Source organism: Providencia sp. PROV223, from assembly GCF_028479245.1.
Taxonomy (GTDB): domain Bacteria; phylum Pseudomonadota; class Gammaproteobacteria; order Enterobacterales; family Enterobacteriaceae; genus Providencia; species Providencia rettgeri.
In genome coordinates, this window is record NZ_JAMPNG010000008.1 from 115343 (window position 1) to 173013 (window position 57671).

Below are 57671 nucleotides of genomic sequence, written 5' to 3' on the forward strand. Positions count from 1 at the left end.
CCACACAGCAAACTTTAACGTCGCTGTTTTTTAAAAGCTCGCTGGCTAAAGGAACATAACCTGTGTTTACGCACACCGATGCAAAATGGTGTTCTGCCGCTTCGGCACATAATGTTTTAATATCACTAACAGTGGCATTAGCAGCAAGTAAAGTGTGATCAATATATTTTGCTAAGTCTTGCATTTTCAACTTTCCTATATAAATGTGGGATAGACAACAAAGAATGAGGAAATGTGGTAGATATAACACTTGATCATTCGTTATTCGAGATCCTAATCACAAATGATATTTTTGCAACATGATAATGTTAATATCATATCATTATGTGATTTATTTAACACGAGGGACATTATGGATATAGCAGTTATTGGTTCAAACATGGTTGATTTGATCACTTACATCGATCAAATGCCAAAAGAAGGCGAAACGTTAGAAGCGCCAGCTTTCAAAATTGGTTGCGGTGGTAAAGGTGCGAACCAAGCGGTTGCTGCTGCTAAGTTAAATTCAAAAGTGATCATGTTAACCAAAGTGGGGGATGATATTTTTGCAGATAATACGATCCGTAATCTTGAGTCTTACGGTATTAACACTCGCTATGTGGAAAAAGTACCTTGTACCTCAAGTGGCGTCGCACCTATTTTTGTTAATCAAAATTCATCAAATAGTATTTTGATCGTCAAAGGGGCGAATAAATTTTTATCACCTGAAGATATCGATCGTGCAGCGGAAGATCTGAAAAAATGTAAATTGATCGTTCTGCAATTAGAAGTCCAGCTTGAAACGGTTTATCACGCGATTTCATTTGGTAATAAGCATGGGATCCCAGTGTTACTGAATCCAGCCCCTGCACAACGTACGCTAGATCTCGATTTTGCCTGCCGATGTGATTTCTTTGTCCCTAATGAAACGGAACTTGAAATTTTAACCAATATGCCAGTCGACACGATGAATAACATTCGTCGTGCTGCACAGTCTTTATTGGATAAAGGGTTAAAAAACGTCATCGTAACATTAGGGGAAAAAGGGGCGTTATGGATGACTCGCGACAGCGAGTTATATATACCCGCAATTAAAGTAAATGCGATTGACACCAGTGGTGCAGGGGATGCCTTTATCGGCTGCTTCTCGCATTACTATGTCCATACGGGGAATATTGAAGAAGCACTGAAGAAAGCCGTTCTATTTTCGGCTTTCAGTGTGACAGGGAAAGGAACTCAATCTTCTTATCCAAGTGTTGAACAATTTAATGAATTTGTGCAAATCAACACCGCTAATGAATAGCTAAATAATAATAGTCCAACGTAGCTATATACCCTTTGAATAATTAAGTGGTCATCAGAGCCACATAGCCACTCATCGGGTATAAATTATAAAAATATAAGGGTTACTATGAACATTAAGAACATCACTCAGTTACCGGATGGCTACCTGAGTAAGACACCTCTATTCCAATTTATCCTACTATCGTGCCTGTTCCCATTATGGGGATGTGCCGCAGCATTAAATGATATTTTAATCACACAGTTTAAAAGTGTCTTTGAACTCAGTAACTTCGCCTCGGCTTTAGTACAAAGCGCATTCTATGGTGGTTATTTCTTAATCGCCATTCCGGCGTCGTTAGTGATCAAAAAAACCAGTTATAAATATGCCATTATGGTGGGGCTGATCCTGTATATCGCGGGTTGCAGTATGTTCTTCCCTGCATCTCATATGGCGACCTATACCATGTTCTTGGCGGCTATTTTCGCCATTGCGATAGGTTTAAGCTTTCTCGAAACCGCCGCGAATACCTATAGTTCAATGATAGGTCCTAAACAATACGCCACATTGCGTTTAAATATTAGCCAAACCTTCTACCCAATTGGTGCCGCAGGCGGGATCTTACTGGGCAAGTATCTGGTATTTTCCGAAGGGGATAGCTTACAAAACCAAATGGCGGGAATGAATGCGGAGCAAATCCATGAATTCCGTTTAGCCATGTTGGAAAATACCCTAGAACCTTATCGTTATATGATTATGGTATTGGTTGTGGTAATGATCTTATTCCTTATTACTAAGTTTCCTAAATGTAAAGTGGCAGAAACGCAAGATCATAAGCGTCCTACTGCATTAGAAACCTTAAAATATTTAGCGAAAAATAGTCGCTTTAGAAAAGGAATTATTGCCCAGTTTTTATATGTCGGAATGCAAGTGGCAGTATGGTCATTTACTATTCGTCTCGCATTAGAAATGGGGGATATTAACGAACGTGATGCCTCGAATTTCATGGTGTATAGCTTCGCTTGTTTCTTTATTGGTAAGTTTGTTGCCAATATTTTAATGACCCGCTTTAATGCAGAAAAAGTCTTAATTATCTACTCGGTGATTGGTGCGCTGTTCCTAATTTATGTTGCATTTATTCCGAGTTTTACAGCGGTCTATGCAGCGGTGATGGTCAGTATTCTGTTTGGACCTTGCTGGGCAACTATTTATGCAGGCACTTTGGATACTGTTGATAATGAACATACTGAAATGGCCGGGGCGGTTATTGTGATGGCGATTGTCGGTGCTGCAGTTGTCCCTGCGGTTCAAGGCTATGTCGCAGACATGTTGCACTCATTACAACTTTCATTCCTTGTTTCCATGCTGTGCTTCGTGTATGTCGGTATTTACTTTGTGGGTGAACGTCGCTTTAAAGCGAAACAAGCCACGAAATAGTTCCTCAAATTGGGTAGTGTAAGCTGCCCAATTCCATTTATCTCATTAAACCGTGAGTATGAAAATGAATACATTGATACCTCTTCACAAAAGCTTATTTACGGAAAACCCGACGCTTATTTTAAAAAATGACCAATTTACTGCCACGGCATTTCGTTACCAAACAGGCGTGGAAGGGTTACGAATTGAAAATCAGCAAGGGTATTTAACGATTTTACCTTTTTTAGGGCAAATGATTTGGGATGCGGAATTTTGTGGCCAAAATCTGAAAATGGAAAATATGTTTTCAGCGCCAAAATCAGTTCCAACAGTAGTTGAAACCTACGGTTGCTTTGCATTCCATTCAGGTTTAATCAGCAATGGTTGCCCTTCTCCAGAAGATTCTCACCCATTACATGGGGAAATGCCTTGTGCATCAATGGATAGCGCTTGGCTGGAACTGACAGGCGAAAGTTTGAAAGTTGTCGGCGAATATGAGTATGTGATGGGTTTTGGTCACCATTATCGTGCGACACCGTCAGTGCAATTAAATGCGGGCAGTGCATTATTTGATATTCATATGTCAGTCACCAATTTAGCATCGGTTCCTATGCCTCTCCAATATATGTGCCATATGAATTATGCTTACGTGGAGAATGCAACGCTAACACAAAATATTCCTGACAAAGCGATTAAATTGCGTGAATCAATACCAGGGCATGTACAGCCAACTGAAAAATGGCTGGCATTTAATGAAGCGTTGAAATCTGGCAAAGTCTCATTAAATCAGCTTAATCAGCCACAAATGTGTGACCCTGAAATTGTGTTTTTTATGGATGATCTTAGCCAATATACCGCAACGCCTGAGTTTAGGATGATTTCACCCGCAGGAGATACGTTTGTAACGCGTTTTAAATCTAACCAGCTAAATTATGCAACTCGTTGGATTTTGTACAATGGTGACCAAAAAGTTGGCGCATTTGTACTCCCTGCAACTTGTCGTCCAGAAGGCTTTTTAGCCGCGAAAAATAACCAAACACTGATTTGGTTAGAGGCGGGGCAAACTCGTGAATTTACTGTGACTACTGGTGTTGAAAAGTAGTTTTTTGCCTCAGAAAGGCAGCACATTGCTGCCTTTTACTCGTATTGTTGGCATTCTTCTGCTAAATCGGCGAGAAGCACCACCGCATCATAAACTAATGTTTTTTTTCCATCAGGTTGCATCATCAAAGCAACCTTAATATTTGCTTCATGCATATCAGGCAAAATTTCTGTCATCAGGTGTTCAAGGGTAAATAGCATTGGCGTAAAATTCGCCCATTCACCCGTTAAACACAATTCAACATACGCTTTGGCAGGCCATAGGGGCAGAAAAAGACATTTTTCATCATTCCATGCGGTAACGAGGTTTTCCCCATCACCGAGGCTCCACACTTGCTCCCAGTCAGCAATTTTACCGACAAAGTAGTTATACTGTTGGTATGGCCTAAGCGCATGGACATTATTTATTTCTTTCTCATTTGGGGAAAATAGGTTGTTATTCATTATTGGATAATCTAAAAAGTAACTGATAATTATTGGGAAAATTATCTTTATAATTGTTATCTTAATAACAAGATAATGAGAAATAGTACACAGTAAAACAAATAAAAATAAGATCTATCAGGTAAATTTTAGGGCGGTTAGAAATGATAGAAGCATTACTTGAAAAATATGCGATTGGCATGACTTTAATTGCGGTTTTTCTCGCAATCTATTTAGCTTTTGAGATTGTACATAAACGACGTAAACATAAACATAAGCGCAAAAGTATTTTGATCCATGTGGTTCAAACTCTTGTGCTGTGTGGCGTGGTGATTGTTATTGCCCAATATGTAGACATGGCAGCAACGGATTTTGATTTAACCTTTATTTCAACTTCTCTGGTTAATTTTATTACCATCTCATTGATTGCATTGATTTTAATGCGAAAACTGTTCCAGCTAGCGAACCGACTAGAAAAAACACAGATTAAAAAAGGCAGTGATCCCACTTCGGCACGTATTGTCGCCCGCGTATTTAAAACCGCGATATTTGTCATTATGGTGCTACTGTTTGGTGAACATTTTGGGATGAGCCTTTCTGGTTTGATGGCATTTGGTGGGATTGGCGGTATTGCTATTGGTATGGCCGGTAAAGATATCTTGAGTAACTTTTTCTCTGGGTTAATGCTCTATTTTGATCGGCCCTTCAACATTGGTGATTGGGTCAGTTCACCGGATCGAAATATCGAAGGGACGGTAGTTGAAATCGGCTGGCGGATCACCAAAATTATTACGTTTGACCACCGTCCACTCTATATTCCCAACTCGGTTTTTTCTTCTATTAGTGTGGAAAACCCAGGGCGCATGACTAACCGGCGCATCAAAACTGAAATTGGTTTACGTTACGAAGATTCAGACAAAATTGGGGCGATTGTCGACGATATCCGCACAATGTTGCAACAAGATGCGAATATCGATACCAGTCAAACCTTATTAGTTTATTTCGATGCTTTTGCCGACTCTTCGTTAAACATTATGGTGTATTGTTTTACCAAAACAACAGTTTGGGCTGAATGGTTAGCGGCGCAGCAAGCGGTGTATTTGAAGATCATTGAGATAGTTAAACGCCACGATGCGGACTTTGCATTCCCATCACAGACTTTGTATGTGGAAAAAAACAACTAACGTCCCATTACGGATAAATTGACCGATTAATTGGTGGTGATCATCGGGTTAATTGGTTAATTTATCTTTTTATTATCTTTATGATGGCCTGAAGTATGGGGGCGTGGGTTGTGATGAGATAGAATTTTTATGCTATTAACCAGTGGCTTATAAAATATATTCGACTTTCTAAATCTGGTTATTTTTTCCGACCATGCTAATCATTTCAATTCCCTGATCTATCAAGTATATTGTCCGCCTCTTTTCCTCAGCTAACTAAGAGCCAGACTGCTATGAACAAAATCAATGTGGCATGTAGCCAGGGGGTCGCAATCTATTTCACTAATCAATTTCAGTGGATAGATATTCGCGATGCACAGTTAAACAATATTGCCGCTGTCGTGTTATCTGAACAAGATGCCAACCAAGGGCTGTGGGAAAGAGTCGTTGAGAGCCAGTTGAGTATTCCGCTGTTTATCATCAGTGATAAACAGCTGCCAACCGATGAAAATTTACCGCCTTATTTGACGGCGCTATTAGCACCCGCCCCCGCTGCTCGTGAAGAAAATAGTCGTCAATTACTCGATGCTGCGAATCAATATCTTGAGCAGTTATTACCGCCATTTTTTGCTCGAATGATGGATTATGCTGCGGGTCATAATGTCACTTTTGCCTGCCCAGGGCACCAAGGCGGCCAATTTTTCCGTCGTCACCCGACAGGGGAGCAATTTTATCAATTTTATGGTGAAAACCTGTTCCGTACCGATTTATGTAATGCTGATGTCGCAATGGGCGACTTATTGATTCACGAAGGCGCAGCGAAAGAGGCGCAAAAATTCGCCGCGAAAGTGTTTAATGCGGACAAAACTTATTTTGTATTAAATGGCACTTCATCATCCAATAAAGTAGTGTTAAACGCGTTGTTAACACCGGGTGATTTAGTTTTGTTCGATCGTAATAATCATAAATCAAACCACCATGGGGCGCTGATACAGGCGGGGGCAACACCGGTCTACCTCGAAACCGCGCGTAATCCTTTTGGTTTTATTGGTGGTATTGATGCGCACTGCTTTGGCGAAAGTTATTTACGTGGACTTATCCAAGAAGTGATGCCAGAAAAAGCGCAAGCCAAACGGCCATTTCGCTTAGCGGTGATCCAACTTGGAACTTATGACGGTACGGTGTATAACGCAAGGCAAGTCGTTGATAAAATAGGTCATTTATGTGATTACATTTTATTTGATTCCGCATGGGTGGGGTATGAACAATTTATTCCCATGATGCGCCAGTGCTCGCCATTGCTACTTGAATTAAATGAGAACGACCCCGGGATCATGGTCACTCAGTCAGTTCATAAACAACTGGCTGGTTTTTCTCAAGCGTCACAAATCCATAAAAAAGATAATCATATCAAGGGGCAAGAGCGTTTTGTTTCACACAAAAAACTCAATAATGCTTTTATGATGCACGCCTCTACCAGCCCATTTTATCCTCTATTTGCTTCTTTGGATGTCAATGCACGTATTCACCAAGGTGATGCAGGCAAAATGATGTGGATGGACTGTGTGAAAGTGGGGATTGAGGTAAGAAAATCGATATTTCAGCACTGCCGCTATTTTAAGCCTTTTGTCCCTGAAATTGTCGATGGCAAGTTATGGCACGAATACCCAACAGAGCAGATCGCCGCTGAGCAACGTTTCTTTAACTTCATACCGCAAGAAAGCTGGCATGCATTTGAGGGTTATGAGCAGGATCAGTACTTTGTTGACCCTTGTAAACTGATGTTAACGACACCGGGGATTGATGTTGAAAGTGGAGAATATGAATCTTTCGGTGTTCCTGCAACGATTCTGGCTCACTTTTTACGTGAACATGGTGTGATCCCTGAAAAATGTGACTTAAATTCAATTCTGTTTTTATTAACCCCAGCAGAAACACATGAAAAACTGGAACTGCTAGTATCTCATTTAGTCCGCTTCGAACAGTTATTGGATGAAGATGCGTTATTAGAGGATGTATTGCCTTCTGTTTATCTGCGTTATCAAGATCATTATCAAGGTTATACATTACGCCGTTTATGCCAAGAAATGCACCAGCTCAGCGTTAATGACAATATTAAACAGCTGCAAAAAGAGATGTTCCGTAAAGCTCACTTCCCTGAAGTGAAAATGGCACCTCAGCAGGCACATTTAGAATTTATTCGTGGTAACTGTGAATTATTGCCATTGGATGAATTAGAAGGCCGTATTGCTGTTGAAGGGGCATTACCGTACCCTCCAGGCGTATTGTGCGTTGTGCCTGGGGAAGTATGGTCAGGGCCAGTACTGCGCTATTTCAAGGCACTAGAAACTGGTATTAATGCATTACCGGGTTTTGCGCCGGAGTTACAAGGTGTTTATATTTCAAAAAATGAAGGTGAGAAAAAACGAGTCTATGCGCATGTTTTAAAATAAATTTCTGAATATTCAGATATTAAGCATAGATTTTACCTTGCTAGCTCGTTAAATTGGGGTCAGTGCCATTTCTGACTCCAATTTTAATAAGGTAAGGTATGAGCAAAAAAATAATCCTCGATTGTGATCCCGGCCATGATGACGCTATCGCGTTATTACTGGCTTACGGTAACCCTGACATTGAATTATTGGCGGTAACAACCGTTGCCGGCAATCAAACCCTCGAAAAAGTCACTCATAATGCACTGGCTATCGCTGAAATGGCGAAAATTACGGGTATTTCCTTTGCCGCAGGTTCAGAACGTCCTTTAGTTCGGGAAATTGAAGTTGCGCCTGACATTCATGGGGATTCAGGGCTTGATGGGCCTGTACTACCGACACCAACATTGCAGCTTGATGAGCGACATGCCGTTTCACTGATTATCGAAACCATTATGTCTCACCCGCCTAAAACAGTAACTTTAGTGCCTACTGGCGCATTAACCAATATTGCGCTTGCTGCTCGTCTTGAACCGCGCATTGTCGAGCGAGTTAAAGAAGTGGTGCTGATGGGTGGGGGCTATCATGTTGGGAATTGGAGTGCGGTAGCTGAATTTAATATCAAAATTGACCCAGAAGCGGCTCATATTGTTTTCAATGAGAAATGGCCGTTAACCATGGTGGGCTTAGACCTTACCCATCAAGCGTTAGCAACTCCTGATGTGGTGAATGAAATTGCTGCGATTGGCAGTGATTGTTCGCAGTTTGTCGTCGAACTACTGGATTTCTTTGGGAAAATGTACAAGCAGGCCCAAGGCTTCGATGCGCCGCCAGTACATGACCCTTGTGCGGTTGCTTATGTTATTGACCCTAGCGTAATGACCACACAAAAAGTCCCAGTGAATATTGAACTGACCGGAACGCACACGTTAGGCATGACAGTGGCTGATTTCCGCCATCCGGCTCCTGAAAATTGCCATACTCAAGTTGCCGTTAAATTAGACCATCATAAATTCTGGCAGTTAATTATCAAGGCATTAAAAAATATTGGGTAATCAATGGATAATGAAATAGAACAAATGCCTTATGAGGCATTAATTGAACGTAGCATGAATGCGTTACAGGCCAAAAACCAATTTCATTGTGATACATGGAAATTAGATGAAGCAGATTGGTCAGTAAACCAAGACGAAGGAACCATTATATTTCATGCACCTGATAATCTTATGGCAACAGCGCCGGTGCAAATTGTTGGTACATATGACCAAAGCCAAGGTAGTTGGATGTGGAGTTGGGCAAACAGTTCTATCGACAACGCTTTAACACAAGATGCAATCGCGGTGAAAGCTTATGGCGAGCGGAAAGACAACGCATTATTAACCGCTAGCATTAGTCAAATCGAAGAATATGACGCATGGCAATTAACGGCATTAGCCTGCGAACTCAATAGTCAACAAGGGATATACCGTGGAATTGCGGGGCATACTTTGATCTTTATGACATTTGGTGAGGTTTCTCTTCAGCAAATTTAGGTTGTATCGGTGCCTTATCTCCTCTCGATAAGGCATTTTAGCACCGTTATTCCATTAGCCTGTCCGTTATGCTTAGTTTCTTTTTCAATGTGGAACTTGCTATCAGCTGCAACTCCAGAATTGGCTGAGCAAATTATTGAATTGTTGAATAGCTAACTCATCATCGATGGTTGGATCGATGTATTTCGCCACTTAGCCATCAATGAATCTTTTTCTTATTCCTCTTATACTCACATTGTTCAATTTAATTGAATTAGATGAGCGATATTATTAGCTTTAACCTAAATTTGATTATCGATAAGATACCTTCATCGCAGACAACAAGGGTTGTCTCATCGAATACTAAGTGAAGGAATTAGACTATGAACATGTTAAAAACTTTGATGGCAGCTTCTGTATTATCTTTCGTTGCATTTGGTGCATCAGCAGTAACAATCACTGCAACAGGTGATACGCTGGCTTCAACAGAAGCAAAAATTGCAGCTAAAGCTAAAGCAGCCGGTGCAGACAGCTATACAATTACCAGCGCTCGTATGGGGAATTTTGTCACAATGAGCGCAGAAACTAAATAACGAATTGTATGAATTCATCTTGTTGAAATATTTTTGATAAAAAGTGGTGTTTTAGGCGCGATAAGCAGATTAAATACCACTTTTGTTTTATCTGAACCCACATAGAGTACTTTTCTAATCATTGAGGAGTCGTTGATATGAGTTTCAAATATAACCGCCTAGATAAAGATAATGCAGCTGTATTACTTGTTGACCATCAAACGGGTTTGTTATCGCTAGTTCGTGACCAAGATCCGGACAAATTCAAAAATAGCGTGTTAGCGCTAGCCGATCTGGCAAAGTATTTTAACTTACCAACTATTTTGACGACATCTTTTGAAGATGGTCCTAATGGCCCATTAGTTCCTGAATTAAAAGAAACCTTTCCAGATGCGCCTTACATTGCCCGTCCAGGTCAAATCAACGCGTGGGATAACGAAGAGTTCGTCAAAGCGGTTAAAGCCACAGGTAAAAAACAGCTAATCATTGCCGGTGTTGTGACAGAAGTGTGTGTGGCATTTCCTGCACTATCTGCACTGGAAGAAGGCTATGAAGTTTTTGTTATTACTGATGCCTCAGGTACATTTAACCCAATAACACGTGATGCCGCATGGGATAGAATGTCAAAAGCAGGGGCTCAACTGATGAGCTGGTTTGGTGCTGCTTGTGAATTACACCGTGATTGGCGTAATGATGTGGAAGGTTTAGGAACGTTGTTCTCAAACCATATCCCTGATTACCGTAACTTAATGACTAGCTATGCACTGCTTTCTGCGAAAAAATAGTGCGTGACTGAGTATTAAAATGACATAATTGGTTTATAAATCCTCGATATGACATTGCTCATATCGGGGGTTATTTCGTTAAATTAACCAAGTCCAGCCACTCGTTTTCGTCATCATCGCACTTAGTTCGCTCTATGTTATAATAGCCTATTGTTTTTGCTTGGCTCCTTGCTTTTGGAGCTATCCATTTGATTTTAATACACAAGACCACCATGCATCAAAATACCTCAAAACAAGGCTATACCAACCTAAACCGATTTTCCGTTGCCCCTATGCTCGATTGGACAGATCGCCATTGCCGTTATTTCCATCGCCTATTAAGCAAAAATACCCTGTTGTATACCGAAATGGTCACAACGGGAGCGATTATTTACGGAAAAGGGGATTACCTTGCTTTTAGTGAAGAAGAGCATCCAATCGCATTACAACTTGGTGGCAGCGATCCTGCGGCATTAGCGCAATGTGCCAAATTGGCACAAGAGCGTGGTTATGATGAAATTAACTTAAATGTGGGATGCCCATCAGATCGCGTACAAAATGGGCGTTTTGGCGCTTGTTTAATGGGCGATGCCCAATTGGTAGCCGATTGCGTGAAAGCCATGCAAGACGTGGTTTCTATCCCGGTAACCGTAAAAACGCGTATTGGAATTGATGAGCAAGACAGTTACGCGTTTCTATGCGATTTTATTGAAACCGTTTCTGATAAAGGCGGTTGCGAAATGTTTATTATCCATGCGCGTAAAGCATGGTTATCAGGCCTTAGTCCAAAAGAAAACCGCGAAATTCCACCATTAGATTATCCGCGGGTTTACCAACTAAAACGTGATTTTCCGCATCTGACAATGGCCATTAATGGCGGTATTAAAACCTTAGAAGAAGCCAAACAACACCTTCAATATTTAGATGGTGTGATGGTGGGGCGTGAAGCCTATCAAAATCCGTCAATTTTAACTGCAGTTGATAACCAATTGTTTGGTGAGCACTTTCCTATCACCAATGGTGTTGATGCGGTTAGGGCGATGTACCCCTATATAGAAAGCGAATTAACAAAAGGGGCTTATTTAGGTCATATGACTCGCCATATGTTAGGAATTTTTCAAGGTATCCCCGGTGCACGCCAATGGCGTCGTCATTTAAGTGAAAATGCACATAAAAAAGGCGCTGACTTAGCCGTTGTTGAGCAAGCTCTGGAGTTTGTCACTCGCGGTGAATAGTTCATCGTGGAAAGAAAGAAAAAGCGCCCATTGGCGCTTCAGACTGCCGACAAACATAATATGTTTGGCAGCAAGTCTAATAGGTTTTGAATATAAATTAGGAAAATCAATCTATTGATTTTCGGCTGATAACACAAAGCGGGAAAACCACGCTTTTATCCCGCTTTGTCAACAACCTCAAGCGCCAATGGGCGCTTTTTGTATGTTGGGCGGTTGATTACGGAATTAATAAACTTGAGCCTTGGGTTTTTCTCGATTCGATGGTGATATGGGCTTTTTGCGCATCTTTTAGGGCAAAAATTTGTGATTGCGGCACATCTACATTCACTTTTCCGCTTAAAATTATATCAAACAAGGCATTACTAGCTTGGTCTAGCTCAGCACGGTTAGTCACATAGACACCCAGTGATGGGCGCGTCACGTATAACCCGCCTTTTTGGTTTAAAATCCCTAAATTTACACCGGTGACAGGGCCTGATGCATTACCAAAACTCACCATTAATCCGCGACGTTTGAGTGAGTCTAAAGAAGCAAGCCATGTAGATTGACCCACAGAGTCATAAACAACATTCACTTTTTCGCCATGAGTGATTTCTTTAACGCGAGCTGCGATATCTTCGGTCTGGTAGTTGATGACTTCCCATGCTCCTGCCTCTTTTGCTCTTAATGCTTTATCTGCAGAACCCACAGTACCTATCATCTTAGCGCCCAGGGCGTTTGCCCATTGGCAAGCAATTAAGCCAACGCCACCGGCTGCCGCATGGAATAGAAAGACTTCATCGCGTTTTAATTGATAGGTTTGATGGAATAAGTAATAAACCGTCATGCCTTTTAATGAGCTGGCAGCTGCTTGTTCAAAGGTGATGCCATCAGGGAGATGGGCAACCGCACTCTCAGGTACGTTATGGACTTCGCTATAAGCGCCCAGAGGACCTTGCGCATAAACGACACGGTCACCCGGTTTGAATCCTGTAACATGAGCACCTGTTTTCACAACAACACCCGCAGCTTCTGTACCTAAACCACAAGGGAGTTGAGCAACAGGATATAAACCGCTGCGAACGTAGGTATCGATAAAGTTAATCCCGATAGCCCGGTTTTCAATTTGAATTTCGTTATCTGCTGGATTTGCTGGGGAATAATCTACTAAGTTAAGTACGTCAGCGCCGCCATGTTGCGCGAACTCAATACGTTTTGCCATGACAATCTCCAATAAGGACTATTCATTTTAATTACAATAACAATCGTTTTATCATAACGCCATGTTTCAATCAGAAGAATTACAGGTTTGTGCTTTCAGTGATGTATTTATCCTGTGATTACTTTGCGTAAAGACGCAAAGAAAACCACAAAAAAATAAGATTGGCGTATACTAAGCGCAGATCGTTAATTATAGACTTGGATATTAATGTATGGCTAAAAAACCCTCATCAAATTTCAAAACGGATGCCCCACGAGACCACCAAATGGAAGGGTTAAAACTTCCACCACATTCTCTCGAAGCGGAGCAGTCTGTTTTAGGGGGGTTAATGTTAGATAACGAGCGCTGGGATACCGTTTCTGAACGTGTGACTCACGCTGATTTCTTTAGCCGACCCCATCGCACCATTTTCTCACAAATGCAATTTTTGCTTGAGCAAGGCAAACCCATTGACCTTATAACGTTATCGGAATCACTAGAACAACAGGGTGAATTGGATAGCGTGGGTGGCTTTGCTTATTTGGCTGAGCTATCTAAAAATACGCCAAGTGCAGCGAATATTAATGCTTATGCTGACATCGTCCGCGAACGTGCGATTGTTCGCGATATGATATCTGTCGCCAATGAAATTGCGGATGCAGGTTATGACCCACAAGGGCGTAGCAGTGAAGATCTCCTCGATTTAGCCGAAACCAAAGTTTTCCAAATAGCCGAGTCAAGAGCGAATAAAGATGAAGGGCCAAAGGGTATCGAAGCCATTTTGTCGGAAACTGTTGAAAAAATTGAGCAACTTTACCAACAACCGCACGACGGCGTTACTGGGGTTTCAACAGGTTATCAAGATCTCGATAAAAAAACAGCAGGTTTACAAGGCTCTGATTTAATTATTGTTGCTGCACGTCCGTCAATGGGGAAAACCACCTTTGCGATGAACTTGTGCGAAAATGCGGCGATGACAGAAGAAAAACCGGTACTTATCTTCAGCTTAGAGATGCCCGGCAACCAAATTATGATGCGTATGTTGGCGTCACTATCTCGTGTCGACCAAACACGTATTCGTACTGGGCAACTTGATGATGAGGATTGGGCGCGAATTTCAAGTACGATGGGCATTTTGATGGAAAAACGCAACATGTACATCGATGATTCGTCAGGTTTGACTCCCACAGAGGTACGTTCACGTGCGCGTCGTATTTATCGTGAACATGGTGGGTTAAGTTTGATCATGATTGACTACCTTCAATTGATGCGAGTTCCTGCTCTTTCTGATAACCGAACGTTAGAAATTGCTGAAATTTCACGCTCACTCAAAGCGTTAGCAAAAGAGCTTAATGTTCCCGTAGTGGCGTTGTCACAGTTAAACCGTAGTCTTGAGCAGCGTGCAGATAAACGCCCTGTTAACTCGGATTTGCGTGAATCAGGGTCTATCGAGCAGGATGCAGACTTAATCATGTTTATCTATCGTGATGAAGTTTATCACGATAACAGCGAACTCAAAGGCGTTGCGGAAATCATTCTCGGTAAGCAACGTAACGGGCCGATTGGTACAGTACGGTTGACGTTTAATGGGCAGTGGTCGCGGTTTGATAATTACGCGGGGCCTGCGTATAACGACGAAGACTAAATACTCGTCATATTTTACACGGTCGCGGTGTTGGCTGCACTCAGCTACGCGAGTCACATACTTATGTATGCTCCCCGCGATATCTTCGCTTGCCGCCTAGCGATATTGCAAACTATTTAGAGTATTAAAGCTAAACGACCAAGATCGAATGGAAATTGGTTTTTTTTAGCGTATAACAAATAGAGAACATATTGAGCTGCCAATGTGCAGCTTAATTTTTAGCGGCTTTATAGAAAAAAGAACGAGGAAACAATGAAAGCGGCAACCGCATTGATAAACCGCCGCGCTCTGCGACACAACTTGCAACGGGTGAAAGAAATTGCACCAAATAGCCGAATGATTGCAGTTGTTAAAGCAAACGCTTATGGTCATGGATTAGTAGGGGTTGGTCAGGCAGTAGAAGAGCTGGTGGATGGCTTTGGTGTGGCAAGACTCAATGAGGCGCTACTTTTACGACAGCACGGCGTGATAAAACCGATTGTTTTACTGGAAGGTTTTTTTGAGCAGTCTGACTTGCTGTTGATGGCAGAGCACCAGATTGACACCGTGATCCATTGTATTGAACAGCTTGAAATGTTAGAAGCCACCAAATTACCTTATCCTCTTAAAGTTTGGATGAAACTGGATACAGGCATGCACCGCCTTGGTGTACTGCCGAAAGATGCCGAAGACTTTTATCAACGTTTACAACGCTGCCAACAAGTTCAGCTTCCTATTAATATTGTTAGCCATTTTTGCCAAGCAGATGCCCCTCATTTACCGACAACTGAAAAACAAATTACTTGTTTTAAACAGTTTATTGCTGGTAAAGAGGGGGAAAAATCCATTGCCGCCTCCGCCGGAATTTTGCTGTGGCCAGAAGCTCACTATGACTGGGTTCGCCCAGGGATCATGATGTATGGTGCATCCCCACAAGAAGGGAAAAGCGCAAAAGATTTCGGTTTATTTCCTGTGATGACATTAAAATCAACATTAATTGCGGTTAGGGAGCATTCGGCAGGGCAATGTGTGGGTTACGGTGAAACATGGTGCAGTGATAAAGATACGCGGCTTGGTGTTGTTGCCATCGGCTATGGAGATGGTTATCCACGTAACGTTCCTTCAGGCACACCGGTGTTAATTAATGGGCGAAAAGTGCCTATTGTTGGGCGAATTTCCATGGATATGACCGTGGTGGATTTGGGATTAAATACCGAAGATAAAGTGGGTGACGACGTTATTTTATGGGGAAATCAACTGCCAGTTGAAGAAATTGCCGCACAAACAGGCATTATAAACTATGAGTTACTGACGAAGTTAACCTCTAGAGTTGCAATGGAATATGTAGACGAATAGTCAGCAAAGGGTTATTTTCAGATAACAACGTAAAAAAATGGCGCTAAATATGGCAAATCATCGCTTGGTTTATTTAGCGTAAAACAATGATTAGGAGATGTCCTGTGTTCGAACATGTTGATGCTTATCCGGGCGACCCAATTCTGTCGTTAATGGATGAATTTAATAAAGACACTCGTGAAAATAAAATTAATTTGAGTATCGGTCTTTACTATGATGGTGAAGGAAAAACCCCTGAACTGGCAACAGTCGGTACGGCAAAAGCGGCGTTAAATAAACTGCCAGCAAGCGCATCACTGTATTTGCCTATGGAAGGTTTGAAAGATTACCGTACTGAATTACAAAAATTAGTCTTTGGTGAGGATTGCCCGCTAATTGCACAGGAACGTATCGCTACTGTCCAAACTATTGGTGGTTCTGGTGCGTTAAAAATTGGTGCCGATTTTTTACATCAATATTATCCCGATTCCGAAGTGTGGTGCAGTGACCCAACTTGGGAAAACCATGCCTCTATTTTTTCAGGCGCGGGGACAAAAGTGCATTACTACCCGTATTTTGATGAAAAAACCAAAGGCGTTAAATTTGATGAAATGCTAGCAACATTCAAAAAATTACCAGCAAATAGCATCATCCTAATGCACCCGTGTTGCCATAACCCAACAGGCTCCGACCTTACTCCTGCACAATGGGATGAAGTCACTAAGGTGGCATTAGAACACAAACTGATCCCATTCTTAGACATTGCTTATCAAGGTTTTGCCGAAGGCATTAATGAAGATGCTTATGCTATCCGAGCGATGGTCAAAGCCGGTTTACCCGTGTTTGTCAGTAATTCATTTTCTAAAATTTTTGGTATCTACGGTGAACGTGCGGGTGGCCTGTCGGTGATCTGTGAAAACCAAGATGAACGTGACCGTGTGTTAGGTCAGCTAAAAGCGGGTGTTCGCCGTTTATATTCTAGCCCACCATCTAATGGCGCAAAAATTGTTGCTGCGGTATTAACCAATAGCGCTGAAAAAGCTAAATGGTTAGCGGAAGTGGAAGAGATGCGTTTACGTATTTTAGACATGCGTACGGTACTGGTTAATGAGCTGAAAAAGGCACTACCAAACCAAAATTTTGACCACTTATTAAAGCAACGCGGTATGTTCAGCTACACGGGTTTTTCTAAAGAGCAAGTGGCTCGCCTGAAAGACGAGTTTGCGGTTTACTTGGTTGGAACTGGCCGCGTTTGTATGGCAGGTGTTAATCGTCATAATGTTAAACGTATTGTGGAAGCATTTGCCGCCGTTAGCCAATAATTTTTAGCTATCGTAATAATTATCAGGGAGCAAAATGCTCCCTGATGGTCTTTCTACTTATTTTTAATGGCCTTTCGACTTAATAGCCGCGTTCTAAAATCGTTTTCAAGAACCTTGCAGTGTGCGATTTTTCACACTCAGCCACTTCTTCTGGTGTACCAGCAATTAAAATTTCACCGCCACCACTACCACCTTCTGGGCCTAAATCGACAATCCAGTCCGCTGTCTTAATGACATCAAGGTTGTGTTCAATCACCACAATGGTATTTCCTTGGTCACGAAGCTGATGTAAAACGACTAAAAGTTGTTGGATATCAGCGAAATGCAGGCCTGTTGTTGGCTCATCCAAAATATAGATAGTTTGCCCTGTTCCGCGTTTAGACAGCTCTTTGGCTAATTTCACACGCTGTGCTTCACCACCTGAGAGTGTTGTCGCTGATTGGCCGAGACGGATGTAGGATAAACCAACGTCCATCAAAGTTTGTAGCTTGCGGGCAAGTGCAGGTACGGCATCAAAGAATTCACGAGACTCTTCGATAGTCATATCCAAAACTTCATGGATATTTTTACCTTTATATTTAATCTCTAATGTTTCTCGGTTATAGCGTTTACCTTTACATTGGTCACAAGGGACATACACATCAGGTAAGAAGTGCATTTCAACCTTGATGACCCCATCACCTTGGCAAGCCTCACAACGGCCACCTTTTACGTTAAAGCTAAAACGTCCTGGGTTATAACCTCGAGTCCGAGATTCAGGTACACCAGCAAATAGCTCACGTACAGGTGTAAATACACCAGTATAGGTGGCAGGGTTCGAGCGTGGTGTCCGGCCTATTGGGCTCTGGTCAATATCAATGACTTTATCAAAGTGCTCTAAGCCCTCTACATCCAAATAAGGGGCTGGCGTGATGGTGGTTGCGCCATTTAATTGACGTTGAGCAATAGGGAATAGGGTATCGTTTATCAGTGTTGATTTACCCGAGCCAGATACACCAGTAATACAGGTAAATAACCCGACTGGGATTTTTAATGTCACATTTTTCAGGTTGTTGCCTTTTGCCCCGAACACAGTCAGCATTTTATCTTTATTAATTGGAACGCGTTTTTGCGGGATGTCAATTCTGCGCTCACCACTTAAAAATTTACCCGTGAGTGAATCTGGGTTTGCGACAATATCTTCCAATGTTCCTTGGGCAACAATTTGCCCGCCATGCACCCCAGCACCAGGGCCGATATCAATCACATGGTCTGCGGCGCGGATCGCGTCTTCGTCATGTTCAACCACGATCACGGTATTTCCTAGATCGCGTAGGTGGATCAAGGTTTCAAGTAAGCGGTCATTATCACGTTGGTGTAAGCCAATTGAAGGTTCATCAAGGACATACATCACACCCACTAAACCTGCACCAATTTGGCTTGCTAAACGAATGCGTTGTGCTTCACCACCGGACAAGGTGTCGGCAGAACGTGAAAGAGTCAGATAATTAAGCCCAACATTGACGAGAAACTTCAGGCGATCGCCAATTTCTTTTAAGACTTTTTCTGCGATTTGAGCACGCTGACCAGTGAGTTTTAGGTTTTGAAAAAATTCCATTGCGTGGCCAATGCTGTAATCTGCGATTTCCGGCAACGTTGTATTTTCAACAAAGACAAAGCGCGCTTCTTTACGTAAGCGCGTTCCATGGCAAGAGACACATGGACGGTTACTGATATATTTCGCTAACTCTTCACGGACAGCTGTTGATTCCGTTTCTTTATAGCGGCGCTCCATATTATTGAGTACGCCTTCAAAAGGGTGCCGGCGTACAGTGATATCGCCACGGTCATTACGGTATTTAAACTCAATCGTTTCTTTGCCTGAACCATATAAAATAATTTTTTGGATAGCTGGGCTCAGGGTGTCGTAAGGCGCTTCCACATCAAATTTATAATGCTCAGCTAATGACATTAGCATTTGGAAATAGTAAAAGTTACGGCGATCCCAACCGCGAATTGAGCCACCGGCAAGTGAGATTTCGGTATTTTGGATGACTCTTTCGGGATCAAAAAACTGCTGAACACCTAAGCCATCACAGCTTGGGCAGGCCCCAGCAGGGTTGTTAAAAGAAAATAGGCGAGGTTCAAGTTCTACCATACTGTAGCCGCAAACGGAGCAGGCAAAATTCGCAGAAAAAACCAGTTCTTCTGCGTTTGCGTCATCCATATCAGCGACAATTGCAGTACCACCAGATAGTTCTAGCGCGGTTTCAAAAGATTCGGCTAAACGCTGAGCAATATCATCACGAATTTTGAAACGGTCAACAATGACTTCAATCGTATGTTTTTTCTGTAATTCGAGCTTTGGTGGATCGGAGAGATCGCAAACTTCCCCATCAATTCGGGCGCGGATATAGCCTTGGCTGGCCAAGTTATCGAGTAGCTTAACATGCTCCCCTTTACGTTCTTTAACGACAGGAGCAAGTAGCATCATTCGGCGATCGGTGGGTTGAGCCAAAACATTATCGACCATCTGGCTAACAGTTTGAGCTGCAAGCGGTATGTCGTGATCAGGGCAGCGAGGTTCACCAACACGGGCAAATAATAATCGCAGATAGTCATGAATTTCTGTGATGGTTCCGACCGTCGAACGAGGGTTATGTGAAGTGGATTTTTGTTCAATCGAAATAGCAGGGGATAACCCTTCAATATGATCGACATCCGGTTTTTCCATTAAAGAAAGAAACTGGCGGGCATAAGCAGATAAAGATTCAACATAACGGCGCTGACCCTCTGCATACAGGGTATCAAAAGCTAAAGATGATTTCCCTGAACCAGATAACCCAGTAATAACAATGAGTTTGTCGCGAGGGATGACGAGATTGATGTTTTTCAGATTATGCGTACGTGCGCCGCGGACTTCGATATTATCCATTTACCACTTCCCGGATGATTTGATATTGAACAATCGCAAGAGACTATTATCACATATTTATGGCTGAATGGATATACAGTATTTCCTATTCGTCATATTTCAAACTGTGGCGTTGTTGGCTGCTCTCAGCTACGCAGGTCACATACTTTTGTATGCTCCCCGCGATACCTTCGCTTGCCGCCTAGCCACAGCTTGAACTATTTAGAGTAAGATTTTAATGGTGAAACAGAAAAACAGAAAAACAGAAAAACAGAAAAACAGAAAAACAGAAAAACAGAAAAACAGAAAAACAGAAAAACAGAAAAACAGCGATCTGAATTTATCGAAAAGATAGATGCGGTGTGCATTATTTTGTGTCTATACTGACAAAAGCACTATGAAATTTCACTAAAAGCTGGAAAGCGTTTCGCAAATTAACAAGCTCAATTTCAAATATTGGTGCAAATCAGCTCTGTCGTGGTAAACTTCACGGCTAATCCAGAGATTAAAATTCAATGCATCAGGAGTAATAAATGGCCAGCAGAGGCGTAAACAAAGTAATTCTTATCGGTAACCTAGGACAAGATCCAGAAATCCGTTATATGCCTAACGGCGGAGCTGTGGCAAACCTGACTCTGGCAACTTCTGAAAGTTGGCGTGACAAGCAAACCGGTGAGATGCGTGAAAAAACCGAATGGCACCGAGTCGTTATTTTCGGCAAACTTGCTGAAGTAGCAGGTGAATACCTAAAAAAAGGTTCACAAGTCTATATCGAAGGTTCTCTGCAAACACGTAAATGGCAAGATCAAAGCGGTCAAGATCGTTATACGACAGAAGTTGTTGTGAATATCGGTGGCTCAATGCAAATGTTAGGTGGCCGTGGTGGTGATGCACCATCACAAGGTCAAGGCGGTCAAGGTGGTTGGGGCCAACCACAGCAGCCTCAAGCAGCACAACAATTCAGTGGTAGTGGAGCGCCAGCCGCACGCTCATCAGCACCTGCACCACAAACCAATGAACCACCAATGGATTTTGATGACGATATTCCGTTCTAATTCTTACTGATTAGAATGTATAAATAAAATAAAGGCTTCCTTGTGAAGCCTTTATTTTTTAATAAATATAAATGCTAATAATATATATCTAGAAAATATTATTTTTTATTGGAATGATAAAACAAATACAGAACCGAAATATTAAGAGTTTATTAATTCTAAATTAAGAATTTCTTAAATAAATAAAAAAAACCCCAGCAATTAAATTACATGGGGATTTGTATTGGTAGTGTTATAAAAAAAAGAAATATAAATTTTATTTTCATATTAGCGTATCAAGCTACTTTAGGTTCCAGTAGTAATGGGTCATTTTGGCTTTCACCGGACAGGCGGTAGATTGACGGTGACGTACCTAAATAAGCTCTAAATCGCTTTGCAAAAGATTGCTGGGAGTCAAATTGGTATTTTAATGCAATATCAATAACCTGAAGTTCAGTGGAGCATAGGTCTTTAGCAGCTTCACAGATCCTTCTTCGGCGAATATATTCACCTAAAGGCATACCAACAACTTTTCTAAATACTCTTTGTAAATGCCATTTTGTATATCCTGATTTTAGTGCAATATCATCAAGTAATAGACGACTGGTTAAGTTCATTTCAATCCAAACTAATATTTCATTAACAACTGTAGATTGAAATTCTGTGTACTTCCCATTATAGGGAACAGGGATTTCTTTATACATAATATCTTCCTATTAGTTACTTTTTAATCTTATCCCTCATTCAGTAAATAGCCAATAAATAAATAGTAAACAAAGTTGAATTCAGTTTGTTAATTGGCAAAACAGACAAAACACCGATTTTTAATTAGTTTATAGCCAGTAGAGTTTATCTTAAGGAGATATATTCATCATATCGATTAACAATAGATGAAATTATTACGCTCTCTGAATATAAAACCATCGTACAGTGATATCACTTTTCATTGGTGTTTGGGGATATATTTTTTTAGCTTCCAAAAACTAATTAAAATTATAGCGGAAATGATTACAGATAGAACATTCATCGTCTGCCATCCGAGAGTGAAGAAAATAACGCCTGCTCCTAAACTGCCTATTCCACCGAAAAAATAGATAAGAAAATCAGTCATGCCTTGTACTTTAGCTCGCTCATGCATTTCATATGTATGGGGTAAGAGATTGGTGGTACTGATTAAAAGCAAATTCCAAGCAACACCCACAAATATGCCCGCCAACAAATAATTGTAAAAGTGGTTACCTAGCAGGTTCATCGTTGCTGATAAAATTAACAGTACGATACCGCAGAAAATAATGCGTTTTGTCCCTAAATGATGAATTAATGTTCCAGTGAAGAATGATGGTGCAAACATACCTAATACATGGAATTGAAATACAATCGCAATAGAGGAAAAGGCGAAGTCATGTTGTTTCATAGATAACGGTATCGAGGCAAAAGTAAAAACCACAATGGCATACCCAGCTGCACTGACAATAGCGATTAATTTTAAAATAGGTTGTGAATACAATGCACTGTAGTTGCGTTTGACTAACACTTCATCCGATGGCGTTTTCACTATTTTCTTTAAAGGCACAACGAGTAATAGAATAAATGCGATCACATAAATGGCGGCTAACGTGATGAACGGCCCTGCAAACGGGTATTCTGTAAAAAAGCGTTGGGTGGTAATGGCTAATGTTGGTCCGATTAAGGCCGCAGCAATGCCTCCACTCATAATAAGGCCAATAGCTTTTGCTCGTAAAGAAATAGGTGCTTCTTCAATTGCGGCAAAACGGAATTGTTGTGCAGTACCAATAGCAATCCCAGTGAAAAACAACCCGATGGAAAAATACACTAAATGACTTTCTATCACACCAAGAATAGAGAAGCCTGCACCGATTAACCCACCGATGTTACCAATAATAAAGCCCACCCTTCTCGAATATTTTTGCATTAAAAATGCGATCGGAATAGTTGCTAAGATTAAGCCAACGTACTGACTTACCAGTGGAATAGTTGCATAAGTTGGGTTGGTAGCCAATTTTTCGCCAATAACTACTGCTACAGAAAGGACAATCGCATTTCCTGTGATAAATAATGCAAGTGTGATAGTTAACCACCAAACGGATTTTGGCATATATCCCTCTGTCTATTAATTAAAAATCAATTGGTTATATTTCTTACATTGAGGGAATAATCCCTCTGAATGCGGCAAAGGATACAACTTAAAGTTGACTTTAAGTCAAGGTCTGCGATGGTATTTTAAGTAGTGATTAATGCTATATTTTTTTATTTTAATGGATAATGTCGCTGCTGGTGCGAGATGTGATGAGTGTCGCAATTACTATTCCTTTGGGATAAAACAAGAAAAAATGATTGTCATGCTGGGAAATTTATGTTCTTTTAATAAAAGAAACTGAAAAACAATAATCAATAAATTAGACAGACTAAACAGGAAGAACCCGTGAACATGACGACTAATCACTTAAACCTACTACTAACCGCGCCACGTGCCGCGGTGGTCGTGCGTGTGGTGGTGGTCGTGGGCTTAGCGCCGTAACGGGTACAAATCAACGCAGATTTAGAAACCCCGCCGGCGCAAACCGAGCGGGGTTTTTTATCACCTCTCGCTCGGATCCGCAGGCTAGCAAAGGATAATTATGATGAGCGAATCGGGCACCACAACACCACATAAAACCCGCTTTACGGGCGCAGAATTAATCGTACATTTACTGGAAAAACACGGTATTACCATCGTTTCTGGCATTCCAGGAGGAGCGGCTTTACCTTTTTATGACGCATTAGGTCAAAGCCAGAAAATCCGTCATATATTGGCTCGCCATGAGCAAGGTGCAGGTTTTATTGCTCAGGGAATTGCACGTACCACGGGGAAAGCCGCGGTTTGTATCTCTTCAAGTGGTCCTGGGGCAACAAACTTAGTGACTGCTATCGCTGATGCAAAATTGGATTCTATCCCGCTGGTTTGTATTACGGCTCAAGTTTCTTCGTCAATGATTGGTACAGATGCCTTTCAAGAGGTTGATACCTATGGTATTTCGATTCCAGTCACCAAACATAATTATTTGGTTCGTAATATCAATGAATTGCCACGAGTGATTTGTGATGCTTTTCGTATTGCAGAGTCAGGCCGCCCTGGGCCTGTTTGGATTGATATTCCAAAAGATGTGCAAACTGCCACTATTGAACTAACTGAAATACCAGAAGTATTACCGAAAGATAAAGCACCTGCATTTGATATGGAAAAAGTTCTGCAAGCGGCTGAAATGATTAATAAGGCGAAACGTCCAGTACTGTATTTTGGTGGTGGGGTAATTAGTTCTGATTCGACAGAAACAGCGATCGCATTCGCGGAAAAGGCTTCATTACCGACAACCATGACATTAATGGCACTTGGCACTATTCCAATGCGCCATCCATTATATTTAGGAATGTTGGGTATGCACGCTGCCGCAAGTACTAATATGATCATGGAAGAATCGGATCTATTGATTGTGATTGGTGCACGGTTTGATGATAGAGCGATAGGTAAAGCAGAGAAATTTTGCCCTAACGCAAAAATTATCCATGTGGATATTGATAAAGCAGAAATCAGCAAAATTAAGCGTCCAGATATCGCTATTCATGCAGATGCAGGGCAAATATTGGAATTATTATTGCCTTTAGTAGAACGCAATGAACGCACAGATTGGATGGCGAAAGTGAATCAATTAAAAGAGCAATATCCATTGAATTTTAGCGAGGCTGATAACCCGCTGAACCATTATGGCTTGGTTCTGTCTACGGCACGTGCGGCTGGTGAAGAGGCGATTGTGACAACGGATGTTGGGCAACACCAAATGTGGGCGGCTCAAGCATACCCCTTGTCTCGACCACGTCAATGGCTGACATCAGGTGGGTTAGGTACCATGGGCTTTGGGCTGCCTGCTGCCATTGGTGCAGCGTTGGCAAAACCCGAAAAAACCATTGTGTGTTTTTCCGGTGATGGCAGTTTGATGATGAATATTCAGGAATTGGCCACCGCAGCGGAGCACCAACTGAATATCAAAATTATCTTAATGAATAACCAAGCATTAGGGATGGTACATCAACAACAAGATTTATTTTTTGAAAATCGCATATTTGCTGCAGCTTATCCGTATCAAACCGATTTTATTAAGATTGCTGCAGGGTTTGGTTTGCAAACTTGCGATTTAAATAATGAAGCAGACCCAGAAATGGCATTAGAAGCGATAATGAATACCAAAGGTCCATGTTTGATCCATGCCTTGATTGATGTGAATCAGAAGGTATATCCAATGGTTCCACCGGGTGCAGCTAACATTGATATGATTGGAGCGTAATTATGGTATTTGAACATCATCCGATTGCTTTAGAGCTAATTGTTCGTAATCACCCAGGTGTAATGTCACATATTTGTGGTTTATTTGCACGCAGAGCATTTAATGTTGATGGCATTCTATGTATGCCGATTAAAGATAAAGATGAAAGCCGTATATGGCTATTAGTACAAAAAGATGAGCGTTTGCCGCAAATGATTAACCAAGTTGAAAAATTAGAAGATGTTCGGGAAGTACGCTTTAGTGATGATTTGCGTCTTTTCGAAACAATGCAAAATTATTTGCAGTAATTCTGAGGTAAATTTTATGACCTAGTAGCCCATACCAACAGTATGGGCTATTTTCTTTTATGTTTAATCATAGCGATAATTAGGGTTTCCTAAACCGAACGAAAGTGGTATAAATTCAGTTACTGAATAATGATTTTTTGAACGCATTACAGGTTTGCATTTGGTAAATTGAATAATAAACAGGTATAAATTTATGCAAAATAACATCTATTTATCGAACACTTATCAATATGAAATTGAAACAACCATACTGGCACAAGGGAATGATGATGAAGGTCATTGGGTGGCTCTAAAAGACAATATTTTCCACCCACAAGGTGGTGGGCAACCCATGGATACAGCTTGGGTGAATGATATTGCTGTTCGCATTAAGAAACAATTGGGTGGTTTAATTGTAGGATACCTACCTGACGGCGTTACTTTTAGTCAAGAAAATAATGTGGTTGCAAGGGTAGATAAGGAAAAACGTCAGCGTTACGCTGCGCTACATACCGCAGGTCATTTGTTGAATTGGGAATTACGTCGCTTTGGCTGGCTGGCACAAAAAGGCCATCATTTTCCTGATGAATCTCGAGTAGAATTTAGCATGATGGAAGGCGATGTCACTCCTTTTGATAAACTTGATAGCCAATATATCGAAGATATTGTTAACCAAAGCATACGCAGTGGGCGAGCCGTTGCAATAAAGCAAAAGGGGGATTTGCGGATCAGTTACATCGACCAAACTGAAGAAATGCCTTGTGGTGGAACGCATGTTTCTTCGCTAGATAATATTCAGCATTTTTCAATTAAGTCGATGAAATTTAAAAAGGGAACATTGCGCATTAGTTATGATGCACAACATGCCTTAATTTAAACACTATCACTAAGATGAGAGTAAGTCATGACGACGGTGGCTTGGAGCTCCCCTTCCATGCATAGATAACTGTGTGGGAAATCACCACTGAAAGCATAGAAATCCCCCGCCTCCAAAAGGATATTTTGGTCGTTATGCAACCGCAACATGAGTGAGCCAGAATTCACCATAATGTGCTCGTGAGTTCCACTCATATGGGCGGGGCTATTAATGATAGCGCCTCTTTTCATGGTTAATTGCCAGATTTCAGAGATATTTCCCATGCTAATGCGAAATTTAAACTGTTGTGAATACTCTTTTTCACTGGGAGTGGCTTTAAGCAAGTAGGGATAAGCTTCATGTTGCCGCGTAAACAAATCGCTGAGAGGAAAGCGTAGAGCAATGGCGATCGACTCTAATGTGTCGATGCGTGGGTTTGAATCACCAGATTCCAGTTTGGATAAAGCGGCTTTCGAAATCCCTGATAAACGAGATAGTTCGTTTAGCGAGAGATCCCTTGCTTGCCTAAGTAAACGAATTTTCTGCCCTATTTTTAAATTAATTTTTTTATCCACAATGTGTCTTTACCTGAATTTTAATTTATTGTGCTAGTTCTGTATCACTCAGAGAAGTAAATTATACACTCTTAGTTGTATATTGTATTTAAAGTGGCTATTTTGTTTTTTGATATAGATTTGAAATTTAAAAAAAACCCTACAAAAATAAAACTATTTTCTGTATTTGAAAAAATCTATAGTGAGGACGTTAAAAAACTTCTGGAGTTAAGGTCATGCCGTTTGAATTGTTATCACCAGAAATGGCGATTTGTTTCTCGACATTGTTGTTTGCTTATTTGGTTTTTGGCATGGCGGGTTTTGGTTCTGCTCTTATTGCAACCCCTGTATTAGCCATGTATTTGCCGTTAAACATGATTGTTCCAATCCTTGCATTAATAGATCTAACCGCTGCAGTTTTAAATTTACTTAAAGATGGTAAAAATGCGGATTATCAGGAAATTAAATGGATAATTCCATTAATGATAATCGGGAGTTTAGTTGGTGCTGCGATTTTATTAAAAACGCGTCCCGATATACTCGTATTATTACTTGGGTTATTTGTTGTCGGTTATGTCTTACATGCTTTTTTTTCTAAAAAATCAAAATCACCTTTTTCAAAAGCGTTGGTTGTCCCATTTAGTTTAGTGGGCGGTGTTTTTAGTGCTTTATTTGGCAGTGGTGGTTTTATCTATGCCATGTATTTATCTAGCCGAATTGAAGATAAACAGCGTTTTCGTGTCACTCAAATGACGTTAATTGGCTTTAGCACGCTGACTCGAGTGGTGATATTTTTAGTAATGGGTGTGTATCTCAATCTAGATATTTTATTGATTGCTTTAGCATTTTCCCCTGCCATGTTAATTGGTACGTGGGTTGGTCGGCATATAACATTAAAAATTTCACGTGAAAGTTTTTTAAAAGTTATTAACGTCATAATTTTATTATCAGGTATTGTGCTGCTTTATCGATATTTTTTCGTCCTTTAAGTATTTAGAATATTAAAAATAGTTTTATAAAGATAAATAGCAGAATATATGAGTCGTGTTACAATCACCACGAACATTATTAGTTTTACTAGTAATGATGCGGTTTTTTATTTTTCATAATAATCTATTTTATGGAGTTAAAATCTGTTCTTTTGCTAAAAAGAAACGGGTTAATTTCAACATGAGCTCTGATAATCAGCGTTTACAAAATTTTCGACGTTCCCCATCTTTTGCTATTTTTACCATTACAATGAGTATTGCTGTCATTGGTATCGTTATTGGGCTAAGTATTCCAATGGTGGCTCTTAGGCTAAATAATTATGGTTTCAATGAGTTGTATATTGGCATTATTTCTGCGGCTCCTGCATTAGGTATGTTTTTAATTGCCCCTATGGTTCAACGTATTGTGCGTTGGTCAGGTAAGCGAAAGGCAATGCTATTGGCAACCCTCGTTTCTGCCATTAGCCTATTGCCATTATTGAGTACGTTACCACTTTGGCTGTTATTTCCATTACGGTTAGTTACGGGTTTAGCGAGTGGCGTGATGATTTGCTTGGGAGAAACGTGGATTAATGAATTATCCCCTGAAAATAAGCGGGGTCGGATCTTAGCAATCTATACTACCGTGTTCACAGTAAGTCAGCTACTTGGGCCTTCATTTATTGCTTATTATGGTGTGGAAGATAAATCGCCTTTATTGATTTGTACGTTGATCCATTTAATCTCTGTAGTGCTATTTATTTTAATGGATCAAAAAGTTGGTGACCGCTTAGCTGAAAATGCCGCGCAATCTAATTTTTCAATTATTCAATTTGTAAAAATTGCACCGGGTATTTGTGGTGGAATTTTATTTTTTGCTTTTTTTGATGGAACCATTTTATCGATGTTCCCAATTTATGGTATGGGAATGGGGCATACAGAGGCGGTTGCTGCATTAATGATTAGCGCCATCCTTGCTGGAGATGCCATTATGCAGTTACCTTTTGGCTGGCTTGCAGACCATATGAATAGAGAAAAACTGTACCGAATTTGCGGTATTATCACACTCGCAGCTAGCTTATTATTACCCTTCCTTATTACTCAACCTTATCTGATTTGGGTTCTGTTATTTATCTTAGGAGCCACGGCAGGGGCAATTTATACGATTGCCTTGGTACAAATTGGCCAATATTTCAAAGGGAATGAATTGATCATCGCTAATGCAGCGGCGGCCATGCTATGGGGAATTGGTAATTTATCAGGGCCATTATTGGCGGGAGTGGCGACTTCAATCTCACCAGTGGGCTTACCGGTGCTATTGGTTCTGTCTGTGGCAGTATTTTTATGGTTCACACGAGAAAAATATAGCGCTCAAATGGTTGAACAAGTCAGCCCATAAAGCGCATTTGTGGTGCCCTACTTAAGCTAGAGAGCACCACAAATAGATTATTCAATAACTTTATACACAACAAGGTTTTCTCGGAATTCATCTGGCCGATGATTGTGCCAGAATAATTCCATGCCTTGCGGTGCAGGTTTGATTGTTTTCGAGAGTACAATTAACCAGCGGCATTGTTCAGGTTTTTCAAAGCGGTCTTGGCGTTGGTGTAATACGCCAGTGTAATAGTAGAGCATCGGTGCTTCAGATTCGCCAATATTATCAGAAGCCATACAATCGTTTTTTGTAAACTGGCCTGCTAAATGCTGGTTTAAATCGACAAAAACCCCTTCGAAACCTTTTGCGTAGTCTATCCAGCCCAAAAACAAGGTTAAAATTATCCCCCAAGCGGCACATAGGCCTAATAACCAATTTTTCATCATGTGAAAAGCCGGTGAGATAAAGTTTGGAATAATTTTATTGCGTAAAAACCACACTAATGTAATCAACAGACCACTGATAAATGCAATGGAAGAAAAGGGCATTTGGTAGCTCATGGGAAGCCAGCGACTAAATGGGGTTAGCCATTCTTGTTGGTGGCCAGCCAAGGTGATGAAATAGCAGAGCCATAAAAACAGAATGAGTACAGTCCATAAAATAGCCGCAAAGCGAGCGATACCATTAAGAATTTTTTCAGGGAAACTGAGTAGTGTTAGGGTTCCTAATATGGCCATGGGGGCAACAAAAGGGAGTAAATATAGCGCGCGACCAGAAGCTGAAATCTGTAAAAAAATGATACCTAATAAAGGAAATAGCGCCAGCAGAAACTCATTTGAATTAAATAAACGTTTAATCGGGTGCCTTAGAAAATAAGCGACAGCCAGTAAACCAGAAGGAAAGGCAAATAAGGAAACTGCCGCTGGAATGCGAGTTAAATTAGCTTTTGCCCCTAATTTTTCAACCGAAAAACCAAAGAAGCGGCCGATATTGTTTTCCCAAAACCACACAAGAAATAAATCGGGATGCTGAAGATACAGTTGGATAGGCCAAGGTAAAATGGCGATAAGCGCGATTAACCCCGCCGTTAAACTGTATAACCAAAACTGCTTAGTTCGGCATTGAGCAAGAAAAATAGGTGATAAAAAAAGGCAAATCCAGAGAACGCCAGGAATAAAAACGCCTTTTGACAACATGGTGACGATGGTCCCAAGAGATAACCAAAGTGCAGACATGCGCATTTTTTGTTGTTGTATCAGCCCCAATAACCCATATAAGCCAATAGTTGTTCCTGCCATTAGTGCAACATCGGTAAACATATCATGGCTATGCCTGATAATACCGGGAGCACAGGCATACAGTGCAAAAGCGACCCAAATCCGAGTATCAGTGAAGTCTGTGGCTTGGAAAAAACGACGCGCCAAAAGGATAAAAAATGAAAAATTAATAACCGAAAAAATTAAGCTTGCACTACGGGCTGCATCATAAAGTGGCATCAAGCTTGATAACCAATGAGAGGTAATCGTAGCAACCCAATAATAAAGCGGAGGTTTTTCCATAAATGGTTCACCCGCATTTGTGGGAACTAACCATTTACCAGTTTCATACATAGTTTGAATAATACCAAAACTATAATTTTCATCTTGCTTCCAAGGGCTATGGCTATATATTCCTGGTAATAAATACAGAGCAAGAAAACTAATAAAAAGCAGTAAAATACTCCGCTGTAATATGATTAATGGTGCATTCTTATTTGACATTTTAATACGTTTTATGTGTTTTTTACTTGATTAAATTGAAACTATAACTGCGGTTGATAATAATTGAGCTTATATACTTAAATATATATTTACTCAGTGAATGATATTTTTTTAATGAAAAACAATAAGAAATGTATTTTTAGCCACATTTTTAACAGACGCATATTACCACCAGTAAATAAGTTTTTAGCTATTGGTTTTGTAAGCAAATATTCTTGGATTGTATCAAAAAAATAACCTTCCACTTTAAACAGACATTATATGAAAGGTATTTAGCTATTTTTACGTAAAATAAATGTAACTAAAAAGAATCATTATTTGAAAATAATGTTCATTGCTTAAGAGCCTATATATTTGGGAGCGGGGGAAAGAACAAACGGGTAAGAAATGCTAAAAATGCTTGATCATTCCCCCTGTTTAGAATGATAATTGCTCCCTTCACGATACGTTTTATTCTATTTTAAAAACCAAACGATTGCGCAACTGTTTTTATTGGGATTTTTTCTCAGCCAGTTTGTTTTTTCTTAAAAACGTAATCGTTTACGTCAACGTATAAATTAGTCGTTAGCAGTATTTGAAAGTCGTCGTTTTCCATTAAACAGCAGAGGTATACCATGTCAGGCCAACAGGCTTCATCCAGTTGCAAATTGGATTCATTTTTCAAGATAACAGCGCGCGGCTCTTCAGTTCGCCGTGAAATCATTGCAGGATTAACCACATTCTTAGCGATGGTTTATTCTGTCATCGTTGTACCTGGCATGTTAGGGCAAGCAGGGTTCCCACCAACAGCGGTCTTTATTGCAACTTGCTTAGTGGCTGGTTTTGGTTCTTTATTGATGGGGTTATGGGCCAATCTACCGATGGCGATTGGTTGTGCTATTTCACTGACTGCATTTACCGCATTTAGTTTGGTATTAGGGCAGCAAATTAGTATTCCTGTGGCATTGGGCGCTGTCTTTTTAATGGGGTGTTTGTTCACCATCATTTCTGTGACAGGTATTCGTAGTTGGATTTTACGCAATATGCCAATGGGTATTGCTCATGGCACAGGTATTGGTATCGGCTTATTTTTACTGTTAATAGCTGCTAATGGGGTGGGTTTAGTGATCAAAAACCCAAATGCAGGCCTGCCTGTTGCTCTAGGTGAATTTACATCTTTCCCTGTATTAATGTCATTAGCTGGGTTAGCGGTCATTTTTGGTTTAGAAAAACGCCGCGTTCCGGGTGGCGTATTACTTGTTATTATTGCAATTTCAATTATTGGTTTAATTTTTGATCCTGCGGTTAAATATCAAGGCTTTTTCAAGTTGCCTTCATTGGGTGATGATGGGCTTTCATTAGTTTTCAATATGGATATCATGGGCGCATTACAGCCAATGGTATTGCCAAGCTTACTTGCATTAGTGATGACCGCTGTTTTTGATGCAACGGGGACTATTCGCGCGGTGGCGGGACAAGCCAATTTATTGGATAAAGACGGCCAAATTATTGATGGTGGTAAAGCGTTAACCGCAGACTCCGTGAGCAGTATCTTTGCGGGGGCGATTGGCGCATCTCCTGCTGCTGTGTATATTGAATCTGCAGCGGGTACTGCTGCTGGTGGTCGTACAGGCTTAACCGCAGTGGTTGTCGGCGTACTGTTTTTACTCATTCTCTTTTTATCGCCACTTTCTTATTTGGTACCTGCCTATGCAACGGCGCCGGCATTGATGTATGTTGGGCTTTTAATGTTAAGTAATGTCTCTAAGCTTGATTTCGATGACTTTGTAGATTCAATGTCTGGTTTATTGTGTGCGGTATTCATTGTTCTGACTTGTAATATCGTCACGGGTATCATGTTGGGCTTTGCTGCTTTGGTTATCGGCCGTATTTGTGCAGGTGAATGGCGCAAATTGAATATTGGCACAGTCATTATTGCGGTACTTTTAGTGGCGTTTTACGCTTCAGGATTGGCAATCTAAAGTATATTATTTCAATAGGGTGGCTAATGTTGCCACCTTTTTAACTTATTGTATTAATTAATCGTAAAGTCTCAATTTTTTCCCCGAAAATGGATGGCTAAGGATAAAATAGAGAGAAGGCGGTTAATCAAGTGGATGTGCATGATTTCCACTGGTGAATGGCTGGGTTTTAATAATCATGGTCTGGACGGTGCTATCTCTTACTATGCGGCGGCAGGCAATATTTTAGGTTCTAGTCGCTAGGTTAATTCAGTAAGGGCAACATGGAAATTTTCTTTACTATTCTTATTTTGATTTTAGCTGTCTCTGTTTCAGGGGTTGCCGCTAAAATTCTTCCTATTCGTATTCCTCTTCCTCTCATTCAAATTGCTATTGGTGCGCTATTAGCTTGGCCTCAATTCGGCCTACATGTCACCTTTGACCCAGAACTTTTTATGGTTCTGTTAATTCCACCTTTGTTGTTTGTTGATGGGTGGAAAACGCCAACACGCGAATTCTTTCAAAACGGTCGAGAAATTTTTATTTTAGTGTTGGTTCTTGTACTGGTTACAGTGATTGGGATTGGTTATTTAATTTACTGGCTGATGCCAGGTATTCCATTGATTGCAGCATTTGCTCTAGCGGCGGTGTTATCACCAACCGATGCCGTTGCCTTATCATCCATTGTCGGAAAGGGGCGTATCCCTAAACGAATGATGAGTGTGCTAGAAGGGGAGGCATTGATGAATGATGCCTCTGGTCTGGTAGCATTAAAATTTGCAGTAGCAATTGCCATGGGGACGATGGTATTTAGTGCCTCTGGCGTCACCATTGAATTTTTCAAGGTCGCGATTGGTGGGCTACTCGCGGGTATTATCGTGACTTGGTTATACAGTAAATCATTACGTCTAATGAGCCGTTGGAGCGGTGATGACCCAGCAACCCAAATTGTGTTTATGTTATTGCTACCATTTGCTTCATACATGATAGCGGAACATATTGGTTTTTCAGGTATTTTAGCCGCTGTTGCGGCCGGTATGACTATCACAAAGTCTGGGGTTATCCGTAACGCTCCATTAGCGATGAGACTACGCGCTGATAGCGTTTGGTCTATGCTTGAATTTGTCTTTAACGGGTTGGTTTTCATCATGTTAGGGCTTCAATTGCCCGGTATTTGGGAAACGTCTGTTATCCAAGCGGATCTCGACCCAAGCGTAGAAACTTGGATGCTATTTGCGGCAGTAGCCATTATCTATTTTGCTCTACTGCTATTGCGTTTCTGTTGGCTATGGCTGATGAAAAGGTTTAGCCGTTTATTCTTAAAGAAAAAACCACTGCAATTTGCTAACTATACCGTACGTGAGCTTTGGCTAGCCTCTTTTGCAGGGGTACGCGGTGCGATTACCTTAGCGGGTGTGCTTTCTATTCCGTTATTTTTAACCGATGGTTCACCATTCCCAGCGCGTTATCAGCTAGTATTTATTGCCGCAGGGGTTATCTTATTTTCCATTTTTGCAGGTGTGGTCGCTTTACCGCTTCTGCTACGTAATTTTACCGTGGGAGACAAAGAAGCCGATGCCAATGAAATTCGAATGGCAAAAGCCGCAATGGCAGAAGTGGCGATTGTTAGCTTAAATAAGATGCAGGAACGTTTATCTGCTGACGTTGATGAAAAACTCGATTCAGAAGATATCAGTGAAGTCGCTTCCCGTGTGACAGGTTATCTAAGACGACGTACGGCAGGGCAAGATGAAATTGATCATAATTTGCTGGTTGAAGACCTTGAACGACGTTTTCGTTTGACGGCATTACGTGCGGAGCGTGGTGAGCTTTATCACTTACGTGCAACCAAGAAAATCAGTAATGAAACGTTACAAACGCTGTTGGTTGATCTGGATTTATTAGAAGCCGTTTTGATCGAAAAAGAGCATTAAAACCAAAAAGCGAGTATTCTAGCCGACATTGTAAAGTTTGGGGCGAAATACAGCATTATGTGGTTACTTGTTATCACGACGCTGCTTTGGGCAGCGTCGTTTAGTCTTATCGGCGAATACCTTGCGGGCCAAGTAGATAGTTGGTTTTCAGTACTTGTAAGGGTGGCACTGGCTTCGCTAGTTTTTTTACCTTTCCTACGTTGGCGCCAGTTTAGCGCTAAAGTGATTGCACTTTATATGCTAGTGGGTGCTTGCCAACTTGGCATCATGTACCTATTTGTATTCCATGCTTATCAATACCTTACCGTTGCCGAATTTTTGCTTTTTACAGTATTAACACCACTATATGTCACGTTAATTTATGACTTACTAGAACGGCAAAAGTTGCGTAAAGGTTATTTGTTTAGCTCACTATTGGCGGTAATTGGCGCGGCAATTATTCGTTATGACCACTTGAGCGAATCTTTTTGGTTAGGTTTGCTTTTTGTGCAGCTAGCAAATATCTTTTTTGCGATTGGGCAGGTGGGGTATAAGCGTCTGATGGAGGTGCATCCAATCCCTCAACATCAGGCTTTCTCATGGTTTTACCTTGGTGCAACGTTAATTGCATTACTAGGGTGGTTGCTATTTGGTAATAAATCGATGATGCCGACAACAACTTTCCAGTGGGGTGTCTTACTGTGGTTGGGGATTGCAGCTTCAGGCGTTGGCTACTTTATGTGGAACTATGGCGCAACCAAAGTGGATGCTGGAACCCTTGCTATTATGAATAACATGATGGTCCCAGCGGGGTTATTAGTTAATTTTGCTATCTGGCAACAACATCCGGATTGGCTGAGTTTTACCATAGGATCGAGCCTAATAGTTGCTTCTCTTTGGGTGCATAAGCGTTGGATCCTTTCGCGGCCTTCACATAAGACAAGTTCTCCACAGCGTGATCCGTCGTCGTCTCAGTAAACGCCTCAATAGCTGGCTGGCGCTGCTCTCCTTCACGGCAAGCGGCATACAGCCGGCTCCACAAACCGCTACCCAAGGTTTTGGTTTTGATCAACCCTTGTTTTTCAAATGAATCAACTGCCCAGTGAGGCAGTGCGGCAATGCCCATTTTAGCTGCGACCATTTGAATTAAAATTAATGTGTTATCAACATTTTTCACATTAGGTGACACGCCTGCAGGTTGCAGAAAATGGCGCCAAACATCGAAGCGATCCCGTTGTACCGGGTAGATAAGCAACGTTTCATCCGCCAAATCATGGGGCTCAATATGCGGTCTTTTGGCTAGCGGATGGTCATTCGCCACAATCAGCTTCACTTCATAATCAAACATTGGCGTATAGTGGATGCCTTGATCTGGCAAAATGTCAGAGGTCATCACAATATCCAATTCCCTTGAAAGTAACTCAGGCTGTGGGTCGAACGTCACCCCAGATTTAAAATCGATGCTAACTTGAGGCCAAGTTTGTCTGAATTGCTGTAATGCAGGGGTCAACCACTGAATGCAGCTATGGCATTCAATAGCGATGCGTAACGCACAAACCCCAGGCTCATTACATACTCGAATGGCATCTTTTACTAATGGCAGAACTTGTTGTGCTAATTGTAATAAGACTTCTCCTTGTGGCGTAAAGCGCAATGGTTGGCTTTTACGAACAAATAACCGGAAACCTAATCGATGCTCTAAATCACTAAATTGGTGTGATAGAGCAGATTGTGTCTGGTGCAAGTGTGTTGCTGTTGCCGCTAATGAACCGTATTGGCTGAGCGCTTGCAATGTTTTTAGATGTTTTAATTCGATCATGAGAAACCTTCACGGTGACAATGAATAATTTGCGCTTGTGCTTTATACAGTACCTGTTGATTATGGATGTGTAAACATCTAGACGGCTAAATATTTCAAGGGGTCAATATGTCTGTTATAAATCATACACTTGGATTTCCACGTGTCGGTCTAAAAAGAGAGCTCAAGCGTGCACAAGAAGATTATTGGGCAGGTAAAATTGATCAGGCCACACTATTAGAAACCGGTTATCAGTTACGTGTGCGCCATTGGCAGCAACAAAAAAATGCGGGCGTTGAGCTATTACCTGTTGGTGATTTCGCTTGGTATGACCAAGTGCTGACAACCAGTTTGCTATTGGGCAATGTACCGCCACGCCATCAAAATGAAGATGGTTCGATTGATTTGGATACTTTATTTCGTATTGCTCGCGGTCGCGCACCAACGGGCAAACCTGCTCCAGCAGGCGAGATGACGAAATGGTTTAATACTAACTACCACTACATCGTGCCTGAATTTCAAAAAGGGCAACAATTTTCGCTGTCTTGGACACAACTGTTTGATGAAGTCGATGAGGCATTAGCATTAGGCCATAATGTGAAACCGGTTATCATTGGTCCTATTACTTACCTTTGGTTAGGTAAAGTGAAAGGTGAACCGTTTGACCGCTTATCATTATTGAATGAAATATTACCTGTTTATCAGGAGATCCTGTCGCGCTTAGCAGAAAAAGGTCTTGAGTGGGTGCAAATTGATGAGCCTGCATTAGTGTTAGATTTACCAGAGCAATGGCAGCAAGCTTATCAGCAGGCTTACCAAGCGCTGTCAGGCCAAATAAAATTACTGCTAACCACCTATTTCGATGGCATTAGTCACCATGTAGACTTGATTAAGCAACTCCCTGTGCAAGGTCTACATGTTGATGTGGTTGCAGGCGCTGATGATATTGAAAAATTACACCAAATACTGCCAGCAGACTGGGTATTATCACTAGGAATTATTAATGGTCGTAACGTATGGAAGGCTGACTTAGGGGAAAAATTCTTACAGGTGAAGCCGTTCTTAGGCCAGCGTGATATATGGGTAGGAACGTCATGTTCATTACTACACAGCCCAATTGACTTAAATGATGAGACACGTTTAGATGCTGAGGTGAAAAGCTGGTTTGCTTTTGCTATCCAAAAATGTGAAGAACTTGCTCTGTTAACAAAAGCGTTAAATCAGCCAACAGACAGCCATATTGCTGAATTAGATACATACAGTGCACCTATTCGAGCGCGTAGAACATCAGCTCGTGTGAATAATGCATCAGTAGCTCAGCGTTTAGCAGCAATCAGCGAAGGGGATACAGAACGTTATAGCCCCTATCCACAGCGAGCAGCACGCCAACGTCAACGCTTTAACTTACCATTATGGCCGACAACCACGATTGGCTCATTTCCTCAAACAAGTGAAATCAGAACATTACGTTTAGACTTCAAAAAAGGGAATGTGGATAAAACCTACTATCGCACCAATATTAGTGAGCATATTAAGCAAGCCATTAAAGAACAAGAAATTTTAGATATCGATGTCCTTGTGCATGGTGAAGCTGAACGTAATGATATGGTGGAATACTTCGGTGAGCACTTTGATGGTTATGTATTTACCCAAAATGGTTGGGTGCAAAGTTATGGTTCGCGTTGTGTAAAACCCCCAGTGATCATTGGTGACATTAGTCGCCCAGAAGCGATTACAGTAGAGTGGGCAAAATATGCTCAGTCCTTAACGGAAAAACCGGTCAAAGGGATGTTAACCGGCCCAGTCACTATTCTATGTTGGTCATTCCCGCGTGAAGATGTGAGCCGTGAAACGATTGCGAAACAAATTGCGCTAGCCTTGCGTGATGAAGTCGACGACTTACAAAAAGCAGGTATCGGTATTATTCAAATCGATGAGCCTGCACTGCGTGAAGGGTTACCATTGCGTCGAGACGAGTGGGCGGCTTACCTCAAATGGGCGGTTGATGCTTTCAAACTCAGTGCTGCGATTGCGGATGACGACACACAAATTCACACCCATATGTGCTATTGCGAATTCAATGACATCATGGATTCCATTGCGGCATTGGATGCCGACGTGATCACGATTGAAACATCACGTTCAGATATGGATTTGTTAGATGCATTCGAAGATTTTGATTATCCAAATGAAATTGGTCCAGGAGTGTACGATATTCACTCACCAAATGTACCTAATGTGGAATGGATTGTTGCGCTATTAAGAAAGGCAGCGAAGCGTGTTCCGGTTGAGCGCTTATGGGTAAACCCAGATTGTGGCTTGAAAACTCGCGGCTGGCCAGAAACTCGCCAAGCATTAGCCAACATGGTTGAGGCAGCGAAACAGCTTAGAAATGAGCAGTAAAATGGCGACTAGTTAGTGTGTCAAAAAGGCAGGGAAACCTGCCTGAGGTTGTTGACAAAGCGGGATAAAAGCGTGGTTTTTCCCGCTTTGTGTTATCAGCCGAAAATCAATAAATTGATTTTCCTCGTTTATTTTCAAAACCTATTCGACTTGTCGCCAAACATAATATGTTTTCAGCAGTCTGAGGCAGGGAAACCTGCCTTTTTAGAAAATATTAACCAAATAATTTGGATTTCAGTAAGTTCATACCGATAGAAGCCAAATCGAGGTTTTCTGGAACTTCGCCATTTGGTGTGGCGCTGTCAACTAACTGAGGAAGATATTTAGCAATCATTTGTGAGGTTGCTTGAGGTTCTAAGCCTACCTGTTGAGCCAATTCTTGGATATTCGCATTTCCAAAAACTTGCATTAATTGGCTGGCATCGATAGGTAAATTATTCCCTTCACTGATCCACGAGGCAATAACACCACCTAAGCCTTGTTCATTAAATTTTTCGATAACACCTTGAAGGCCACCTTGATTCTCAACCCAGTTTATTACTGATTGAAACTGTTGCATTTTATCGCCTGCAACCATACCCATCATTTGCTCAAACAACCCCATGTTATCTCCTAGGCAATCTGCCAATTTATGCTCTCATTCATAGTATGGAGCATTATTCAAAAAATTGTAGTCGGCTATTTTCAGCAATTTAAGTTTTAGGTCAATAGAAATGATGCATTGAATATAGCCCAGTAAAAAAACCACGGTTTGGCATTTGTGAATTAAACGTGAATAAACATAATGTGCATCACATTTTTTATCACATTATCCTGTGAAAGTGTGTTTGAGGTGCGGTGTTTTTTATTTTGTTTTAATTCAACTTGTTATGCTTTATTTGTTGGTTTTTTATATTATCTCAAATGTGATATTAGTCATGTGTTTGTGAATTTTATTGTGTGAAAATTCACAACAGTCACGAAGATTAACAACATCAGGGGTCATTATGGGAAATTTCGTTAATAAAATTGGCGTGATTGGCCTAGGTTCTATGGGGATGGGGATCGCACAATCTCTTATAAAAAATAACATTCCCACCTATGGATTTGATTTAAACCAAGATGCATGCAAAAGCCTATTTAATGCAGGAGCAATTGCAGTGGGGCAAAATGCAGCGGAATTTGCCCATGAAATTGATGCTTTGTTGCTGGTAGTGGTTAATGGTCGTCAAGTTGAAGCCATTTTGTTTTCGGGTGAACAGCCTTTAGTTGAACAATTACGCCCCGGCACAGTTATTGTGCTGCACAGTACCTTGGCTGCGGAACAAACTAAAAATATCGCTCAGCGACTTGCTGTATATCAATTACCCCTTGTAGATGCGCCTATTTCAGGTGGCTCAATTAAAGCCGCTGAAGGGAAGTTGACCATCATGGCTTCAGGTGAACCAGCTCTATTTGAGCAGCTTTCACCCGTATTTAACGCTATTTCTGAGCGCTTGTATCGAGTAGGGAATGAAGTTGGCTTAGGTTCAACCGTCAAAACGATTCACCAGTTATTAGCTGGGGTACACATTGCTGTTGCGGCAGAAAGTATGGCTTTAGCCGCCAAAGCGGGTATTGAGCTTGACGTGATGTACGACATTGTCACTCATGCAGCTGGAAATTCATGGATGTTTGAAAACCGTATGCAACATGTCTTAGACGGTGATTATACGCCAAAATCCTCAGTAGATATTTTTGTCAAAGACTTAGGGCTAGTGATGGAAACTGGAAAAGCACTAAATTTCCCATTACCACTTGCTTCAACAGCTCATCAAATGTTTATTTCAGCGAGCAATGAAGGCTTTGGTCAACAGGATGACAGCGCGGTGATTAAAACATTTAAAGGTATTACTTTACCGGAGAAAAAAGCATGACAGTGAAGTTAGGCGTAATAGCAGATGATTTTACCGGTGCGACAGATATTGCAGGCTTTATGGTGCAAAACGGTTGGAAGGTTGTTCAGTTATTGAATGAACCCAATGAGAGCACACCAGTACCACAAGATGTTGATGCGATAGTGATTAGTTTAAAAAGCCGCTCTTGTCCTGTCGATGAAGCCGTCAGTGCATCGACCAATGCAGGTAATTGGCTGAAACAAAAAGCGCATTGCCAGCAAATTTTCTTTAAATATTGTTCGACGTTTGATTCAACCGAAAAAGGCAATATTGGCCCCGTTACGGATGCATTAATGGCGCAACTGGGTACAAACTTAGCATTAGTTTGCCCCGCGCTACCCGTTAACGGTAGAACGGTGATTCATGGACATTTATTTGTGAATGGCCAGCTACTTAATGAAAGTGGCATGCAGCACCATCCTGTAACGCCAATGACCGACGCAAATTTATTGCGTGTGATGGAAAAACAATCAAAAGGTCAAGCCGGTCTAATCAAACTTGAAGATATTCAAAAAGGCAGTGAGGTTGTTAGCCAAAAACTGACCGAGTTAGCCCAACAAGGTGTGAGTTACGCGGTTGTTGATAGCTTAACAATGGATGATTTGCTCCCTATCGCACAAGCGGTTAAAGCGATGCCATTGTTGACAGGGGGTTCCGGTCTCGGTGCTGCACTGGCCAATGTGGATAGCCAATGTCCATGGGGCGGTACAACGCAACGAGGTGAAAAGCCAACAGGGAAAAACAGGAAAACAGTTGTTTTATCGGGAAGTTGCTCGGTAATGACTAACAAACAAGTTCAGGCTTATCAGCAAGTTGCTCCTGTAAAAATGTTGGATGTGGGTGAGTGTTTAAATAACCCTGAGTATGCCAAAACATTGGCAGATTGGGTGCAAGCACAGCAACTAACGGGTTTGGCGCCAATGCTTTATGCCACTCAATCACCTGAATTACTGAAAAAAACACAAGAGAAATACGGTGCTGCGGAGTCGAGTTTCGCGGTCGAGAAGGTATTTGGCGAGGTCGTCGCGCTGTTGCAAGCGAAAGGGTATGACACCTTTATTATTGCGGGTGGTGAAACCTCCGGAAAAGTGGTTCAAAGCCTTGGGACAGAACAATTAAGTATTGGCTCACCAATCGCCCCAGGTGTGCCATGGGTACAGGACTTAGCAAGCGGTAACTGGTTAGCGTTGAAATCAGGTAATTTCGGCCAAGAAAATTTCTTCCAGTTTGCACAGGAGATGTTTAATGAGTGATGAAAAGGCGCTGCGCCAAGAGTTAGTCGATTGGGCTAAATCAATGTTTAACCGTGGTTACAGCAGCGGTGGTGCAGGAAATATTAGTGCTCGGTTACCTGATGGTTCGATTATTGTGACACCGACAAATTCCAGTTTTGGTGATTTAGACCCTAGCAAACTGAGTAAACTCGATGCACAAGGAAATTGGATTGGGGGAGATAAACCGACAAAAGAAGTTTCTATGCATATGGCGATGTATTTGCAACGCCCTGATTGCCAAGCGGTTGTTCATCTTCACTCACCTTGGTTAACGGCGTTGTCTTGCTTGCCGGGGTTAGATACAAAAAATTGTTTACCTCCAATCACACCTTATTATGTGATGCGAGTGGGGAAACTGCCATTGATTGAATACTTGCCACCGGGGGATGACCGAATTGGTGAGGAAATTGCAAAATTAGCACCGACACATAATGCGGTATTGCTGTCGAATCATGGTCCGGTCGTGGGTGGCAAAACGTTAAGACAAGCGTTCTTCAATGCAGAAGAGTTAGAAGATACCGCTCGTTTATATATCACATTACGCCCACATGGCTTTACAACATTAACGCAAGAGCAAGTTGAACAGCTCGAAAGTCGTTATCCACAAAAGTAGCGAGGCGAAAATGGCTAAATTTGCTGCAAATTTAAGCATGATGTTTACCGAAGTGCCTTTTATACAGCGCTTTGAACGTGCTGCGAATGCGGGGTTTAACGGTGTTGAATATCTCTTCCCTTATGAAGAAGATGCCAATGTCATTGCGGGTGAACTGAGCAAACACCATTTAACACAGGCCCTGTTTAATATGCCTGCGGGAAATTGGGCTCAGGGAGAGCGTGGTATGGCTTCGCTCCCGGGTCGTGAGAGCCAATTTGCCGAGGGCGTACAAACTGCATTGAAATACGCAAAAGCATTAAGCTGTAAACAAGTTCATGCGATGGCGGGGAAAGTGAATGAAAATTATACACTTGAACAACAAACCGCGTGCTATATCAAAAATATTCAATATGCGGCAGATGTGATGGCTGAGCACGGTATTCGTGTGCTTATCGAACCCATCAATACCCGCGATATGCCTGGATATTTTTTGACGACGCAAAAACAAGCGGAAGCATTACTACCTGAAATTAATCGTGAAAATGTATTTATCCAGTTGGATTTATATCACTGCCAAATTATGGAAGGTGATTTATTGAAAACAATTGAGCGTTTATGGGGTAAATTTAGTCACATTCAGATAGCGTCAGTCCCATATCGTCATGAACCGGATAGCGGTGAAGTCAATTACCCATGGATTTTTAAGCAGTTGGATGAAATGGGTTATGAGGGTTGGTTAGGATGTGAATACCATCCTGCAGGCCGCACCGAAGATGGATTAGGCTGGCTTAAACAAGCAAATTCATAATTAGGAGAACCTATGCTCCCTTCTGAGCGTCGTGATTTTATTTACCGTTACGTGCATGAACATCAAACCGTATCGATCAGTGATTTGGTTGAGCTAATGAATGTCTCTCATATGACAGTGCGACGTGATATTCGGATGTTAGAAGAAGAAGGGAAGGTACTCAGTATCAGTGGTGGCGTTAAGTTAAATGATGTGTTGCGCCAAGAGCTACCTTGGAGTGAAAAGGCGCGGTTGCATCATCGCCATAAGCGTGAAATTGGTCAGTTTGCCAGCTCATTAGTTGAAGATGGGCAAGTGGTGTATCTCGATGCAGGAACCACCACTTTTGAGATAGCGCGCGTACTCGGTGAGCGTTTTAATTTAACGATTGTCACTAATGATTTTTCGATTATGCAGTACTTAATGAATAAGTCGCAGCTAAACCTATACCACACCGGGGGATTGGTGGATAAACGTAACCATTCTAGTGTAGGAAATACGGCTGCGATGATGCTGAAAACACTCAATGTTGATATTGCTTTTATCAGCACTAGCTCATGGGATTTACAGCACGGGGTTTCTACCCCACATGAAGAAAAAGTTCAGATAAAACAAACGCTATTGGATGTTGCCCGTCGCTGTGTACTGGTTTCAGACAGTAGCAAATTCGGCAAATATGGCATGTTTCGTGTTTGCCCATTGAATCAATTGCACGACATCATTTGCGATGACCAGTTGCCAGCTGATGTGGTGCAGCGGATAACAGAACAAAACATAAAACTTCATTTAATCAAGACATAAAACATAAATAATCTTACCTAAAACTGCATAGCCAGCTAAAAGGCTATAGCAAGGAGAATTACAATGAAAGTTATTATTACTGGTGGCGCAGGCTTTCTGGGCCAGCAGCTAGCCGCTGCTTTGCTTAAAAATAGCCAGGGTTTAAAATTTGACCACCTTGTTTTAGCCGATATTCAATGCCCTACATCACCGGTTGAAGATGCCAGAGTCAGTTGCGTTGCGTTAGATTTAACGCAAGCAGGCGCGGCTGATAAACTGATCGATGCACAAACCGATGTGGTTTTCCACCTTGCCGCTATCGTAAGTAGTCACGCTGAAAGTGACTTTGACTTGGGTATGAAGGTTAACTTCGAAGCTACTCGCCAATTATTGGAAGTCGCTCGAGCCAAGAACCCAGCAATCAAATTTATGTTCACCAGTTCTCTTGCCGTGTTTGGTGGTGAGCTACCGGATGTCATCACAGACTTGTGTGTCGTTAACCCACAGTCGTCCTATGGCGCTCAAAAAGCGATGTGTGAACTGATGGTCAATGACTATTCACGTAAAGGCTTTGTTGATGGCCGTGTGATGCGTTTACCCACCATTAGTATTCGTCCTGGTGTACCCAATAAAGCGGCGTCTTCATTCGCAAGTGGCATTATTCGTGAGCCATTAAATGGGGTTGAAAGTGTTTGCCCTGTCTCCCCTGACCTTGCGCTATGGTTATCCAGCCCTGAAACCGTGATTAACAACTTTATTCATGCGGTCAGTATCCCTGCTGAGAAATTCGGTAAATCTCGCACTGTGAACCTACCGGGTATTACCGTTACTGTTCAAGGCATGATTGATGCCCTGCGTGATGTTGCAGGCCAAGAAGCGGTGGATCTTATTCGTTTTGAACCAGATGAAGCTATTAACCGCATTGTGGCGAGCTGGCCGGGTAAATTTGATATTAGCCGTGCATTGGATCTCGGTTTCCGTGCAGATGGCTCGTTTGGTGATGCGATCCGTTCGTTTATCACTCACCACGGCTCGTCTAAGTAGGAGATAGCCTATGTCCTATATTCCTGTTATTGGCCTCGCAGTGGCCATATTTGTCCTGATCTTTTTAGTATTACGAACGCGTGTTCATGCGTTATTAGCTATGCTAATTGCTGCGGCAATCGCTGGTGTATCTGGTGGTTTGACTGCCGCAGAGACAGTGACAGTCATTACAAAAGGCTTTGGGTCAACACTCGGTAGCATCGGTATCGTTATCGGACTCGGGGTAATGATGGGAAGGGTGCTGGAAGTTTCAGGTGCTGCTGAACAAATCGCTTATAGCTTTATCAAATGGTTAGGTAAAAAGCGTGAAGAATGGGCGTTAGCGATTACGGGTTATATTGTTAGTATTCCTATCTTCGTTGACTCTGCTTTTGTGATTTTATACCCATTGGCAAAAGCATTAGCCAAAAATGGTAAACGTAGCATACTAACTTTAGGCGTTGCACTCGCTGGTGGGCTAGTGGTGACACACCATACCGTTCCACCAACACCAGGGCCTTTAGGCGTGGCAGGGATTTTTGGTGTCGATGTTGGCGCCATGATCCTAGCGGGTATGAGTCTGGCTATCCCTTGTGTTATCGGTATTGTGTTTTACGCAAAATGGTTAGGGACTAAGTACCCTGAATTTATGCCAGATGAAACGGGCAGTGAAGACCTGAAAGAAGTTCACGCTCGTTATATGGAAGAAAAAGCGAATAAGCCATTACCAAGCCTGTTCTTATCGCTTTTACCGATTATCACACCTATTTTGTTAATTTTTATCAATGCTATCAATGGATTAATTCTCAAAACAGAATCTTTCCAAGGTATGGAAAGTAATTGGTATTTCCAAACATTTGAATTCTTAGGCGCACCAATTATTGCATTATCAATTAGTGTGTTGATCTCTGTTTACACATTAATGCCAAAAGCAACAAAAGAAGAAGTCATCGACCGTATGGAAGAAGGCTTACAAGCAGCGGGTATTATCCTGCTAGTTACGGGAGCGGGTGGTGCATTAGGTGCGGTACTGCGTGATAGTGGCACAGGAAATATTCTTGCTGAACATGTTGCAAATCTGCCGATTACACCAGTATTGATTCCGTTTATCATCGCGACATTGGTTCGTTTGATTCAAGGTTCAGGTACGGTAGCAATGATTACCGCAGCATCTATTTCTGCGCCAATCATTAGCCAAATACCGGATATTAACTTATTGGTCGCGGCGCAAGCGGCAACCATGGGGTCTCTGTTCTTCGGTTACTTCAACGACAGCCTGTATTGGGTGGTGAACAGAATGATGGGAATTAAGGACGTTAAACAACAAATGATTGTTTGGTCTATTCCGACCACCATTGCGTGGGCGATAGGCCTAGTTGGTGTCCTCGTTCTTGATGTAATTCTCTAACATAGCGTTATCAGTTTTAGTTCTGCCAAATAATCAAAGCGCCCAGCAATTAGGGGCGCTTTTGTCGTTATGCCAAACTTTCATCTATACTGATGGCAATGGAATTCAAAGAGAAATAAAATTCATGAATTTGTGTGACGCAAATCACTAAATAATGAAATCAATCTTTTATTGTTTTCATTAAAGGTGACATTCATCACTAAAAAAATATCGTTTTCTCGCTATATTACAAATAACGATTAATCAGTATTGACTGATTTAATGATGCCATTGTGTAAAGGAGTTTGAAATGTCTGACGTTTTCCACTTAGGTTTAAAGAAAAGTGACTTACAGGGTGCGACCGTAGCGATTGTTCCTGGGGATCCTAACCGTGTTGAAAAAATTGCACGTCTGATGGATAACCCTGTACACCTTGCGTCATTACGTGAATACACCTCTTGGCGTGGTGAGCTTGACGGAAAAGCTGTCATTGTTTGTTCAACCGGTATCGGTGGTCCATCAACGTCAATTGCAGTTGAAGAACTTGCACAGCTTGGTATCCGTACTTTCTTACGTATTGGTACAACAGGTGCAATCCAAGAAGATATCAATGTCGGTGATGTTCTGGTGACAACAGGGGCAGTGCGCCTAGACGGTGCTAGCCAACACTTCGCACCATTAGAATACCCAGCTGTTGCTGATTTTGACTGTACTAATGCGCTTTATGCCGCAGCGAAAGATGCAGGTGCGACCGTTCATGTTGGTGTTACTGCATCATCTGATACCTTCTACCCAGGTCAAGAGCGTTATGATACCTATACTGGCCGTGTGATGCGTCATTTCAGAGGTTCGATGAAAGAGTGGCAAGACATGGGCGTAATGAACTATGAAATGGAATCAGCCACATTGCTGACTATGTGTTCTAGTAGTAAAGGGTTACGTGCTGGTATGGTTGCGGGTGTTATCGTGAATCGTACCCAACAAGAAATTCCAAATGAAGCGTTACTGAAGAAAACGGAAGGTAACGTATTAAGTATTGTGGTTGAAGCTGCTCGCCGCTTACTGTAGTCCCTGATTTACTGGCCCGTTTACTTGACTTTCACTCGGTTGTGGACAAAAAGTAAGCGGGCTTAGTCCCTTTATCCACTTTTCATTTCTCTTTATTTCCTCGATAGATTTGGCAATTACTAATCAATTTACAGGAAATATTCTGATCCTCTTATTTGCTAGATCTGTTATTGTCATAAAAACAATTATCAATATTATGTGCCCTTAAATTATTCAGGTTACGTTTATTTTATGGCTAACTGGAATGAAAGCTATAGGGCGAAAAGGAATTATTATGTCAACAACACCTTATCTTCATCCTTCTGTTCTGCCTTTGAAGGGCGGTATTAACTTTCGTGATCTCGGTGGTAAAAAACTTGCTAACGGTGGCAAAATTAAGCCCGGTGTCCTGTTTCGTTCCGGTGCGTTAGACCGATTAACACAGGAAGACGAAGCGGTTTTGCGTTCACAAAATCTTTTCCAAATCATTGACTATCGTGATGAAGCTGAAATCTTAGATAAGCCTGATGTCATTTGGCAAGGAGCGCATTATGTGCATGCGCCAGCAAATCCGTTAGCCAAAGAAGTCACCGCAAATTTAGATAAATTAACGCCAGAGATATTGGAACAATTTGATCCGCAAGCCTTTATGTTTCGTTTATATGAATTGTTACCACTGAACAACCCCGCTTATCATCAATTGGTCAATTTACTCAAACAACCAGAAAAAGGTGGCATAGTACAACACTGTGCTGTAGGAAAAGACCGTACGGGCGTCGGGTCCGCATTGGTGTTATTTGCTTTAGGTGCAGATTTAGACACCGTAATGGAAGATTACTTACTGACTAATGAAACACTTGCACCTTACCGCAAACACTTACTTGAAGAGCATGCAAAAACGATGGACGAAAGCATCGTGAAAAAATTTGAGTATGTCTATTCGGTACGTGAAGACTTCTTGAGAACAGCACTAAACAGTATTGAAAGCCAGTATGGCAATGTTGACCAATGGCTAGAAAAAGATTTTGGTTTAGGAAGGCAGCAACGAGAAGTACTGCAAAGCCAGTTTCTGGACTAAGTTGCTCTAATTGGAATATGAGTTGTCGGATAATCCGTTTTTCTTTATCCACAACTCGGTTTTCCCAAAGGTGTTTTTGCTTTGTTTAACTTTGATTTACCACTTTTTCGTTACAGTATTCTGATTATCCCCTAATGAAAGGAACTGACCGTGACACTCAATGAAATTGTCACCATAGTGACGGACTTTACACGCGAACATGAAGTATGGGCGCTTCCTATTATTTTCTTTCTGGCTTTTGGGGAATCTCTGGCATTTTTGTCGCTTCTGTTACCTGCAACGGTTATTTTACTTGCGCTCGGTGCTTTGATTGGTGAAAGTAATATTACTTTCTGGCCAATATGGTTAGCAGCAGCACTTGGTGCTTTCTTTGGGGACTGGCTTTCTTATTGGTTTGGTTATCATTACAAAGAAAATGTACGCCATATGTGGCCGATTTCTCGTAACCCGCAAATGATTGATAAAGGGCAGCGTTTCTTTGACCGATGGGGTATTTGGGGCATTTTCTTTGGGCGCTTCTTCGGGCCTTTGCGAGCCATTGTTCCCTTGGTTGCAGGGATTTGCGCCATGCCACAACGGCATTTCCAACTCGCTAATATCGCTTCTGCGATGATTTGGGCATTTGGTATTCTAGCGCCTGGGGCATTAGGCTTGAAATGGTTTGCGAGCTGGATAGGCTAAGCTTGCGAAGCGCTTCGCAAAATTTTCTTCAATGGCTAAATTACCTCTGGACACTTATACAGTATCCCATTACCTTACACTAGACTTTGTAAAGTAAGGATTTAACCGTGGATACCTCTCTTTTATATGCTGTTATTGGTGCGTTGAGTGGCGTTTTAGTTGGTGGCTTGGCAACGTGGTTCTCTATTGCCCAAAAAATTACGCAAAAAGATCAGGAACTGCAACAACTCAACCGCCAACTTGCGGCAAGTGACGAAAAAAATATTCACCTTGCGCAATGGAAAGAAGAATACGAAAGGCTAGATCAAGAGCTGCGTACTCAAAGGGATATTAACCGAGAACAAGAAGCAGAGCTTCGCGAGGTAATCACTCGTTTTGAACAGAACCAGCTAGCCAACGAAGAAAAACAGCGTATTTTACAAAATAGTGAACAACGGCTGACAGCACAATTCGAAAACTTAGCTAACCGTATTTTTGAACAGAATGAGCGTCGTGCATCTGAGCAACAACAAAAAAGCCTATTGGCGATGTTGTCACCTTTTCGCGAGCAATTAGAAGGTTTTCGTCAGCAAGTTCAACAAAGTTTTGGTGAGGAAGCCAAAGAGCGCCACACTTTAGCCTATGAAATTCGGCAATTACAGCAGCTCAATAATCAAATGACCAAAGAGGCCGTTAACCTGACACGAGCGCTGAAAGGGGATAACAAAATTCAAGGGAACTGGGGGGAAACCATTCTTACTCGGATCCTCGAAGTCTCAGGTTTACGTGAGGGAAGTGAATTTGAAACCCAAGTTAGTATCAATACAAGTTATAATAGCCGTTATCAACCGGATGTGATTATTCACCTTCCAGAAGGGAAAGATGTGGTTGTTGATGCAAAAATGTCGCTGGTTTCCTATGAACATTACTTCAATAGCGAAGATCCACATGAACAGCAACAAGCGTTAAAAAATCATGTGGCATCTATCCGTAATCACATGCGTATGTTGAGTCGTAAAGATTACCACCAGTTACCGGGAATTCGTTCACTGGATTACGTTTTAATGTTTATCCCTATTGAACCTGCGTATTTACTGGCTTTGAAAGAAGCTCCCGAGTTACTTGATGAAGGAATTAAACAGAATATTATGTTAGTTTGTCCTTCAACATTGCTAGTCGCAGTGAGAACGATTAATAATATTTGGCGGTATGAACGCCAAGGGCAAAATGCTCAGGAGATAGCAAATAGAGCAGCAAAAATGTATGACAAGCTGCGTTTGTTTGTAGATGATATGCAGGTTTTAGGCACCAGTCTTGATAAAGCAAATAATACTTACCTATCGGCAATGAAGCGTCTTGCTCAAGGGCGTGGAAATTTAATTAGCCAGGCGGAAAGTTTTAAAGAGCTAGGGGTCGAAATTAAGCAACCTATCCCGCCTCAATTGGTTGAGCAGTCTGATACGCCTAATTGTGCGGAATCTTAGACTTCTGATAGGGTTTTGGCTCAAAGACTGTTACACTTCCTACAAAAGTTTGAATGATAAGCAGGCATAAGAGAAATGACTGAACCAACTAAAGAAACCATTGATTTCGGTTTCCGTACTGTCGGCAAAGAAGATAAAGCTGGCCTAGTAGCGAATGTTTTTCACTCAGTAGCATCAAAATATGACTTAATGAATGATTTGATGTCGTTTGGTATTCATCGTATTTGGAAGCGTTTTACCATTGAGGCGAGCGGAGTACGTCGTAATCAGCGGGTACTCGACCTTGCGGGTGGAACGGGTGACTTAACCGCTAAATTTTCACGTTTAGTGGGCGAAAAAGGCGAAGTCATACTCGCAGACATTAATGATTCAATGCTAAAAATGGGGCGTGAGAAATTACGTGATCTTGGTATTATCGGTAATGTTAATTACGTGCAAGCCAATGCGGAAGAGCTGCCATTCCCTGATAACTATTTTGACTGCATTACTATCTCTTTTGGTCTGCGTAATGTCACTGATAAAGACAAAGCGCTATGCTCTATGTTCCGAGTGTTGAAGCCAGGTGGGCGTTTATTGGTATTAGAGTTCTCAAAACCAGTTATTGAGCCACTGAATAAAGCTTATGATGCCTATTCATTCCATATACTCCCTCGTATTGGTCAAGCGATCGTTAATGATCCCGATAGCTATCGCTATTTAGCTGAATCAATCCGCATGCATCCAAACCAAGAAACACTAAAAGGTATGATGGAAAATGCAGGGTTTGAACAGGTTTCCTACACCAATATGACAGGTGGAATTGTCGCATTGCATAAAGGGTTTAAATTCTAAGATGGAAGCACCATCAACACATACCGAAAACCAAAATACAGTTTTGTATTCTTTGATCACAGCATTGATGGAAACCTCTCTTAACCACATGTTGTTCAAAGAAAAAGTTCTACAGCCAGCTAGGATGCGTTTGGCAGGCAAAGTTATGGCAATTGAACTTAAAGAACTGAATAAAACGTTGACGCTCGTTTTTGCTGAAAATCATGTTGATGTGTTAAGCCAGTGGGTTGAGCCTGCGGACTGTACCATTAAAACATCCATCTTCACGCTCGTTAAATTGAAAGACAAACAGCAATTATCTCAACTTATCAATCGTGGTGATATCGTGATTGAAGGGGATATGCAAATTGTACAGCACTGGTCTTCTTTGCTTGACTTAGCTATTTGGAACCCTGCTCATTATCTGTCTCCTTACATTGGTGATGTTGCAGCAGAGGGCCTTAGTAAGTTCCTGAATAAAGGTGTTTGTCTTGCATCTCATTTAGTAAAACGGCAAAAAACGTATATCAAAGACGCCATTGTTGAAGAATGGAAAATGGCACCTAGCCAGCTTGAACTCGCTCATTTTAGTGATGAGGTCGAGCAAGTGGAATATTCAATGAGTGCGCTTGAGCAACGGTTAAGCCAGTTGGAGGAGAAGCATGACACCCGGTGAAATAAAACGACTTTACTTCATTATTCGGGTTTTTCTCTCTTACGGATTAGATGAGTTAATCCCCAAAATTAAACTAACGTTACCATTAAGAATTGGTCGCTTAGGTTTCTTTTGGATCAGAAATAAGCATAAAGACAAAGCATTAGGTGAAAGGCTTCGTCTCGCCCTACAAGAACTCGGGCCGGTTTGGATCAAATTTGGCCAAATGCTATCGACTCGTCGAGATCTTTTCCCACCCGCAATCGCAGATCAACTTTCGCTATTGCAAGACAAAGTGGCGAGTTTTGATGGCAAACTGGCACGAAGCTATATTGAAGAATCTCTCGAAGGCCCTTTAGAACAATGGTTTGATGATTTTGATGAACAAGCTTTAGCTTCTGCATCTATTGCTCAGGTTCATACCGCAACGTTAAAAGAAAATGGCAAAGATGTTGTCATCAAAGTTATTCGCCCTGATATTCTACCAATTATTAAAGCTGACATTAAATTAATGTACCGCATTGCCAATTGGGTTCCGTTGTTGCCAGATGGGCGGCGGTTAAGACCAAAAGAAGTCGTGCGTGAATACGAAAAAACGTTGATTGATGAGCTTAATTTGCTCCGTGAATCAGCAAATGCCATTCAGCTTCGTCGTAATTTTGAAAACAGCGCCATGCTGTATGTGCCAGAGGTCTATCCAGATTATTGTCGTGAAAATGTGATGGTCATGGAGCGTATCTACGGGATCCCAGTTTCTGATATTGCTGCGCTTAAAGCGCAAGGAACCAATATGAAACTGCTGGCAGAGCGTGGTGTTAAAGTCTTCTTTACACAAGTTTTTCGCGACAGTTTTTTCCATGCAGATATGCATCCAGGAAATATCTTTGTTAGCTACGATCATCCAGAAGATCCTCAATACATAGGGATAGACTGTGGAATAGTCGGTTCATTGAACAAAGAAGACAAACGTTATTTGGCAGAAAACTTTATTGCGTTTTTTAATCGTGATTACCGCAAAGTAGCAGAACTACACGTTGACTCAGGCTGGGTTCCTTCAGACACGAATGTGGAAGACTTTGAGTTTGCTATCCGTACGGTATGTGAACCTATTTTTGAAAAACCATTGGCTGAAATTTCATTTGGGCAAGTGTTATTGAATTTATTTAATACAGCACGTCGTTTCAACATGGAAGTTCAGCCACAGTTGGTATTATTACAAAAAACATTATTGTATGTTGAAGGGTTAGGTCGGCAGCTTTACCCGCAGCTTGATCTCTGGAAAACAGCAAAACCATTCCTTGAGGATTGGGTTCATAGCCAAGTAGGGATACCTGCAATTACTCAAGCATTAAAAGAAAAGGCACCGTATTGGGCAGAAAAAATGCCTGAAATTCCTGATTTAATTTATGGTGCATTACGGCAACATAAGTACTTACAATCAAACATAGACCAACTAACGCAACAACTGAAAAGTCAGCGTAATAAACAACGTAAATCTCAGTACCTTTTAGGTATAGGTGCCACATTTATTCTCTGTGGGAGTATGTTCCTTATTTCGAATCTCACCCCGTTTGGTATTGTGTTTATGGTGGCAGGAGCACTGTCTTGGTTGTTTGGTTGGTGTAAAACTGGCGGAAATTAAGTAAACTTTGTTTTGCGACAAGTTTATAAGGCTGTGAACATTTCCGTATTTTGTGTTGGTTGTATATAATAGATCTAACAACAATTGATCCCAAAACTATAGAGGTATTAACAATGGAATCAACTATTGCAATGGCTGCTTTCGGTAGTCCTTGGCAACTCATTATCATTGCTTTGCTTATTATTTTAATTTTCGGCACCAAAAAATTGCGTTCTTTAGGCTCGGATTTGGGGGAGTCACTCAAAGGCTTTAAAAAAGCAATGAATGATGACGAAAAAGCAAAAGCAGAACAAGAAAAGCAAGATGCTGACTTCGCACCTAAAAATATTACTGAACAACAGGCTGCTGAAAAGAAAGAAAGCCCAGTTGAGAGCAAAAACAAAGAGCAGGGTTAAACCGTGTTTGACATAGGTTTTAGTGAACTGTTGCTTGTTGCAGTTATTGGTCTCGTTGTATTAGGCCCTGAGCGGTTACCAGTGGCAGTGAGAACTGTCGCTGGGTGGATCCGTGCGATGCGCTCTATGGCTGCAAATGTACAAAACGAGTTATCGCAAGAATTAAAGCTGCAGGAGCTACAAGAAACGCTGAAAAAGGTGGAAGAAAAAGCTAATTTAGAAGCGCTTTCTCCGGAACTTAAGCAGTCTATGGAAGAACTGCGTACAGCGGCACAATCGCTTAAAAGCGATTACCAAGCGACAACTAATGATATTGAAACAGAGTTAAACAAAGCAAAAGAGATCACTGACAGTTACGATAGTGCTGTAAAGGAAGCGAAAGATAATACTCAGCAACCTGAAGAGTCTGATCCAAACCCTGAACATGCAGCTAAAATGGCGGCAGTTGTTGAGGAGGAGCAGAAACCGGAAGATTCAGCCGCTGTGAAAACAGTAGAATCACTCGATGCTAATGTAAAAAACTCTAATCAAACTGAAAGTGAAAAATAACACATGGCTGTAAATGATACACAACCACTTATTAGCCACCTCATTGAACTTCGTAAACGGCTACTCAACTGTTTAATTACAGTTTTAATTGTTTTTGCTGCGCTTGCTTATTTTTCAAATGATATCTATCGGCTGGTTGCAGCTCCTTTGATTGATAAGCTGCCAGTAGGTTCGCAAATGAGTGCGACGGATGTGGCGTCTACATTCTTTACCCCAATTAAATTGACAATGATGGTTTCGGTTTTTGTATCGATCCCAGTTATTCTCTATCAAATATGGGCTTTCATTGCACCTGCCTTATACAAGCATGAACGTAAACTCATGTTGCCTTTGCTTGTTTCAAGTAGTTTCTTGTTTTATTTGGGAATGGCATTTGCCTACTTCGTTGTTTTTCCGCTCGCATTTGGTTTCTTTGTTAAAACAACCCCAGATAGCGTTAACTTTATCCCAGATATCAGTAAATACCTTAGTTTCGTCATGACATTATTCATGGCTTTTGGTGCTGCATTTGAAGTCCCTATTGCAATTATTTTACTGTGTTGGACAGGCGTCACTACACCTGAAGCCCTAAAACGTAAACGTCCTTATATTTTAGTCGGGGCATTTATCGTTGGGATGTTTTTAACGCCGCCTGATGTTCTCTCTCAAACTTTACTTGCTGTTCCTATGTATTTGCTCTTTGAGCTCGGTGTTTTACTATCCAATTTCTATGTTGGCAAAGGTAGAAATCGACAAGAAGGCGTAGAGGAAGAAGAAAAAGAAGAGTCCTAATTTGCGTTAACCTATCGTTATTCAATACAGAATGATGAAAAGCCCTCTAAGAAGGGCTTTTTTATTACTTCAATGCTTAATCTGTATTTTTTTTAAACTGTGTATTATCAACTACTTTGGGGACGCTTTTATTTAAAATATTCAGCAAAAGAATAGAACGGTACTCACCATTAGGTTCAGCAAAAATAGCTTGCACCCCCGCAAAAATACCTTCGGTAATAGTCACTTGGTCACCATGCTTTGGTATATCTGGCGCGACAGAATAACTAATAGGGGTTTGTTGTAGGAGTTCAATAATCTCTTCAGGGACTTCCGTCGGCAATTGGCCAAAACGAATAAAATGGCTGACCCCTCTCGTTGACTGGATTGTTGTCGTATGAATTTCATTATGATCAAATTTCACAAATAAGTAATTTGGAAACAGAGCTTCTTGCACAGTCGTTCTTTTTCCTCTAACCACTTTTTCCATTTCAGTCATGGGCGTCATACAAACAACATTCTGTCGATTTAAATGCTCCATAGCGCGTTCAATTTGGCCTCGTTTGCAATAAAGCAAATACCATTTTTCCATTTTTTTGAATTCCATCTGACAAAACTATGTTTATGATAACAAATTACGACATAACAATGTGACTAATGAATAACAGCACCATATCATTGATATTCATCAGTCTATATTAATCGAATATAGTCTTATGATAACTGTAATGCAAAAACCAAATCAGTAGGAGACATAATGGATATCTTTTTGTTGAGTAACGGCAAGCTACCAGGCAACCCTGTATGGCTAAGCTACGCCTTACCTCGAATCAAAGAAATGATTACTCGTAAGAACATAAAGTCAGCAGTTTTGGTTCCTTATGCAGTTCTTCGCGGCTCACATGACGAAAGAGCAGAGCAGCTTTCCGAAGCATTGGGAATAAAAGTTACGTCAATTGAGCATTTCTCTAGTCCAGTGGAGGCGATTGAGCAGGCAGAATGCATTCTTGTAAGTGGCGGCAATACTTGGTGGTTGAATAAATGCCTACATGAGAATGGGTTGATCGTTGCGATTCAACGCGCAGTTCGTGAACGTGGCGTGCCATATATCGGCTGGAGCGCAGGATGTAATGTAGCGACACCAAGTATTCGTACTACGAATGATATGCCTGTGAGTAACGCAGCAATTATGCCATCTTTAGGGCTATTCCCATTACAAATTAATCCTCATTATATTGATGCTCACATCTCTGGTCATATGGGAGAAACTCGTGATGAGCGATTACAAGAATTTTGTGTGATTAATCCTCATGAAGTTGTTGTTGCGCTCAGGGAAGGAAGTGGGTTACAAATTAAAGGTAATGAACTTCATTATTTCAGTGGAAAAGATGAAGGTTTT

Annotated in this window: 53 protein-coding genes (2 of these 53 running past the window's edge); 42 read left to right on the plus strand and 11 right to left on the minus strand. The window is 41.4% G+C overall.

From position 1 onward, the window contains the following. A protein-coding gene (gene deoC, locus PR767_RS11235) for a deoxyribose-phosphate aldolase (RefSeq protein WP_109912599.1) crosses the window boundary here: on the minus strand, positions 1 to 184 show its 5' end (the start). 485 nt of this gene lie to the left of the window's left edge; the window shows 184 of its 669 coding nt (coding positions 1–184); its start codon is at positions 182 to 184; the stop codon falls past the left edge of the window. A gap of 168 nt (positions 185 to 352) precedes the next feature. Between deoC and rbsK the strand changes: the two genes are divergently transcribed. The 3 genes from rbsK to PR767_RS11250 all read left to right on the plus strand — a co-directional run bounded on the left by rbsK (position 353) and on the right by PR767_RS11250 (position 3779). Further along, entirely contained in the window at positions 353 to 1282 is a 930-nt protein-coding gene (gene rbsK, locus PR767_RS11240; RefSeq protein ID WP_272520351.1) for a ribokinase, read from the plus strand. A 108-nt stretch (positions 1283 to 1390) separates the two neighbouring features. Beyond that, positions 1391 to 2698, plus strand: coding sequence for an L-fucose:H+ symporter permease (gene fucP / locus PR767_RS11245; RefSeq protein WP_004915008.1), 1308 nt, complete (start codon positions 1391 to 1393; stop codon positions 2696 to 2698). A gap of 64 nt (positions 2699 to 2762) precedes the next feature. Continuing rightward, positions 2763 to 3779 (plus strand): aldose 1-epimerase family protein, encoded by a 1017-nt coding sequence (locus tag PR767_RS11250; protein ID WP_272520352.1) that lies wholly within the window; start codon positions 2763 to 2765, stop codon positions 3777 to 3779. 35 nt (positions 3780 to 3814) lie between these two features. Here the strand turns inward: PR767_RS11250 and PR767_RS11255 are convergent, their stop codons facing one another. Then, the gene (locus PR767_RS11255) at positions 3815 to 4222 is read right to left on the minus strand and encodes a DUF2750 domain-containing protein (protein WP_272520353.1); all 408 of its coding nucleotides are present in this window, start codon (positions 4220 to 4222) and stop codon (positions 3815 to 3817) included. A gap of 143 nt (positions 4223 to 4365) precedes the next feature. On the opposite strand from PR767_RS11255, the gene PR767_RS11260 reads away from it, so the two are divergent. The 7 genes from PR767_RS11260 (at position 4366) to dusA (ending at position 11878) form a co-directional block, all read left to right on the plus strand. Continuing rightward, positions 4366 to 5385: a mechanosensitive ion channel family protein gene (locus tag PR767_RS11260; RefSeq protein ID WP_004914997.1), complete on the plus strand. Its 1020-nt coding sequence runs from the start codon at positions 4366 to 4368 to the stop codon at positions 5383 to 5385. A 272-nt stretch (positions 5386 to 5657) separates the two neighbouring features. Further along, positions 5658 to 7817, plus strand: coding sequence for an ornithine decarboxylase (locus PR767_RS11265; protein WP_272520354.1), 2160 nt, complete (start codon positions 5658 to 5660; stop codon positions 7815 to 7817). A 98-nt stretch (positions 7818 to 7915) separates the two neighbouring features. After that, entirely contained in the window at positions 7916 to 8851 is a 936-nt protein-coding gene (gene uriH, locus PR767_RS11270) for a uridine-preferring nucleoside hydrolase UriH (RefSeq protein WP_109912595.1), read from the plus strand. A gap of 3 nt (positions 8852 to 8854) precedes the next feature. Next, complete coding sequence (locus tag PR767_RS11275) at positions 8855 to 9328, plus strand: DUF6882 domain-containing protein (protein WP_272520355.1); 474 nt, start codon at positions 8855 to 8857, stop codon at positions 9326 to 9328. A gap of 362 nt (positions 9329 to 9690) precedes the next feature. Continuing rightward, complete coding sequence (locus PR767_RS11280; RefSeq protein WP_117163027.1) at positions 9691 to 9900, plus strand: YdgH/BhsA/McbA-like domain containing protein; 210 nt, start codon at positions 9691 to 9693, stop codon at positions 9898 to 9900. Positions 9901 to 10037: 137 nt separating this feature from the next. Continuing rightward, complete coding sequence (gene ycaC / locus PR767_RS11285; RefSeq protein WP_004914979.1) at positions 10038 to 10664, plus strand: isochorismate family cysteine hydrolase YcaC; 627 nt, start codon at positions 10038 to 10040, stop codon at positions 10662 to 10664. 212 nt (positions 10665 to 10876) lie between these two features. Next, positions 10877 to 11878: a tRNA dihydrouridine(20/20a) synthase DusA gene (gene dusA, locus PR767_RS11290; RefSeq protein WP_272520356.1), complete on the plus strand. Its 1002-nt coding sequence runs from the start codon at positions 10877 to 10879 to the stop codon at positions 11876 to 11878. A gap of 217 nt (positions 11879 to 12095) precedes the next feature. Here the strand turns inward: dusA and PR767_RS11295 are convergent, their stop codons facing one another. Then, entirely contained in the window at positions 12096 to 13079 is a 984-nt protein-coding gene (locus tag PR767_RS11295) for a quinone oxidoreductase (protein WP_272520357.1), read from the minus strand. A gap of 211 nt (positions 13080 to 13290) precedes the next feature. Between PR767_RS11295 and dnaB the strand changes: the two genes are divergently transcribed. The 3 genes from dnaB (at position 13291) to PR767_RS11310 (ending at position 17339) form a co-directional block, all read left to right on the plus strand. Beyond that, on the plus strand, positions 13291 to 14703 hold the full coding sequence (dnaB, locus tag PR767_RS11300) for a replicative DNA helicase (RefSeq protein WP_004260904.1): 1413 nt from the start codon (positions 13291 to 13293) through the stop codon (positions 14701 to 14703). Positions 14704 to 14955: 252 nt separating this feature from the next. Continuing rightward, a complete protein-coding gene (gene alr, locus PR767_RS11305; protein ID WP_198642001.1) occupies positions 14956 to 16038 on the plus strand; it encodes an alanine racemase in 1083 nt (360 codons plus the stop codon). Positions 16039 to 16142: 104 nt separating this feature from the next. Continuing rightward, positions 16143 to 17339: an amino acid aminotransferase gene (locus tag PR767_RS11310; protein ID WP_115166560.1), complete on the plus strand. Its 1197-nt coding sequence runs from the start codon at positions 16143 to 16145 to the stop codon at positions 17337 to 17339. 79 nt (positions 17340 to 17418) lie between these two features. Here PR767_RS11310 and uvrA read toward each other — a convergent pair whose 3' ends face one another. Further along, positions 17419 to 20253, minus strand: coding sequence for an excinuclease ABC subunit UvrA (gene uvrA, locus PR767_RS11315; RefSeq protein WP_272520358.1), 2835 nt, complete (start codon positions 20251 to 20253; stop codon positions 17419 to 17421). 512 nt (positions 20254 to 20765) lie between these two features. On the opposite strand from uvrA, the gene PR767_RS11320 reads away from it, so the two are divergent. Continuing rightward, positions 20766 to 21287, plus strand: a complete 522-nt coding sequence (locus tag PR767_RS11320) for a single-stranded DNA-binding protein (RefSeq protein ID WP_272520359.1) — start codon at positions 20766 to 20768, stop codon at positions 21285 to 21287. Between the two features lie 275 nt (positions 21288 to 21562). On the opposite strand, the gene PR767_RS11325 is transcribed toward PR767_RS11320, so the two are convergent. Continuing rightward, positions 21563 to 21970, minus strand: a complete 408-nt coding sequence (locus PR767_RS11325; protein ID WP_117163030.1) for a helix-turn-helix domain-containing protein — start codon at positions 21968 to 21970, stop codon at positions 21563 to 21565. 239 nt (positions 21971 to 22209) lie between these two features. After that, complete coding sequence (locus tag PR767_RS11330; RefSeq protein WP_272520360.1) at positions 22210 to 23382, minus strand: MFS transporter; 1173 nt, start codon at positions 23380 to 23382, stop codon at positions 22210 to 22212. Between the two features lie 333 nt (positions 23383 to 23715). Between PR767_RS11330 and ivbL the strand changes: the two genes are divergently transcribed. The 4 genes from ivbL to PR767_RS11350 all read left to right on the plus strand — a co-directional run bounded on the left by ivbL (position 23716) and on the right by PR767_RS11350 (position 26749). Then, complete coding sequence (gene ivbL / locus PR767_RS11335) at positions 23716 to 23805, plus strand: ilvB operon leader peptide IvbL (RefSeq protein ID WP_109912586.1); 90 nt, start codon at positions 23716 to 23718, stop codon at positions 23803 to 23805. Positions 23806 to 23908: 103 nt separating this feature from the next. Continuing rightward, on the plus strand, positions 23909 to 25606 hold the full coding sequence (ilvB, locus tag PR767_RS11340; protein WP_117163032.1) for an acetolactate synthase large subunit: 1698 nt from the start codon (positions 23909 to 23911) through the stop codon (positions 25604 to 25606). A 2-nt stretch (positions 25607 to 25608) separates the two neighbouring features. Further along, entirely contained in the window at positions 25609 to 25893 is a 285-nt protein-coding gene (ilvN, locus tag PR767_RS11345; protein WP_004914949.1) for an acetolactate synthase small subunit, read from the plus strand. A 193-nt stretch (positions 25894 to 26086) separates the two neighbouring features. Further along, positions 26087 to 26749: a hypothetical protein gene (locus tag PR767_RS11350; RefSeq protein WP_117163033.1), complete on the plus strand. Its 663-nt coding sequence runs from the start codon at positions 26087 to 26089 to the stop codon at positions 26747 to 26749. Here PR767_RS11350 and PR767_RS11355 read toward each other — a convergent pair. Further along, positions 26746 to 27303 (minus strand): helix-turn-helix domain-containing protein, encoded by a 558-nt coding sequence (locus PR767_RS11355; RefSeq protein ID WP_109912583.1) that lies wholly within the window; start codon positions 27301 to 27303, stop codon positions 26746 to 26748. The two genes, PR767_RS11350 and PR767_RS11355, sit on opposite strands and share 4 nt — an antisense overlap. A 215-nt stretch (positions 27304 to 27518) precedes the next feature. On the opposite strand from PR767_RS11355, the gene PR767_RS11360 reads away from it, so the two are divergent. Together PR767_RS11360 and PR767_RS11365 are read left to right on the plus strand one after the other, a co-directional pair. Then, positions 27519 to 28271 (plus strand): sulfite exporter TauE/SafE family protein, encoded by a 753-nt coding sequence (locus PR767_RS11360; RefSeq protein ID WP_004914942.1) that lies wholly within the window; start codon positions 27519 to 27521, stop codon positions 28269 to 28271. A gap of 94 nt (positions 28272 to 28365) precedes the next feature. Next, positions 28366 to 29649 (plus strand): MFS transporter, encoded by a 1284-nt coding sequence (locus PR767_RS11365; RefSeq protein WP_109912624.1) that lies wholly within the window; start codon positions 28366 to 28368, stop codon positions 29647 to 29649. 47 nt (positions 29650 to 29696) lie between these two features. Here the strand turns inward: PR767_RS11365 and PR767_RS11370 are convergent, their stop codons facing one another. Continuing rightward, the gene (locus PR767_RS11370; protein WP_272520361.1) at positions 29697 to 31385 is read right to left on the minus strand and encodes a hypothetical protein; all 1689 of its coding nucleotides are present in this window, start codon (positions 31383 to 31385) and stop codon (positions 29697 to 29699) included. A 614-nt stretch (positions 31386 to 31999) separates the two neighbouring features. Here PR767_RS11370 and PR767_RS11375 point away from each other — a divergent pair. The 3 genes from PR767_RS11375 (at position 32000) to PR767_RS11385 (ending at position 36216) form a co-directional block, all read left to right on the plus strand. Beyond that, entirely contained in the window at positions 32000 to 33346 is a 1347-nt protein-coding gene (locus PR767_RS11375) for an NCS2 family permease (RefSeq protein ID WP_004914933.1), read from the plus strand. A 263-nt stretch (positions 33347 to 33609) separates the two neighbouring features. After that, a complete protein-coding gene (locus PR767_RS11380; protein WP_004914931.1) occupies positions 33610 to 35259 on the plus strand; it encodes a Na+/H+ antiporter in 1650 nt (549 codons plus the stop codon). Between the two features lie 57 nt (positions 35260 to 35316). After that, on the plus strand, positions 35317 to 36216 hold the full coding sequence (locus tag PR767_RS11385; RefSeq protein WP_272520362.1) for a carboxylate/amino acid/amine transporter: 900 nt from the start codon (positions 35317 to 35319) through the stop codon (positions 36214 to 36216). On the opposite strand, the gene metR is transcribed toward PR767_RS11385, so the two are convergent. Then, positions 36101 to 37057: an HTH-type transcriptional regulator MetR gene (gene metR / locus PR767_RS11390; protein ID WP_004914926.1), complete on the minus strand. Its 957-nt coding sequence runs from the start codon at positions 37055 to 37057 to the stop codon at positions 36101 to 36103. The two genes, PR767_RS11385 and metR, sit on opposite strands and share 116 nt — an antisense overlap. Positions 37058 to 37165: 108 nt before the next feature. Between metR and metE the strand changes: the two genes are divergently transcribed. Beyond that, the gene (gene metE / locus PR767_RS11395; RefSeq protein ID WP_272520363.1) at positions 37166 to 39439 is read left to right on the plus strand and encodes a 5-methyltetrahydropteroyltriglutamate--homocysteine S-methyltransferase; all 2274 of its coding nucleotides are present in this window, start codon (positions 37166 to 37168) and stop codon (positions 39437 to 39439) included. Positions 39440 to 39653: 214 nt separating this feature from the next. Here the strand turns inward: metE and PR767_RS11400 are convergent, their stop codons facing one another. Further along, entirely contained in the window at positions 39654 to 40043 is a 390-nt protein-coding gene (locus PR767_RS11400) for a YidB family protein (protein ID WP_109912578.1), read from the minus strand. A gap of 382 nt (positions 40044 to 40425) precedes the next feature. Here PR767_RS11400 and ltnD point away from each other — a divergent pair, with 382 nt between their 5' ends. The 17 genes from ltnD (at position 40426) to tatC (ending at position 56293) form a co-directional block, all read left to right on the plus strand. Further along, positions 40426 to 41334 (plus strand): L-threonate dehydrogenase, encoded by a 909-nt coding sequence (ltnD, locus tag PR767_RS11405; RefSeq protein ID WP_004914916.1) that lies wholly within the window; start codon positions 40426 to 40428, stop codon positions 41332 to 41334. Next, entirely contained in the window at positions 41331 to 42608 is a 1278-nt protein-coding gene (gene otnK / locus PR767_RS11410) for a 3-oxo-tetronate kinase (RefSeq protein ID WP_110731420.1), read from the plus strand. Before ltnD ends, otnK begins: the two co-directional genes overlap by 4 nt. Then, on the plus strand, positions 42601 to 43242 hold the full coding sequence (gene otnC, locus PR767_RS11415) for a 3-oxo-tetronate 4-phosphate decarboxylase (protein WP_109912576.1): 642 nt from the start codon (positions 42601 to 42603) through the stop codon (positions 43240 to 43242). The genes otnK and otnC overlap by 8 nt, the downstream gene beginning before the upstream one ends. A 10-nt stretch (positions 43243 to 43252) precedes the next feature. After that, on the plus strand, positions 43253 to 44032 hold the full coding sequence (otnI, locus tag PR767_RS11420; RefSeq protein WP_272520364.1) for a 2-oxo-tetronate isomerase: 780 nt from the start codon (positions 43253 to 43255) through the stop codon (positions 44030 to 44032). Positions 44033 to 44044: 12 nt separating this feature from the next. Then, positions 44045 to 44812 carry a DeoR/GlpR family DNA-binding transcription regulator gene (locus PR767_RS11425; protein WP_004914906.1) on the plus strand — a complete coding sequence of 256 codons (768 nt, stop codon included), beginning with the start codon at positions 44045 to 44047 and terminating at the stop codon, positions 44810 to 44812. A 63-nt stretch (positions 44813 to 44875) separates the two neighbouring features. Further along, positions 44876 to 45835 (plus strand): D-erythronate dehydrogenase, encoded by a 960-nt coding sequence (gene denD / locus PR767_RS11430; RefSeq protein WP_004260834.1) that lies wholly within the window; start codon positions 44876 to 44878, stop codon positions 45833 to 45835. Positions 45836 to 45845: 10 nt separating this feature from the next. Continuing rightward, positions 45846 to 47222, plus strand: coding sequence for a GntP family permease (locus tag PR767_RS11435; protein WP_004914902.1), 1377 nt, complete (start codon positions 45846 to 45848; stop codon positions 47220 to 47222). Positions 47223 to 47511: 289 nt separating this feature from the next. Further along, on the plus strand, positions 47512 to 48270 hold the full coding sequence (gene udp / locus PR767_RS11440) for a uridine phosphorylase (protein ID WP_004914901.1): 759 nt from the start codon (positions 47512 to 47514) through the stop codon (positions 48268 to 48270). A gap of 274 nt (positions 48271 to 48544) precedes the next feature. Next, a complete protein-coding gene (locus PR767_RS11445) occupies positions 48545 to 49327 on the plus strand; it encodes a tyrosine-protein phosphatase (RefSeq protein WP_109912574.1) in 783 nt (260 codons plus the stop codon). A 150-nt stretch (positions 49328 to 49477) separates the two neighbouring features. Next, positions 49478 to 50008 carry a DedA family protein gene (locus PR767_RS11450; protein WP_004914898.1) on the plus strand — a complete coding sequence of 177 codons (531 nt, stop codon included), beginning with the start codon at positions 49478 to 49480 and terminating at the stop codon, positions 50006 to 50008. Between the two features lie 107 nt (positions 50009 to 50115). After that, entirely contained in the window at positions 50116 to 51471 is a 1356-nt protein-coding gene (gene rmuC / locus PR767_RS11455; protein ID WP_196720001.1) for a DNA recombination protein RmuC, read from the plus strand. Between the two features lie 75 nt (positions 51472 to 51546). Further along, positions 51547 to 52302, plus strand: coding sequence for a bifunctional demethylmenaquinone methyltransferase/2-methoxy-6-polyprenyl-1,4-benzoquinol methylase UbiE (ubiE, locus tag PR767_RS11460; RefSeq protein WP_272520365.1), 756 nt, complete (start codon positions 51547 to 51549; stop codon positions 52300 to 52302). Between the two features lies 1 nt (position 52303). Further along, on the plus strand, positions 52304 to 52957 hold the full coding sequence (locus tag PR767_RS11465) for a ubiquinone biosynthesis accessory factor UbiJ (protein WP_004914888.1): 654 nt from the start codon (positions 52304 to 52306) through the stop codon (positions 52955 to 52957). Then, positions 52944 to 54578, plus strand: coding sequence for a ubiquinone biosynthesis regulatory protein kinase UbiB (ubiB, locus tag PR767_RS11470; RefSeq protein ID WP_004914885.1), 1635 nt, complete (start codon positions 52944 to 52946; stop codon positions 54576 to 54578). Before PR767_RS11465 ends, ubiB begins: the two co-directional genes overlap by 14 nt. Positions 54579 to 54691: 113 nt before the next feature. Continuing rightward, complete coding sequence (gene tatA, locus PR767_RS11475) at positions 54692 to 54973, plus strand: twin-arginine translocase TatA/TatE family subunit (protein WP_004260812.1); 282 nt, start codon at positions 54692 to 54694, stop codon at positions 54971 to 54973. A 3-nt stretch (positions 54974 to 54976) separates the two neighbouring features. Beyond that, positions 54977 to 55522: a Sec-independent protein translocase protein TatB gene (tatB, locus tag PR767_RS11480; protein ID WP_004914882.1), complete on the plus strand. Its 546-nt coding sequence runs from the start codon at positions 54977 to 54979 to the stop codon at positions 55520 to 55522. Between the two features lie 3 nt (positions 55523 to 55525). Beyond that, positions 55526 to 56293, plus strand: a complete 768-nt coding sequence (gene tatC, locus PR767_RS11485) for a Sec-independent protein translocase subunit TatC (protein ID WP_109912571.1) — start codon at positions 55526 to 55528, stop codon at positions 56291 to 56293. 76 nt (positions 56294 to 56369) lie between these two features. Here tatC and rfaH read toward each other — a convergent pair whose 3' ends face one another. Continuing rightward, entirely contained in the window at positions 56370 to 56864 is a 495-nt protein-coding gene (gene rfaH, locus PR767_RS11490; RefSeq protein WP_004914877.1) for a transcription/translation regulatory transformer protein RfaH, read from the minus strand. Between the two features lie 165 nt (positions 56865 to 57029). Between rfaH and pepE the strand changes: the two genes are divergently transcribed. Then, positions 57030 to 57671: the 5' portion of a dipeptidase PepE gene (gene pepE / locus PR767_RS11495; protein WP_181489191.1), read on the plus strand. 84 nt of this gene lie beyond the right edge of the window; the window shows 642 of its 726 coding nt (coding positions 1–642); the start codon lies at positions 57030 to 57032; its stop codon lies beyond the right edge, outside the window.

Coding starts and splice junctions, on each gene's coding strand:
- PR767_RS11325 (WP_117163030.1), bottom strand. CDS start 21,970: ATGTATAAAGAAATCCCTGTTCCCTATAATGGGAAGTACACAGAATTT.
- PR767_RS11435 (WP_004914902.1), top strand. CDS start 45,846: ATGTCCTATATTCCTGTTATTGGCCTCGCAGTGGCCATATTTGTCCTG.
- ycaC (WP_004914979.1), top strand. CDS start 10,038: ATGAGTTTCAAATATAACCGCCTAGATAAAGATAATGCAGCTGTATTA.
- PR767_RS11275 (WP_272520355.1), top strand. CDS start 8,855: ATGGATAATGAAATAGAACAAATGCCTTATGAGGCATTAATTGAACGT.
- PR767_RS11330 (WP_272520360.1), bottom strand. CDS start 23,382: ATGCCAAAATCCGTTTGGTGGTTAACTATCACACTTGCATTATTTATC.
- PR767_RS11370 (WP_272520361.1), bottom strand. CDS start 31,385: ATGTCAAATAAGAATGCACCATTAATCATATTACAGCGGAGTATTTTA.
- PR767_RS11320 (WP_272520359.1), top strand. CDS start 20,766: ATGGCCAGCAGAGGCGTAAACAAAGTAATTCTTATCGGTAACCTAGGA.
- ivbL (WP_109912586.1), top strand. CDS start 23,716: ATGACGACTAATCACTTAAACCTACTACTAACCGCGCCACGTGCCGCG.
- otnI (WP_272520364.1), top strand. CDS start 43,253: ATGGCTAAATTTGCTGCAAATTTAAGCATGATGTTTACCGAAGTGCCT.
- dnaB (WP_004260904.1), top strand. CDS start 13,291: ATGGCTAAAAAACCCTCATCAAATTTCAAAACGGATGCCCCACGAGAC.
- PR767_RS11265 (WP_272520354.1), top strand. CDS start 5,658: ATGAACAAAATCAATGTGGCATGTAGCCAGGGGGTCGCAATCTATTTC.
- ilvB (WP_117163032.1), top strand. CDS start 23,909: ATGAGCGAATCGGGCACCACAACACCACATAAAACCCGCTTTACGGGC.
- PR767_RS11375 (WP_004914933.1), top strand. CDS start 32,000: ATGTCAGGCCAACAGGCTTCATCCAGTTGCAAATTGGATTCATTTTTC.
- PR767_RS11465 (WP_004914888.1), top strand. CDS start 52,304: ATGGAAGCACCATCAACACATACCGAAAACCAAAATACAGTTTTGTAT.
- PR767_RS11260 (WP_004914997.1), top strand. CDS start 4,366: ATGATAGAAGCATTACTTGAAAAATATGCGATTGGCATGACTTTAATT.
- PR767_RS11380 (WP_004914931.1), top strand. CDS start 33,610: ATGGAAATTTTCTTTACTATTCTTATTTTGATTTTAGCTGTCTCTGTT.
- PR767_RS11360 (WP_004914942.1), top strand. CDS start 27,519: ATGCCGTTTGAATTGTTATCACCAGAAATGGCGATTTGTTTCTCGACA.
- otnC (WP_109912576.1), top strand. CDS start 42,601: ATGAGTGATGAAAAGGCGCTGCGCCAAGAGTTAGTCGATTGGGCTAAA.
- PR767_RS11425 (WP_004914906.1), top strand. CDS start 44,045: ATGCTCCCTTCTGAGCGTCGTGATTTTATTTACCGTTACGTGCATGAA.
- PR767_RS11400 (WP_109912578.1), bottom strand. CDS start 40,043: ATGGGGTTGTTTGAGCAAATGATGGGTATGGTTGCAGGCGATAAAATG.
- tatA (WP_004260812.1), top strand. CDS start 54,692: ATGGAATCAACTATTGCAATGGCTGCTTTCGGTAGTCCTTGGCAACTC.
- ltnD (WP_004914916.1), top strand. CDS start 40,426: ATGGGAAATTTCGTTAATAAAATTGGCGTGATTGGCCTAGGTTCTATG.
- tatC (WP_109912571.1), top strand. CDS start 55,526: ATGGCTGTAAATGATACACAACCACTTATTAGCCACCTCATTGAACTT.
- PR767_RS11350 (WP_117163033.1), top strand. CDS start 26,087: ATGCAAAATAACATCTATTTATCGAACACTTATCAATATGAAATTGAA.
- otnK (WP_110731420.1), top strand. CDS start 41,331: ATGACAGTGAAGTTAGGCGTAATAGCAGATGATTTTACCGGTGCGACA.
- PR767_RS11295 (WP_272520357.1), bottom strand. CDS start 13,079: ATGGCAAAACGTATTGAGTTCGCGCAACATGGCGGCGCTGACGTACTT.
- uvrA (WP_272520358.1), bottom strand. CDS start 20,253: ATGGATAATATCGAAGTCCGCGGCGCACGTACGCATAATCTGAAAAAC.
- PR767_RS11255 (WP_272520353.1), bottom strand. CDS start 4,222: ATGAATAACAACCTATTTTCCCCAAATGAGAAAGAAATAAATAATGTC.
- fucP (WP_004915008.1), top strand. CDS start 1,391: ATGAACATTAAGAACATCACTCAGTTACCGGATGGCTACCTGAGTAAG.
- metE (WP_272520363.1), top strand. CDS start 37,166: ATGTCTGTTATAAATCATACACTTGGATTTCCACGTGTCGGTCTAAAA.
- ilvN (WP_004914949.1), top strand. CDS start 25,609: ATGGTATTTGAACATCATCCGATTGCTTTAGAGCTAATTGTTCGTAAT.
- ubiB (WP_004914885.1), top strand. CDS start 52,944: ATGACACCCGGTGAAATAAAACGACTTTACTTCATTATTCGGGTTTTT.
- metR (WP_004914926.1), bottom strand. CDS start 37,057: ATGATCGAATTAAAACATCTAAAAACATTGCAAGCGCTCAGCCAATAC.
- alr (WP_198642001.1), top strand. CDS start 14,956: ATGAAAGCGGCAACCGCATTGATAAACCGCCGCGCTCTGCGACACAAC.
- PR767_RS11250 (WP_272520352.1), top strand. CDS start 2,763: ATGAATACATTGATACCTCTTCACAAAAGCTTATTTACGGAAAACCCG.
- ubiE (WP_272520365.1), top strand. CDS start 51,547: ATGACTGAACCAACTAAAGAAACCATTGATTTCGGTTTCCGTACTGTC.
- PR767_RS11365 (WP_109912624.1), top strand. CDS start 28,366: ATGATGCGGTTTTTTATTTTTCATAATAATCTATTTTATGGAGTTAAA.
- uriH (WP_109912595.1), top strand. CDS start 7,916: ATGAGCAAAAAAATAATCCTCGATTGTGATCCCGGCCATGATGACGCT.
- PR767_RS11385 (WP_272520362.1), top strand. CDS start 35,317: ATGTGGTTACTTGTTATCACGACGCTGCTTTGGGCAGCGTCGTTTAGT.
- PR767_RS11445 (WP_109912574.1), top strand. CDS start 48,545: ATGTCAACAACACCTTATCTTCATCCTTCTGTTCTGCCTTTGAAGGGC.
- PR767_RS11280 (WP_117163027.1), top strand. CDS start 9,691: ATGAACATGTTAAAAACTTTGATGGCAGCTTCTGTATTATCTTTCGTT.
- denD (WP_004260834.1), top strand. CDS start 44,876: ATGAAAGTTATTATTACTGGTGGCGCAGGCTTTCTGGGCCAGCAGCTA.
- rfaH (WP_004914877.1), bottom strand. CDS start 56,864: ATGGAAAAATGGTATTTGCTTTATTGCAAACGAGGCCAAATTGAACGC.
- udp (WP_004914901.1), top strand. CDS start 47,512: ATGTCTGACGTTTTCCACTTAGGTTTAAAGAAAAGTGACTTACAGGGT.
- rbsK (WP_272520351.1), top strand. CDS start 353: ATGGATATAGCAGTTATTGGTTCAAACATGGTTGATTTGATCACTTAC.
- dusA (WP_272520356.1), top strand. CDS start 10,877: ATGCATCAAAATACCTCAAAACAAGGCTATACCAACCTAAACCGATTT.